This window comes from Streptomyces sp. NPDC019937, assembly GCF_040631655.1.
In the GTDB taxonomy this organism is placed as follows: Bacteria; Actinomycetota; Actinomycetes; order Streptomycetales; family Streptomycetaceae; genus Streptomyces.
Map to the genome: position 1 here is coordinate 1 of NZ_JBEYAL010000021.1, position 55,551 is coordinate 55,551.

Sequence of the window (55,551 nt, forward strand, 5' to 3'; positions counted from 1 at the left end):
GAGAGCGCGGCGGCGCTGCGTGCGACGAGCGCGGGGCCGCGAGGTGCCGCCCGCCGCGGCAGCGGCTGATGTCACAGCGGCGTCGGGAGCCCGGCCTGATCCACACGACACCCCCTAACCCGCCTCGTGGCGCCGCACCACGCGCCGCCACACCCCCGGCGCCACGCTGACGGCCACCGTCAGGGCCACGGCCGCCACCACCCCCTCCCACGGCTCGCGGAACAGCGAGCCGCCGAGCAGGCCGATCAGCTGGTACGTCCCGGCCCAGGCCAGCGCCGCCGGGGCCGCGCCGCGGGCGAACCTCCGCAGCGGCCAGCGGGCCAGCAGGCAGGCCAGCATCACCGGGATCCGGCCCGCCGGGACCAGCCGGGACAGCACCAGCACCGCCACCCCGTGCTCGCTCAGCTTCGTCTGCGCCTGGTCCAGCCGCTCCGGCGCCGCGTGGTCGTGGATGCGCTCCAGCCACCGCGAACCGTTCTTCGAGCGCACCCCGCGCCGCCCCAGCCAGTACAGCGCGAGGTCCCCCAGGAGCGCGGCCAGCGCGGCGACGCAGAAGGAGAACAGCAGCGAGAACGGCGAGGACTGGTGGATCGCCACCACGGCCGCCGAGCTGACCACCGCCCCGGTCGGCACCACCGGCACCAGCGACCCCAGCACCACCAGCAGGAACAGCGACGGATAGCCCACCGCCTGCTGGGTGGACTCGGCCGGCAGGCGCGCCAGTTCACCTATCACCTGGCAGGCTCCAGCCGCACACACTCGCCGTGTCCCAGCCGGTGCACCGAGGCGTCGGGGGCCAGCCGCCCCGCGTGGCGGACGAAGTCGTCCCCCGGGGCGTGGAATTCGTGCGGCCGCACCGCGTCCATGCCGATCGGCCAGTACGTCCCGTAGTGCACCGGCACCGCGCTGCGCGCCCCGAGAAGGGCCAGCGCCTGGGCCGCGCGGCCCGCGTCGAGGTGGCCGTGGCCGAGGTACGGGCCCCAGCCGCCGACCGGCAGCAGCGCCACGTCGCACGGGCCGACCGCGTCGGCCATCGCGTCGAACAGCCCGGTGTCGCCCGCGAAGTACGTGGTGGCCTCACCGCGCAGCACGTATCCGAGGGCGGGCGACCGGTGCGGCCCGAACGGCAGGCGGCGGCCGTCGTGGGCGGCGGGCACGGCCCGGATCCGCAGGTCGCCGACCGTCACCTCGTCGCCCGGCCGCACCTCGGTGACCCGCAGACCGCCCGCCGCGGCCACCCGCCGCAGCCCCGGCACGGCCCGCCCGGCGCCGTACGGCACGACCAGCCGGGTGCCGGGCCACAGCTGGACCAGCGAACCCAGGTGCAGATGGTCGGCGTGCAGATGCGAGACGAGCGCGACGTCCGCCACCGCCGCGTCCGGCGTGGGCACGGGCCCGCGGCGGCGCCGCAGATGGGCCAGCCGCCGTACGAAGAGGGGGTCGGTCAGCACCGTCACGCCGGAATCCCGCACGGTCGCGGTGGCATGCCCCCACCAGGTGATCTCCACCGACACGCGGTGCCTCCCGTCGCGCACGAACCACACCGTCCGCACCGATCCTCTCACCCCGGCGCGGCGGGCCGGGGGCCCCGTATCCCGCCCTCATCCCAGGACCAGCACCAGCTCGCGGATCTCCCGCCCCCGCGCCACCGCGAACGCCCGCTCCTCCCGGGCCACGCGGAACCCGCACTTCTCCAGCACCCGCCGGGAACCGGCGTTGTCCGCGGCGATCCGGGCGTACAGCGGGCGCATCGGCACCTCCTCCAGGAACGCGGTCAGCGCGCTGGTGGCGATCCCCTTCCCCCAGTGCTCCCGCCCGATCCAGTAGCCGACGGACGGATCACCGTACTGCTCGAACCCCAGCACGTTCCCGGCCACCCGCCCCTCGTACAGCACCGTCCGCTTGACGACGGTGTCGTCGCCGAGGATCCGGTCCCAGCGTTCGTCGAAGGCCTTCCGGTCGTCCGGGTCCTCGGCGGTGAAGGCCGCCATCCGGTTGGCCTCCTCGTCCCGGTGGTAGTCGAAGAAGACCGTGAGGTCGTCCCGGTCCACCGCACGCAGTCGCACCCTGGGTCCGTTCATGTCCTCAAGTCTGCCCCGGGAAATCGCTCGCGCGGGTCGTCACCGTCAAAAGGCCGCTCCGGTCTTTACTTATGACTCATGTCGAGCAACGAGCCGAGCAGGAAACCACGGTCGGACGCGTGGAAAACGGCGCTGACCACGCTGCAGACGGCAAAGCCGCCGTTCGTCCCGGAGGGCGTCGACGTGATGACCGTCCTCGTCGAATTCCCCCCGGGTGATCCGGGCACCCCGCCGCACCGGCATTCCGGTCCCGCGTTCGGATACATGCTCGAAGGGGAAATGCTCTTCGAGCTGGAAGGCGAGCCGGAGCGGGTGATCAGGGCGGGGGAGACGTTCTGGGAGCCGGGTGGCGACGTCATCCATTACCAGGACGGGAACAACCGTACGGATTCCTGGAGCCGTTTCCTCGTGACGATGATGTGCGCTCCGGGCCGGCCCATGCTCACCTTGGTGGACGACGAGGAACTGGCCCAGCGCGCGGACCGGCGCGCTCCGCGGAAGCGAGGATGATCATGAAGATCGCGGTTGTCGGCGGTACCGGCCTGATCGGATCGAAGGTCGTGCGGAAACTGAGCGCGGCGGGCCACGAGGCCGTACCGTGCTCACCCTCCACCGGGGTCGACATCGTCACGGGAAAGGGGCTGGAGGAGGCGGTGGCCGGTGCCGACGTCGTCGTCAACCTGACGAATTCCCCGACCTTCGACGACGCGTCCGCGGCGTTCTTCCGGACCTCGATGGACAATCTTCTGGCCGCCGCCCGGAAGGGCGGTGTGCGGCACGTCGTCATTCTGTCGATCGTCGGCGCGGAACTGGTGCCGGAACTCGACTACTACCGGGCCAAGGTGCTCCAGGAGGACATCCTCAAGGCCGGGCCGATTCCGTATTCGATCGTCCGCGCCACCCAGTTCATGGAGTTCATGGACGCGGTCCTGACCTGGACGACCGACGGCGACATCGTCCGACTTCCCGCCACGCCGATCCAGCCGATCGCCGCGCAGGACGTGGCCGACGCCGTCGCCGAAACCGCCGTGGGCACCCCGCTGAACGGCACCCGCGACATCGGCGGACCCGATGTCTTCACCCTTGACGAACTCGGCCGGGTCACCCTGCGCGCGCGTTCCGACGGCCGCGAGGTCGTCGTGGACGACACCGCCGGGATGTTCGCCGCCGTGCGCGGCGATGTCCTCACCACCAAGGGCGACGCCCGCCTCGCCCCCACGCATTACACTGACTGGCTGTCCTGAGCAGGCCGTGGGAGGGGAAGCAGAGCGCTGCCACGGCACCGCCGTCGCATGCCGCGGCACGGCCCGAACCCTCCGCGTCGACGGCCGGAAGCTCTCCCACCGCTCTGACGGCTGTGCAGAAGGCGCAGGAGGAGGCAGGCCGGGAGCGGGTCGCGGCGGCTCCCAGCGGCGTTCCGGTCACACCGGGGGACGGCAAGGGGTCGCCGTCCGCGTCACCGGCCCGCAAGGATTCGATGCGACGGTTCGCACGAAGAGCGAAGGGGTCGGCCTGTATCCGGGGACTTCGTGGCCCACCGAACTCACCGCCCGGGATCCCGGGAGCCCGGTACCGGAGAACCCCCGGGTGGCCATCGTCAAAAGCACGAAGTCGCATCCGTTTGGCTGAGCCGGGTCAGGAGGTCAGGTCGCACCGGCCGTTGAGGAGCGACCGGCCCAGACACGTGGCCGTGTGAATCACGGAGTTGCGGTGGCGTCGGCTGGTGATCAGACCGGCTTCGCGGAGGACGGCGGCCTGGTGGCTGGCCGTCTGTAGGGGGGTGCGGATGCGCTGGGCGAGTTGGGTGGTCGTGCAGGTGCTCACGGCCACGGCCTCCAGCACGCGGGCGCGGGTCGTGCCCAGCAGGGCGGAGAGGGCCTGTTGCGACGTGGAATGGGCGGGCGCCAGCCAGTTGAGGTCACGTTCGACGGGATAGATCAGCACCGGAGGCAACCCCGTGTCGAGCAGGGTGGTGGGGGCGCCCCAGCAGAAGAACGACGGCTGGAGGACCAGGCCACGTCCGTTCAGATGGATATCGTGATCGGCGGGAAAGGCCAGTTCCAGTACCGGATAGCTCCAGGAGGCCGAGGGATGCAGCGTGGCGAGCACGCCTTCCCACCCGCGTTCGGGACCGCGTCTGCCACGAGTGCCACGGCCTCGGGCGTCCCCTCCGCGAGCCTGCGCGTCCATCGCGGGAAGGGGCGCCCGGGGTGCCGCCGGGCAAGCTCCGCCAGATCGTTGCGTAAGCGCGTGCGCGGAGTGCGCCGCAGGGCATCCGCGCCGGCGGACAAGGAGGAACCGGTGCCCGCGGGGGTCAGGAAGTCGACGGCATAACCTCTCAGCGGCGCCAGCGCGGAGAGCACCCGGGCTTCCGGCCCCGTACGCCGGACGACGTCACGCTTCCACGGCCCGAAGGTCACGGCCCCTTCCTTGCGCCGCAGCCGATACGAACTCAGCAGGACTTCCCACAGTGGATCAGCTCCCGGCGCCAGGGTGATCCGTGCCAGATCGTCGCTGGTGAAATGAATCCTGAGCATGCCCCCTGCCTTTCCGGCGTGGGGTCGGGCGGCGCCCTCGATGCGCTGACCTCCCTCTTCCCACGTCCGTGGGAAGACGTTGCCGCTGTCACGGCCGCTCGGACAGTCTTGTTTCGGCCCTTATAGGAGTGCCCGTTCGAAACGCGAAGAACGGGCCGGGATCGTCACCGACAGGAGAAATCGCATGTTCGCTCGATCCATGGCCGTGCTCGCCGCCGCGGCGGGGCTCGCCACCGCGGCGGTCGTGGCCGCGCCCGCCGCTCAGGCCGCGCCGTCCGGTTGTAGCTCCGGCGCGCTGTGTGCCTACTTGTCCGAGAACTACACCGGCGGCACGCCGCAGCGCGTCTGGGAGGACAACGACGACCTCACCCCATATGTCTACTTCTACTACATTCAGGGAGGTTCGCTGTACAACAACGGCTCACAGTGCAATGTGAAGGTCTACACCGGCACGTACCACGGCGGCTCCGGCTACTGGCTCAACCGCGGCACGGGGTGGAAGGCCATCGGCTCCAACCTGCCGCACGTCGCGTCCAACTACTGGTGCTGACGGACGAAGACTTCGCCATGAGGAACCGGATCAACGCCGCCTGCGCGACGCTGCTCCTCGGGATCCTGGGTGCCGCCGGATGCGCCAACTCCGGCGGCACCCCCTCCGAGCCTGTGCTCCCGCGCCCCTTCGGCGGCGTTCTCGCCTACGGGCAGCACGAGCGACAAGCCCTGCACACCGCGAACGAGCGCCTCATCGCCGACTGCATGCGCAGGCGTGGCCACGTCTACGAACCGGAGGGCCTCGCGACCGGCCGCCCCGACCCCGAGGACGGCAATCCGTACTGGCTCCTCACCACCGAGCAGGCCCGCCAGGACGGTTACGGCATCACCAGTGCGCGGCTGAACACGCGGATGCCCCGTGACCCCAACAAGGCCCGCTCCGGTGAACGTGAGTGGCGCGAGGCCCTGCTCGGAACGACGGCGCACCGGGTCCATGTCCGACTGCCGGGGAAGCAGGAGTTCTTCTACAACGCCGACGCGTGTCTCACCAAGGCCCGCGACACGTTGTACGGAGCCGACTACGAGCGCCTGTACAACACCTACCAGGTGCTGGCCATGCAGGTCGTGTCCGCCGTACACAAGGATTCCCGGTATCTGAAGGCCCAGCGCCGATGGAGCGGCTGCATGCGCGACGCGGGCGTCCGGGCCGGCACGCTCGACGACCCGCGGAGCTCCGTGGATCGACGGCTCCGTCGCGCCGCGGCGGACCGGGGTGGCCTCCGCGCCGTCGCCCGCCACGAGCTGAAGCTCTCCCGGCAGGACGCGAGTTGCCAGCGGAAGACTGGTCTCGCGCGGACGGTCACCGAGGCGCAGAAGCGCGCGGAGAAAGCGGTGGCGGGCGACCGGCGGCCCGCCCTCGTACGGCTGCGCACGCTACGGGACGCTGCCGTACGACGCGCCACCGGCACCTAACAGGGCCGGTTCTCCCCGGCGGTCACGAACGCGTCGATGGTGGCGAGCACGGTGTCCGGTGCCTCCTGCCAGGGGAGGTGGCCCGCGCCGGGGATCACCTCGAAGCGGGCGTCCGGGATGGCGGCGGCGTACACGCGGCCGAAGTCGGGGGTGACCACGGCGTCGTGCTCGCCCCATACCGCCAGGGTGGGCACCGTGACGCGGGCGAGACGGTGCAGCAGCTTCGGGTCGGCCAGGTCCGGGCGGGTGTAGGCCAGCATGGTGCGGATGGCTTCCGGGGACGGGCCGGGGACGCCGGGCGCCGGGGTCGGCATCCGCACCGCGTGCCCGGGGACCTCCGGTCCGATGGCCCCCGCCAGCACCAGCTGCCCGATGCGGCGGCGGCCGCGGTCGCGTACGGCCATCTCGGCGGCGAGCCAGCCGCCGAAGGAGCTGCCGAGGACCAGGACGTCGTGCAGCCGGAGGTCGTCCAGCAGGTCCAGGTAGGTCTCCACGAGGCCGTCGACTCCGGTGAACCAGTCGGGTCGAGGGGCGTCGTTCCAGCCCGGGTGGGTGGGGGTCAGCACCCGGTGGTCGGGGGTGAAGTGGTCCGCGATCGCGGTCATGCTCGCCGGGCCGGCGCCGCCGTGCAGCAGCAGGACGGGTCGTCCCTCGCCCACGTCCGTCAGGGTCAGCGGAAGGCCGGGGTAGGGCTGGAGCGGCGGAGGGGTGGTGGGGTGGGTGGTCATCGGGTGTCGTCTCCTGAGTTTGACGTGTGTGAGGCGAAGAGGTCCCGCGCGATGCGCAGGCCGTCGGGGCTGAGGAAGCCAATGAGGTTGGCGGCCGAGAGGGCGGCCGCGGTCTCGGCGCGCGGGAAGAGGGCCGTTTCGTAACGGGTCAGCGCCGCCTCCAGGTCGTCGTGCGCGGCGATGGCCCCGGCGAGTTCGGCCCCGTCGAGCATGGCGAGGTTGGCGCCCGCGCCCGCGAAGGGGGACATCAGATGCGCGGCGTCGCCCAGGAGGGTGACGCCGGGCACCCGGTCCCAGCGGTGTCCGACGGGCAGGGCGTGGACCGGCCGCAGGACGAGGGGGTCGTCGGTGTCGGTGATCAGCGCGCGCAGCGCGTCGTCCCAGTCGGGGAAGAGGTCCAGGAGGCGCTTGGTGACGGCCTCGGGGGCGGCGCCCTCCGCATCGGCCCACCCCTCGGGGACCTTGACGGCGCCGTAGACGCGGATGCGCCCGCCGCCGTTGCGCTGCGCGACCACCGCCCGCTCGTCGCCGAGGGCGAACATCGAGCCGTGGCCGACGAGTTCGGCGAGGGCGCGGTGCCGGGTGTCGACGTCCTCCAGCCGGCCGTCCGACATGGTCACGCCGGAGTAGACCGGCACGGCGTCGGACAGCAGCGGCCGGACCCGCGACCAGGCCCCGTCGGCGCCGACCACGAGATCCGCTTCCACGGTCCCGCCGTCGGACAGGGTGAGCGTGGGGCGGCCCGCCGGAGGGGCGGCGACGGCACGTACCGCGCGCCCCCAGCGCACCGTCCCCCTGGGCAGGGAGTCCAGCAGCAGCCCCCGCAGCGCGCTGCGGTCGATCTCGGGGCGGTCGCCGCCGCCCTCCGGAGCGGGCGAGTGGAGCACGGTCGAGGCGTCCTTGCCGAGCAGGCGCAGCTCACCGCCCTCCGGGCGGCTCAGCTCCCGGAACTCCTCGAGCAGCCCGGCGGCGCTCAGCGCCCGCTGTCCGGACTCCTCGTCCAGGTCCAGCGTGCCGCCCTGGTCGCGGGCGGTCGGTGACGCGTCCCGTTCGTAGACGGTCGAGGCGATGCCGTGGGTGCGCAGGACGCGGGCCAGCGTCAGCCCGCCCAGTCCTGCTCCGACGATCGCGATGGTGGGTGCCGTGGACATACGTCGCCTCCTCTGCGAAGCGGTGGATTCCCGTCGTGCCGGACGCGAGGAGAGTAGCGGGACGAACATGTTCGTGGCAAACGCGTTCGTCACGAACGCGTTCACCGACGGATAGCATGGGCCCATGAAAGGGAACTCCGCCGCGCGCCCGAGCCGCCGCGAACGTCCGGCGAAACCGGCCCTGACCCGGGAGGGGATCGTCGCCACCGCGGTCGACCTCATGCGGGCCGAGGGGCTGGAGCGCGTCACCATGCGCCGGCTGGCGCGGGAGCTGGACACCGGGCCGGCCTCGCTCTACGTGTACGTCCGCAACACCGCCGAACTCCACGCGGCGGTCCTCGACGAACTGCTCGCCGGGGTCGACCTGAGCCCGGCCACGGCCGAGGGCGACTGGCGCGAGCGGCTGGTGCGGCTTCTCATGTCGTACACGGAGCTGCTGTTCGAGCACCCGGGCCTCGCCCGCTCCGCGGTGGCCGCCCGCCCCTTCGGCAAGCACTTCCTGAACCTCACCGAGGCGGTGCTGAGCCTGCTGCACGAGGGCGGGGTCGCGCCCGACCGGGCCGCGTGGCTGCTCGACGCACTGCTCCAGTACGGCACCGCGACCGCCGCCGAGCACGCCTGGCGGGGCGCGGACGAGGACAGCCAGAACGAGGAGGACTGGGAGGCGATGGCCGCCGGGGTGATGGGCGCCTCCGAGCGGACCCATCCGCGCATCGCCGCGCTCGGTGCCCTGCTGCTCTCCGGCTCCCCTCAGGAGCGGCTGGTCTGGGGCTTCCACGTGCTGATCAACGGCGCGGCGCACACCCCCGTACCGGACGTCCCGAGGCCGCTGTAGGAGCTGGGAGCGGCTCATGCCGGCCGCCGGGCCCGGCGGCCGGCATGAGGGCCGGCGTGGTGGCGTGCGGCGCTACTTCGTCCAGTAGCGCACGTTGCGGAAGCGGGCCTCGGCCTTGCCCGAGCCGTGGTGATAGACGCCGTTCTTGAAGTAGCGCGTCGCCTCGCCGCGGTCGTCGGCGGTCAGCACCAGCTTGTTGTCGGCGTAGACCTGGATGGTTCCGGCGCTCGCGTCGTGGGCGACCTTCAGGTTCCACCAGGTGTTGTAGATCCCGGTCTTGATGACCTCGTTCGTGTAGCGCTTGAGCGTGCCGCCGTTCGCGCTGGACGCCCGGAACATGATGTCGGTGGCCGGGGTCCCGGAGGGGCGCTTGGTGCGCAGGATCTGCATGATGTCCGCGCCGTTGGTGCCGGACGGCACGTACACGTCGGCGTCCCACATGTGCTTGCCCGAGGTGTAGTCGATCTTCCAGCGCATCTCGGTGCGCGGATTGGTCGAACTGCCCTCCTCGAACGGCTTGTCGGTGGAGTTCACCCACATGGTGTGGGTCTTGGTGCCCGAGTCGTAGCTGTACCGCTCGCCGAGATCCAGGTCGTACGGCTTCTGCATGCTGTACGAGAACGACTTCTGCGTCCAGCCGTCCGTCGGGTCGGCCGCCGTCGCGCCCCGCGCGCTCGTCGTCCCCGCCAGCGCGGCCACGAGTGCGCCGACGGCGACGCCGGCCCTGACCCGCATGCGTAACGCGGGCATACGCCCACCTCCAGTCCAGTGGTTCCCTCTCGGTTACGGATCATGGTCCGGACCAAAGGTCAACGTAGGGCAGCGGCGGTGACGTGTCCATATCAATGAACGGAATTCTTCGTCTTCACGGATTCCGTTCAAGTACGTGACCCGATCAGCTGCTCACACCAGATGGTCTTGCCCGTGTGGGTGTGCCGGGTGCCCCAGCGCTGGGTGAGCTGGGCGACCAGCAGCAGACCGCGGCCGCCCTCGTCCGACAGACGGGCCCGGCGCAAATGGGGCGAGGTGGAGCTGGCGTCGGACACCTCGCAGATCAGCGTCCGGTCGTGGATCAGCCGCAGCTGGATGGGGCCCTCCGCGTGCCGGATGGCGTTGGTGACCAGCTCACTCACCACCAGCTCGGTGATGTACGACGCGTCCGCGAGCCCCCAGGCGTCGAGACGGCGCGACGCCCACGCACGGGCGGTCGCCACCGTGACCGGATCGGCCGCCAGATCCCGTACGGCGTACCGGTCCGTGCCCAGGGCCTGGGTACGGGCCATGAGCAGCGCGGCGTCGTCGGCGGGGTGATCCGGGAGCAGATCGCCGATGACACGGTCGCACAGCGCGTCGAGGGAGGGCGCGCGCTCGGTGAGCGCCTGGCACAGCGCGTCCAGCGCGCCGTCCAGTTCGCGCTCCCGCTCGCGGAGTCCGAGCAGCCCGTCGGTGTAGAGCGCGAGCAGACTGCCCGGCGGCAGCTCCACCTCCGCCACCTCGAACGGCAGACCGCCCAGGCCCAGCGGGGGACCGGCGGGCACATCGAGCAGCCGCGCCTCGCCCTCCGGGGTGACCACGGCGGGCGGCGGATGCCCGGCCCGGGCCAGCGAGCACATCCGGGACACCGGATCGTAGACCGCGTACGTGCAGGTGGCGCCGAGGATGGCGGGATCACCGGGGGCGCCGGGCCCGCCGGGGGCGTCGGCGCCCTCCGCCTCGGCGGCGAGCCGGATCACCACATCGTCCAGATGCGTCAGCAGCTCGTCCGGCGGCAGATCGACGTCCGCCAGGGTGCGGACCGCCGTGCGCAGCCTGCCCATGGTGGCCGCCGCGCCGATGCCATGGCCGACGACATCCCCGACGACCAGGGCGACCCGCGCCCCGGACAGCGGAATCACATCGAACCAGTCGCCCGCCAGTCCCGACCGGCCTCCCGCGGGCAGATAACGGGACGCGGTCTCGACCGCCGCCTGTACCGGGGTCCCCCGCGGCAGCAGGCTCTGCTGGAGGCTGAGCGCGGCGGTGCGCTCGCGCGCGAAGCGGCGCGCGTTGTCCAGACAGATGGCGGCCCGCGCCACCAGCTCCTCGGCCAGCAGCTGGTCGTCCTCCGTGAACGGCTCCTTGGTCCGCCGGTAGAACATGGTGATGCCCAGGGTCATCCCGCGCGCCCGGATCGGCACCCCCATGATCGACTGGAATCCGAACTCCCGGAACTTCTCCGCCCGGGCCGGATCCCGCGCCAGCCAGTCCCGCATGTCCCCGTCCGTGACCCGGTGCCGGGCCGACCGGCCCGTCGCCATGCAGCGCACGGCGGGCGTGTACGGCGGGTAGAAGTCCACCTCGCCCGGCTGCCGCACCGCCTCGGGCGCACCCTGGATGATCGACTGGTTCGCCGCCCGGCGCAGCGCCACCACCCCGGTGAACGGGCCCGGCTCATCGCCCCTGAGCAGCGTCTCCAGCAGATCGACGGTGACCCAGTCCGCGAGCCGTGGCACCGCGGTGTCGGCCAGTTCCCGCGCGGTGCGCATCACGTCCAGCGTGCTGCCGATCCGGGTGCTCGCCTCGTTCAGCAGCGTCAGCCGCTCCCGTGACCGGATCTGCTGGGTGGCGTCGGCGACCGTCGTACAGAGCCCGAGCGTCTGACCGTCCGCGCCCCGCAGCGCGGAGGCCGTGGCCAGGAGGACGCGGTCCTGGTCCGGATCCGCGGGCAGCCGACCCCGCATCTCCCCGCTGAACGCGGTCTCGCCCGTCTCCAGCACCCGCCGCAGCCGCTGCTCCCACGGCTCCGCGTCCGGCCCCGACAGCACGTCCGGCAGCCGCAGCCCCTTGCGGTCGGCCTCGGAGATCCCGGTCAGCCGCGTCATGGCGGTGTTCTGCCGGATGCACCTGAGGTCGGTGTCGTACATGGTCACGGCCACCGGGGAGCGCGAGAACAGCCAGTCCACGACCGCCCGCTCCACCTCCTGCCGCAGCGGCCGCGGCCGTTGCCCGGCGGCGTCCTCGACCGGCGCCACCAGCACCCACTGGCCCCGCGTATCCCGGTCCATCAGCCGGTGCCCCGTCCCGCGCACCCGCAGCACCCGCCCATCGGCACACCGCGCCGAAACCCACCCCAGCCAGTGGTCCCGCTCCGGCGGACCGTCCCAGAACGGCACCCCGCCCTCGGGCACCAGCAACTCCCCGGCCCACCGCCCCACGGCATCCCCGGCGGCATGCCCCAGCACCCGCTCGGCACCGCGGTTCCAGCCCGTGACGATGCCGGACTCATCGACGGTGATCACGGCGGTCCGCGGGGCCTCGGCGTTCATGCGCCCATCTCCTCCCTACCGAGCATGCACCTCCCGCCAGGGGCCTTCAAACGAGCGCGGGGCCTTGTTCGTCACGCTGCTGAAGCATGGGTTGACACACGGTGGTTTGACCGCTTGATGGGAGGATGGTGTCATGGGGTCATGCTGTACCGGGTGCCTGAGCTGGACGACGCCGATGTGCGCGTTCTCGATGAGATCGACGCGATGCGGGGGCGTCTGCGGTTGCACCTTCGGGCGCCCAGGCGCTGGGAGGGCCAGCTCCGCCGCAATCTGACCGCGCGGGCGATCGCCGGGTCGAACACCATCGAGGGGTACGCCGCGAGCGTCGCCGATGTCGAGGACATCATTCTCGGTGAGGCCCCGATCGAGGCCAGCGGGGCGGTGGCCACGGAGATCGACGGCTACCGGCAGGCCATGACCTACATCCAGCGGCTGGCCGACGCCGGCCCCGACTTCACCTACGGCAAGGGAGGCCGGGCACACGCTCCGCTTCCGGGGCCGTGTACGCGGCGATGGTGGGATCCTCGGGCGAGGTGACGTACATGGGGCCGGAGCGCCACCATCCGGGCCGCTTGGGCAGGTGATGCCCCTGCATCATGAAGTGCAGGCTGTTGAGCAGCCTTCTACGTGCACACTACCGGGCCACGCCCCAAGCTCGTCGTCTCCGGCGGAGGGCACCGCCACGACCCCGGACGGCTCATTTCGACGGCGCCTGCTGGACAGGGGTTGGGAGCCAATCCCCACGGGTGACGGCGCCGCCCGGCGAGTAGATGCGCAGAGCCAGGTAGAAGTCGCCGTCCGGACAGGGGAGCCAGTTGGGCGCCTTCGGATCGTTCCGGGCAATCACGATCCGGACCGCCCCGGCGGGCTCGGCGGATTCCAGGTTGGCGCTGCCGATGCAGTAGCGGCCGAGTGGATTGTCGAAGACACGTCCCGTCTCGACGTGGTAGAGGGTGACGCTCCAGAACGCGTCGTTCGGCGGCGGAACGTCGAAGGTCAGGGCGTAGTCGCCATGAGATCCCGCCAACTGGCTTCCCTCCGCGTCGACATGAGTGTTGAACGACGTGTTCTCCTCGACGACGTTGGCACCGAGTCCAACGTGGTTCATGACTGCGCGCGCGAGGAAGTTGTGCCCGTGTGCCCCCTTGCCCGAAACGCGTGTCCAGCCGGTACCCGTGTCCGCCCCCAACTGGCGTCGAGCCGATCCCACCATGTCCATCGCCGCCTCGAAGCCGGCCGCCATTGCGTCAGCGGTCGTCGGATCGAGGGCGGTCGGCTCCCAGGGTTCCTGCCCCAGCAGACCGAGTGCGCGGAACTGGTGAACGTGGGCGCGCTCCTCGCTGGGGTACATGTTCAGTCGTATCGCCGCGTCAAGGGCGCGGAAGTACGCCCGCCAGTCCTCTTCGACCGACAGCCGATCGACGAGCGGCCCACGCGGGACGTGGACCTGTGAGGTCGGCCTGATGGTGACGGCATTCTGCAACTGGTGCACTGCCGCGACATCGCCGCCGACCACCTGGATCCGCATCAGCAGCCACACGACGGTGGTCGGGACGCGCACGACCGTCACCCCTTCAGGTACTGGCCCGGCCCACTGCGCCGGGACCAGCCAGTAGCGAGCGGCAGCCGAGCCGAAGGTGCGGTTACTGATGTTGATGGCGTTGCTGTAGGCGTCGACCAGTTGCACAGTGAAGTAGCGGTCACCGAAGTCCGGCGTCTGGACCTCTACGGCTTGCCCGCGTAGGTACAGCCATGCCGTGGAGTAGAGGGTGTCCACGTTCGGAGCACGAAACGCGGTGAAATCGGGCCCGGCCAGGGTTCGCTCATGCCGGAACGTCGCCATGCCGGGAGTCGCGCCCGGGGCCAAGGCCTCCGCGCACATCAGTGCGTACTGCAGCGCCGACGGCAACCCGTACACCACCGCCTGGAGGGTCAGACTCTCCGTCCAGCGCCGTCGCCAAGCGGCCTGCGCCGGCACAATGTCCGGCTGTTCGGCCCTGCCGAGCTGCTCCAGGCCAGACGTGTCGTAACCGCGCCAATCCATGGCCACCTTCTCGATCACATCGATTCCAGCCCCTCGGCCGAGGCGCCGACCATGAGGACCCCGTTGGCCACGGAGCCACTGCTACCCTAGTTGTACTGAATTAAGTTCAACAAGGGGGCCGGATGGAGCACACACCCGAGGCGACCCTTGAAGCCGCCAGCCGAGACGTCCAGGTATGGTCTTATCCGTTGATCTTCGCTCAGCGGGTACGCCTCAACTTCGTCCAACCTCTCGATCCGTTCGGGCCTCGCCAGGCGACCTCTGCCGGCGCGCCCGTCAACACCTTCGGCCACCAGCGGCGGCTCTCCGATCCGACACTGACCGTCGGCGTCGCCCCCAACGTCGACACGCTGTACTCAGTCGCCTGGCTGGACGTCCGGCACAACGAGTTCGAACTGCGTCTGCCTGATTTCGGCGACCGGTACGCCAGCTTCCAGGTGGCCCTTCCGGATACCACCTCACCGATCGTGATCAGTCGAGGTACGCCGGGCGAACCCTTGCCCACCGTCAAGATCGGCAAGGGAATGGCGCGCCTGGAGGCGGATGGCGGGGAAGTCCGGCTGCGCACTAACTGGCGGTACGTCATGATCGTCGGACGCATCCTGGTGGACGGGGCCAACAAGCTCGATTTGGCCGCCGCCCACCAGCTCCAGGACGCGCTCACGCTCAGGAGCACACCGTACGGGGTGCCCCCCGAACCAGCGGCCCGCGACGTGGAACTCGCAGGCACGACCCGGCAGGCGGAGATCGAGGACCCCGCGACCTTCGCCCTGGCGCTTGCCCAGGTGCTCGACGACGCCGACCCGGACGCCATCACCGACGAGCTATGCCGTGACATCAACCGATCACGGATACAGGGCATCGCCGGGCTATCCACCGCGTCCACGAGTGCGATCGCCGACGGCCTGGCACAGGGATGCGACGACATCGAACGACACGTACGCTCGTTCGGCCGCTCCGCGAACGGCTGGGCGATCAACGACGTCGGAACAGACTTCGGAGACAATCGTCTCCTGCGGGCTGCGGTCGCCCATTCCCAGATCTTCATCAACCCGGTGAGCGAGGCCCTGTATCCCGTCTGCGAGGTGGATGCCGCCGGCAAGCCGCTCGATGGCGAGGGCTGTGCTTACGAGATCACCTTCGCCGCCGGATCGCTCCCGCCGGTCCAGGCCTTCTGGTCACTCACCATGTACCACGCCAAGGGCCTACTGGTCGACAATGAGATCAATAGGTACGCCATCGGAGACCGCACGCCGGGGCTTCGGTTCGGCGACGATGGCTCCTTGGTCATCCGCCTCCAGCATTCCCGTCCACCGGACGACGCCAACTGGCTGCCTGCGCCGAGCGGCCCATTCCGCCTCATGCTCCGCCTGTACCGGCCGACGACCACAGCCTGGGACCCACCCGCGGTGGTTCGCGTTGACGCAGCCTCACGGTGAGCGTTCCTATTTCATGGCAATGGTGACATTGTCGACCTGGGTTCGGGTTTCCCTGCCGCAGGTCTGGTAGCCGAGATCCCGCCACGTGCTCATCGAGCGCGTATGTCGATGTTGCACCCGCTGCGGAGGATGCCTTTCTCCCGACCCTCGCGAAGACGGCACTACCGGACCTCCGGCACGTCACCGGTCGACAACGAGCCGTCCTCGGCGACTCCGGTCAGCGGTGCAGCGCCCTCCCGTGGGTATCCGGCGAACAGCGGAGGGTCGCGCTCCTGGGTCCGGGGAGCAACGCGGCCAACTGCCGCGCGGAACCTTCCAGCTTATTGAACTGAGGTAGGTTCGAGTCTAGTGTTACGGCGCAACATCACGGCCACGGGACGGCCGTCCACATCGAAGCGCGAAGGAGCGCCGATGTCGCAAGCACTGCCCGATCGAGACCGAGTAGCTCGCAGAGCGAGCCTGGCCGCCGCCGTCGGTACAGCTATCGAGTACTACGACTACGCGAGCTACGGCTACCTGGCAGTCGTGCTGGCTCCCCTGTTCTTCCCTGACCAGAATGGCTTCCTCGGGTTGCTCAGCACCCTCGGCGTGGTCGCGAGCGGATCCTTCGCCCGACCACTCGGCGGACTGTTCTTCGGTCGTCTGGGCGACCGCCATGGTCGCAAGACGGTCCTCACGGCGACAGTCACGCTGATGGGTGTGGCTACTGTCCTCACGGGGCTGTTGCCCACCTATGCGGCGATCGGTGTCGCCGCACCGGTTCTGCTGACAATCCTGCGGATCATCCAGGGCTTTTCCGCTGGTGGCGAGGTCGGCGGAGCAGCATCGCTGTCCACCGAGTCAGCCCCCGCCCGGCGGCGTGGCCTGTTCGGCTCGGCAACTTCGATCGGGATCTCCCTCGGCCTCGCCGGAGCAGCCGCCACGGTCGGGGCACTCAGCGCCGTGATACCCGCCGAGCAGATGAGCAACTGGGGCTGGCGGGTCCCCTTCCTCATCGCCGCACCGCTGCTGGTGGCTGCGGTGCTGTACCGAATGCGGGTGGAGGACTCTCCGCTGTTCGTGCAGATGGTAAAGGAGGCGGCTCCCCCCAAGGCACCACTGGTCGAGATCCTGCGGGCTCACAGGGCCGGTGTCCTCCGGGTCGCCGGGATCGCCTATTCGACAATGACCACCGGCGGGATCGCGTCGGTCTATCTCGTCGTCCATCTCTCGGCGGTGCTGCGGTATCCGATGGCCGGCGCCCTGTGGCTTGTCGTACTGATCGTGCTGATGCCGCTGGCACTCATCCCGTGGGCAGGCTCCCTGAGCGATCGTTTCGGACGGCGACGCGTCCTTGCGGCAGGCCTCATGGGATTCGTCGTCCTCGCCGTCCCCTGTTTCTGGGTCATGCAGCAAGGTTCGCTCCCACTGGCCATCGTCGCCGCGTTGATCCTGAACCTTCCCTTCAGCGTCCAGCAGGGCGTGGTCTATACGCTGTACTCGGAACAGTTCCCCACGCGGGTGCGCTACACCGGCGTCTCGCTCGGCTTCAACATCGGTGGTGTCATCGGCACCGGACTCGTTTCGCTGGTGGCGACGTCGCTGGTCGCCCTCACCGGTGCCACCATTGCCCCGGCGTTCTACATCATCTTCGCCGCGGTCGTCGGGCTGATCATCATTGGGACCATGAGGGAGACCTCGCACGACCACATGGAGACCGCGCCACGAGCGAAAGCAGACAGCCCGCCCACTCCGACGGCAGAGGCCGAAGCGTGAGCTTGCTGGCTAACGCCCGATTACCGAGACCGGGACGCGTCCCAAACTTGTCGTTTCGGCCGACGGTCGCGGAGTGGCCAGCCATTTGGATCCTGCCTGTTGGCCGACCTCGCTGACGCCACGGGCCTGACCGGCGTCTTCGCCAACGCGCTGCGCCGGTTGCGGTCGCGCGGCACCGGCCACGATCCCGGCCGGGTGGCGATCGACCTGGCGGTGATGCTGGCGGACGGCGGCGAGGCGATCGCCGACCTGACCCTCCTGCGCGACCAGCGCGAGGTATACGGTCCAGTCGCCTCCACCCCCACCGCCTGGCGTGTCCTGGCCGCATTCTCGGCGCGGAGTAGCACCCGGCGGCCGGCGTGGGCGGCTCAGGTGGCGGCCCGTCGGTCGCGCTTGGCGTTCCGGCGCAGGTGGTCGACGAGGGACGCCGCGCTGAGGCACATGCCCACCGCGGCCACCACCGTCAGCCACACCGCTCCATGGCTGTGCAGGTTGTCCACGAGACACATGCCGAAGAACGCGGTGCCGGCTGCGGATCGCACGTCGTCGCGCCGCCACCAGTGCTGCCGGGGCGTTTCCGCTCTGGCGAGCCGGCGGGCGTAGGCCGCCACGGGGCCGAATTCGTCCTCGGGCTCGCACCCGGTTTCCGCGAGGTGGCGGCTCGCCTCCCGGGTGAGTTCGGCCGCGCGGGCCCGGGGGAGTGCGTGGCGTCCTTCCAGGAGTTGCGGCAGCTTGCGCAGCCACGCTTCGGACGGCAGCCGGTCAGGGGCGGGGGCGGTCGGCGGGCGGGAGAACAGCACCCACGCGGGGAGCAGAATGCCCAGCGCGCAGAGGGCGGGGGCCGGTACGTGTGCGATCACGGTGTCGGGCGCCTCGAGGAACGTGACCGCGGCGAGGACGACGGCCGTGATGGTGGCCAGCCCGCAAACGATCGCGCGGGTGCGGGACCCGGCGTGCAGGGCGAACCGCGCGCCGTACAGGGCGGCCACGGCGGCGGCGATGGCGACGCAGCCGACGAGGGCGGCGGTGGTGAGATCGACCATGAGGCCGCTCGTCACCAGCTCGTACGCCCCCGCCAGAAAGGTCATCAGGCCCAACTGCGCGGTCACGACGAAGGCGTACTCGGTAGCCGTCCACGCGTCGGGGTCGATTCCGGCCCGTACGTCGGCGGGCAACCGCTCAGCCGCCACCGACTCGGCGAAGTCGTCCGGCAGGCCGAATGCCTCCTCAGGGCTTTCGCCGCTCTCCGCGCAGTGCGCGGCCACTTCCGCCAGCACGCTGTCGCTCACCTCCTCTCCCACGGACCGCTCGGCAAGGGCGAGCCGGGTTCGTAACTCCCACATGTCCGCGGTTTCGCTCATCACAACTCCTGCTCGGTCTGCTTCATCAGCCGGTCCATCGCGGCGGAGAACTCCTGCCAGCGCGCGATCTCGTCACGCAGCGCGCCGCGTCCCGCGTCGGTGAGCCGGTAGACCTTGCGCCCCGGCCCGCCCTCGCCCGGCTCCCAGCGCGACGCGACCAGGCCGTCGGTCTCCATGCGGCCGAGTACGGGGTACAGCGCTCCGCCGCGCACCGTGCCCAGGCCGTGCTCCGCGAGCCGTTGCACCAGGGCGTATCCGTGCCGGTCGGCCTCGGCCAGCACGGCGGCCACGCTCAACTGCAAGGTTCCGCGCAGCCATCCGGCCGAGGGGTCCGTCGGTGCCATCTGCCCTCCCGGCGGATTACTCGCGATCCACGACTAGTTCGTTTTCAGAGTAGCCGAAGATGCCCATGGCCGCGCCGGGCTCCCTCTGAGGTCACCGGGTGTTCAGTGGTGTTCCAGCCGGTGAGGATCCGCTTCCAGCGCCGCGCGGTCCCAGTGGGCCAGTTCGGCCGTCGCCGCGTACGTGGTGTGCAGGAATTCGCTCAGGGCCCGGTCCGGATCGGGGGCGGTGGCGACGGCCTCGTAGGGGAGCACGAATTCGCCGGATTCCCGCTGGTAGGACGCGGCGGCAGGGCGGATCGGCTGGTCGGCGAGGCCGGCCGGCTCGGGGTAGGCGTAGGCGTAGAACGCGCCCTCCTCGCCGCCGCCGGGCCAGAAGCCGCAGCTGGACAGCTCGACGGAGTAGGCCTCCTCGGTCACCCAGTCCGGCAGGTTGGGCAGGCCGTCGGGCGGGTGCGGGGGCGCGGGGCGGCCGGAGAAGCGGGTGGTGGCCAGGTCCATGGAGCCCCAGAAGAAGTGCACCGGGCTGGCTTTGCCGACGAACTCGGACCGGAATTCCTCGAAGGCCCGGTCCGCGCGGGTGAGCTGGCCCCAGAAGAGGCGCGCGGCGTGCGGGTCGTACGTCGCGTGGCGGTGGTCCTCCGCGAAGGGGATCGCCGGGTCCACCTCGTTCGGGCGGGGATGGATGCGGGTCCGGATGCCCAGGTCTCCCAGGGCGTCCATGACCTCGGCGTAGAACTGGGACACCGGTTTGGACTCCAGCGCCAGCTCGCGGTGGCTTCCGTTGCTGACCCGCACGCGCAGGCGGTGATCGATGAAGTCGAATTCGATGTCGAATGCACCGGTCCGGTACGGGATCGCGGACGTGCTCAGCCCTCGCGGGGTGACGTACAGCGTGACATGCCACCAGTGGTTGGCCGGCGGGGCGTGGGCCAGCCGGATCTTGCCGACGATCTGGGTCCACATGTGCAGCGTGTCCCGGGCCTCCGCCCAGTCCGCCACGCGGAGCCGTGGCCAGGCGCCGGCCCATGGTGTCCTCTGCTCGGCCATCTCGCCTCCCGCGTGTCGGCGACTCCCAGCCGGGGCCGTCGAGTACCCGTGTCCCGGCGAGTGAAAAAACTTCCCGGATTCCGGGGGGTGTGGCGCGGTGGTGGCGGCGTGATCAAAGCTGGGTGCCGTGGACGGAATCACGGTCGGTACGGTTCTCGCCCTGGTCGGCGTTCTGCTGGGGACGACGGGGACCCTCATAGGGCAGCAGTTGGCGAACCGCGTCGAGGTGCAGCGCGACCAGCGGCAGCGCGCTGACGCGGCGCGGGCGGAGCGCAAGGAGGCCATATCGGGGTATCTGAAGGCGGTGCAACGGGTCGAGCTGATCCTGGACCGCCGAAAGCTCGGCATGCCGACCCTCGACGATCCCGAGGACGAGAAGCTGCACGACTTATGGCTGGCGAAGAAGGCGGTCGAGCTGGTGTGTTCCGCGCGGGCCGCCCAGGCCGCGCACGACTACACCACCGTGCTGCACGCGCTGATGCGCAGCGAGCAGGGGCGGTCGCCGGTCAAGCGGGAGCGCCGTGAGGCGTTCATGGAGGCGGCCCGCGAGGAGTTGGAGAGCGGTCGCGCGCGCATCAGGAGGTGAGACGTTCCCGCGGACCTCCGAGGATCTCTAATGATCTCCCTGATCCTCGGCGTGGACAATGCGATCCGAGGTGGCCGACTTCCCCCCACCCGGCCGCCAAGGAGGATGCATGACGTCCGCCCAGCCCGCCGCCGAGCCCCTGCCCTATCCGTTCGCGGCTGAGAAGCTGAACCTGGCCCCGCTGTACGAACGCTTGCGCCGCGAGGAGCCGTTGGCCCGGGTCCAGCTTCCGTACGGCGAACCGGCGTGGCTGGCCACCCGCTACGAGGACGCCCGGCTCGTCCTCGGCGACCCGCGCTTCAGCCGGGCGGCGGCCGTCGGGCGCGACGCGCCGCGCGTACGGCCGTACGCTCCCGGCCCCGGCACGATCAGTACGTTCGACCCGCCGGAGCACAGCCGGTTGTGCCGCCTGGTGACCAAGGCGTTCACCGTGCGCCAGATCGACCGCATGCGGTCACGCGCCCAGCAGATCGCCGACGAACTGGTCGACGTGATACGGGCCGACGGCGCCCCCGCCGACCTCGTCGAGGACTTCGCCCTGCCCCTGCCGATCACGGTCATCTGCGAGCTGCTGGGCGTGCCGTTCGAGGACCGGGGCGACTTCCGGCTGTGGTCCGAGGCGTTCCTCTCCACGACGAAGTACACGCTGGAGGAGATCAAGGGCTACCGGGCCCTGCTCCGGGACTACATGGCCGGTCTCGTCGAACAGCGTCGCACCGCGCCGCAGGACGATCTGCTCAGCTCCCTCGTCGCGGCGCGCGACAACGACGACCGGCTGTCCGAGGACGAACTGCTCTCGCTGGCGGAGTCGATCCTCATCGCCGGCCACGAGACCACCGCCACGCAGATCGCGAACTTCCTCTACGTCCTGCTCACCCAGCCCGAACACCTCGCCGCCCTGCGCGCGGACCTCGACCAGGTGCCGCAGGCGGTCGAGGAACTGCTGCGCTTCACCCCGCTCGGCTCCGGCAGCCTCCAGCCCCGGTACGCGGTCGAGGACGTCGAGGTGGGCGGGGTGACCGTACGGGCCGGCGAGCCGGTGGTCGTCGCCATCAACTCGGCCAACCGCGACGAGAGCGTCTACACCGGCTCCGACCAGCTCGATCTGAGCCGCCGCGAGGCGACTCACATCGGCTTCGGCCACGGCCCGCACCACTGCCTGGGCGCTCCGCTGGCCCGGATGGAGCTGCGGATCGCCCTGCGGACACTGCTGGAACGGCTGCCGGGGTTGCGGTTCGCCGACGCCGAGCGGGACGTGGAGTGGAAGGTGGGCGTGTCCACGCGCGGCGTGCGGAGGCTGCCGGTCACCTGGGACGCGTGAGGGTCTGAGCGTCAGTCCTTGAGGGCCCGCGCCACGCGGTCGAGGTCTTCGAGGAGCCCCGCGAGACGCTCCGCGGGGACGGCCCGGACCATGCGGGCCTCGATCGCGTAGACGGAAGCCTGCGCGGCGTGCAGCCGCCGCCACCCTGCCTCGGTGAGCGTGACGGGGCGGGCGCGGCCGTGGCCGACGGTGTCGGGGCGGGCGAGCAGCCCGTCCTCCTGCAGCCCGCGCAGGACGACGTTCATCGACTGGCGGGTGACGAACGTGGCGCGGGCCAGCTCCGCGTTGGACATGCCGGGCCGGGCCGCCAGGACCTCCAGGCAGGCGTACTGCGGCACCGTCAGGCCGTGCTCGCGCAGCGCCTGGTCCATGGCGCCGCGCAGCGCGGCGTGCGCGCGTTTCAGCCGGTAGCCCACGTGATCAAGTACGTCCTTTGCCGGGTGCGGCGGCTCCGCCTGCGAACTCTCCTTCATGTCAATACTTTGACACACGTGTGGGCCACGTCTAGCGTTGGCGCATGTCAAAGTCCTGACATTGATTCGAGGAGACGCCCATGTCCATCAGCATCGACGGCCCCGACTTCGTGGCCCTGCAGGTCCGTGACGTGAAGGCGGCGGCCGAGTTCTGCGAGACCCACCTCGGCCTGCGCCGCACCCCCGCTTCGCCGCCGGGCGCGGTCGTCTTCGACACCAAGCCCTGTCCGATGGCCGTGCGCGAGCCGCTGCCGGGCACCGACCTGGACTCCGGCCGCCCGGGGCTGGGGGTCGCCCTGTGGTTCTCCACCCCCGACGCCCAGGCGCTGCGCGACAAGCTCGTCGCGGACGGCGTCACGGTCCTGACGCCGCTCGCCGACAGCCCGTTCGGCCCGTTCTTCTCCTTCGTCGGCCCCGAGGGCTACGTCCTGACCGCCCACGGAGCCTGACCCGTGACCACCGCCTCCTTCACCCCCCGGGGTCCGTTCTCGCTGGCCTCGTCCATCCGGTTCCTGGAGGGCTTCACCCCCGCCTCCTACGACCACGCGGCGGATGGCCTGCTGCGCCTGGCCTTCCCCGCCGACGACCACGACGGCGTCATCGGCTGCGCCCTGCGCCAGGAGGAGGCGGTCGGTGAACACGGGCTCGTGACGGCCGAGTTCACGGTCCACGCCGACAGCGCGGCTGGGGAGGCCGCCCGGAACCAGATCGCCCGGATCCTCTCCCTGGACATCGACGGCACCGGATTCCCCGCCGTCGGTGAGAGGGACCCCGTGGTGGCGAGCCTGCAGGCCGAGTTCCCGGGGCTGCGGCCCGTCTGCTTCCACTCCCCGTACGAGGCCGCCGCCTGGGCCGTCATCGGTCACCGCATCCGCAAGACCCAGGCAGCGGCCATCAAGGCCCGCCTCGCCCGCGACCACGGCCGGCCCGTCGACGTCGCGGGACAGCGGCTCCACGCGTTTCCGACCCCGGCGGTGCTGCGGGGCCTGGCCCGTATCCCGGGCCTGACCGACGTCAAGATCGAACGCCTGCATGCCATCGCCGAAGCCGCCTTGGACGGGGACTTGGACGCCTCGGCGCTGCGGGCGCGGGACGCCGACCAGGCCCTCAAAGACCTTCAGTCTCTGTCTGGGATCGGCCCGTTCTCAGCCGAACTCATCCTGATCCGTGGCGCGGGGCACCCCGACATCTTCCCCACCGCCGAGCCCCGGGTGCACCGTGCGGTGGCCACGGAGTACGGCTTGGGCGAGGCCCCGGGCCTCTCCCGGCTCGCCGGGATCGCGGACGCGTGGCGCCCCTACCGCAGCTGGGTCGCCCTTCTGCTGCGCGCCCGCATGGCGGCTACCGGGGGTGGGTGACGGTCGTCAGGAAGGCCGACCAGGCGTCGGCGGGTATGTGGAGGTTCGGGCCGTCGGGGATCTTGGAGTCCCGGACGTGGATGGTGGCGGGGGTGTGTGCCACCTCGACGCATTCGCCACCGCCGGAGTCGCTGTAGCTGCTCTTGAACCACACGAGTCTGCTCATAGCTCACCCATCAACTGCTCGATGAAGCGTACGGATTCGTTTGGCCCGAGAGCCTGGGACCTGATCATGGCATAGCGGCACGCCAGTTCGTTTACCTTCTCGGGCTTGGAGACCAGGATGCTCTCGCCGTGGCTCTCCATGTAAACCAAGGTGGTGTGGTCGGGAGTCTCAAGGACCGTAAACGCGCCTCGAAGGCCCGCGTGTTCCGCATGGCTTGTCGGCATGACCTGGATGGTCACGTTCGGACGGGCTGCGCACTCGATGAGGTGCTGGAGTTGGGCGCGCATGACCTCCGTGCCGCCGATCTCTCGCCGCAGTGCCGATTCCTCGATCACGGTATGGAACAGCGCCATCGGCTTGCGATCGAACAACGCCTTGCGGTCCATGCGAGCCTCGACCAGCTGATCCAGCTCCTCGGCCTCGAACGGCGGGTAGTTGCTCCGGAGTAGGGCGTCGGCGTACTCCTTCGTCTGCAAACGACCGTCGATCACCTGCGTGCAGTACGACGACACGCTGAGAGCTTCCTGCTCCAGCTGTACGAATCCCTGGAAGAACTCCGGATAGCGCTCAAGCCGCAGAAGCCCGATGGCGGCCCTCAGCAACCCTCCCGCGTCCAGTGCCTTCTCGGCCGCTTCGATGAACTCGTCCGTCGGCGGCTTCGCACACGTCTCCACGGCGCTCACGGCGGAGCCGGTGTAACCCATCCGCTCGCCGAGCTCGCCCTGCGTCAGTCCCGCCTGTTGGCGCAGCAGCTTCAGCACGGCGGCGAAGTACTGCACGGTCGACGACGCCGCGTCTCTCTTCTTCGGGTTGGCCACCTCTGCCGCCCTTTCAACGCCTCTCAACGTCACTCAACGGGTGTTCGACTGGACTCGACGCGTGGCCGCGTTGAGTCGTTTCCCCTGGTCAACGTAGCCATTGACACCCACAGTTGAGAAATGAACGCAGAAAGTCACGGCGTCGTCCCCATTCATGGCTGGATGAAGAGGTTCACGCCCGTACCCCCGTCGGTCCATCGCACCCGCCATGCAGTCGAGGCTGCTCTCTGCAGGTGGGGCGTGGCCCCGGGGCCGTCTCAGGCCGTACTGCTCGTCCTCTCGGAGCTGGCGACGAACGCGGTACGGCATGGCCGCGTACCCGGGAGGTACTACGAGGTGCGTATCGCATACGACGCAGAGAAGTTGGTCGGCGTCGAGGTGTCCGACCCCGGCGACGGCCTGCCGGTGATCGGTGACGCGGCGCCGGACGCCGAGCGCGGGCGCGGGCTCGCGATCGTGGAGGCGTTCGCCGAGGCGTGGGGCGTACGGGAGCGCGTCGTTGGAAAGACCGTCTGGGCGCGCGTCCGTCTCTAGGTCGGTGCGGCCGTGTCCGCCCCACATTCTCCGACGCCAACGGCGACTGGCAGACCCCGGACTCCTTCTACACGGCGGTGGTTGTGGCGGTCCTGGCGGCGGGTGCGAGCCACGTGGTGAAGCGGTTCCGGGAGGTGCGGGGCGGGGCAACGGCCGACACCACACGGTGAGCACCGCCCGCCACTCCGGGGACGGCCAGGCCGCGTCGATCAGGCCGAGCGTTCCAGGGCCGCACGCCATACCGGGCTGTCGACGTAGTGGTTGTCGAAGCGCTCGGCGGACTCGGCGATCTCCTTCGGGTCCGCCTCGCCGCGCATCACCCGGCCGAGCAGGCGCAGATAGTCGAACCTGCCCATGCCGGGGGTGAAGACGAACAGCACGTCCGCCTCGGCGTCCGGCGCCGCGGCGAAGGCGTGCGGGGTGTGGGGAGGCACCGCCAGGAAGTCGCCCTCGCTCAGGACGGTGACCTCCTCGCCGATCAGCACCTGGAGCGCCCCGCTGACCACGAAGAACAGCTCGGTCGCCCTGGTGTGGAAGTGGGCGGGTGCCCCCACGGCCCCCTGGGCGAAGGTGGATCGGTAGCTCGTGAAGCCGCCGCCCGCGCCATCCGTTTCGCCCAGCAGGGTCATCACACTGCTGGGGTCGGCGCACGTCTCGGCGTCCGCGTGGCGGGTCAGCGTCGCTGGGGTTCTCTTCGTCATGATGAGGACTCTATGGACGTGGGGTGACCTCTTGCCCGGGGCAATTGGCTACCGAAATCGTGGGTCAATCGTCCGTTGATCAGCCATGCGCCCGTTATCCGTGGCTCGTGCCGGTCTCCAGCGGTGATTCCTATGCTGCTGCCCGGAACTCCGGCCTGAACGAAGCAAACGAAGGAGCGGCGTGCTGATGGTGGAATCCCGCCCCGCGCGGCGGGCGTTGGGGCGAGCCATGGCGGCGGACTGGGCGCCCACCTTCGACGCCGTGGACCGGGCCGCGTTCCTGCCCGACCTCATGTGGCCGTTCGACACCCGCACCCACACGGCCACCGCCGTCCGCCGGGCCGAGGACCCCGACGCCTGGTATGCCGCCGCCGACCGCGACGCCCCGATCGTCACGCAGTGGGACGACGGGGCGCACACCGGCACCGAACCCGGACGGGTATCCACGAGCAGTTCCTCCATGCCGTCCGTCGTCTACGCGTTGCTCCAGGACCTCGCCGTGGACGACGGCATGACGGTGCTGGACATCGGCACCGGCACGGGTGAGACGGCCGCGGCCCTGGCGCACCGCTGCGGCAGGGGCTGTGGCAGGGGCAACGGCGGCGGGGTCGCCACCGTCGAGGTGGATCCCGCCGTATCGCGGCAGGCGGGCGCGCGGCTCCGCGCCGCCGGGTGGGATGCGACCGTCGTCGTGGGGGACGGGGCCCAGGGGTACGCGAACCAGGCACCGTACGACCGCGTCCTGGCCACCGTCGGGGTCCGGGAAATCCCCGGGGCGTGGCTCGAGCAGACCCGCCCGGGCGGGCTCATCGTCGCGCCCTGGGGCACGCACTTCACCCACGCCGACGCCGTCGCCCGGCTCACGGTGCGCCAGGGGACGGCGTCCGGCCGCTTCACCCGGCCCGTGGAGTTCATGAAGGCGCGCGCCCAGCGGCTGACGCTCCCCGACCACGGCGCGTACGCACCGACCGATGGCGCCGACGCCTCCACCACCGACGTGACCGAGGCGGAGTTCGTCACCGGGCAGTACAGCGCCCTCCCCTTCGTGCTGGGTCTTCGCGTACCCCGGTGCGTCCAGGTCGTGGCGGGCAAGGAGGACGGGGCGCGGCCGGTGTGGTTCTACGGGCTGGGCGACCGCTCCTGGGCGTGCGTGGTGTTCCGCGACGGCGCGGACGGGGCGCGCGTCTGGCAGGCGGGGGAGCGCCGGCTGTGGGACGAGGTGGAGGGCGCGTATCGGTGGTGGACGGGGCAGGGCGCGCCGGGCCACGGTCGGTTCGGGCTCACCGTGACGCCCGAGGGGCATCGGGTGTGGCTGGATGATCCGGCGGCCATCGTGTCGTGAGCGGCGCAAGCGAGGCCGGCGCACCGAGACGGGAGACGTGTCAGCGGGAGGTCCGGGCAGGCAGCAACTGCACGCAGTCCCGGCGCAGTGGAGTCAGCATCGCTTCGGCGAGGTCTTCGAGCTGCTCGGCCTGCTGGGGATCCAGGTGCCCGAAGACGTGCCGGCGCACTTCCTCGGCGTACCCCGGCTCGGTGCGGCTCACCACCTGCGCGCCCGTCTCGGTCAGTCGTGCCAGCGTCCGGCGGGCGTCATCAGGGTCGCTGCTGCGGGTGATCCACTGTTGCTTCTCCAGCCTGGCCACGATGCGCGACAGGTGTGAGGGGGTGACGCTGGCCGTGGCGGCCAGTCGGCTCATATGGACCTCGCGGTCCTCACTCACCGACAGCCAGCGCAGGACTTGGTACTCCGCGTGGCTGATCCCGGCTGCGCGTTCAAGGTAGGCGTCCAGCTCGGCTGGTAGCCACATCATCACCCCGACCAGCAGGGACCAGGTGCGGTCCTGCTGGGGCGAGAGGTGCTGAGGGTCTGCCATGGCGTCATCCTACCGTTGCTTGCCGCGGAAATCATCTATACGGACGGTTACTTGCCACGGAAATTATTTAGACCTACCGTTACTTTCCGCGGCAAGAAATGCCGCGCCCATCGAGTCCGGGAGACCTCCATGCAGGCTGCGCGCTATCACCGTTACGGCGACCCCGACGTCTTGGTCGTCGAGGACGCCCCCGAACCCCACGCCGGGGCGGACTCGGTACGCGTCAAGGTCCGGGCCACGAGCGTGAACCCCATCGACTTCCTGCTGCGCGCCGGCCACCTGCAGGACGTCCTCGCCCTCGAGTTGCCCGCGGTGCCCGGTCGTGACGCGGTCGGAGTCGTGGACGAAGTGGGGCCGGGTGTCGAGGGCACGCGTGTGGGCGACCTCGTCTTCGGCCTGGGCGGAGTCAGCGACACCACCGCGCAGTTCGCAGTGCTGAGCGCGTGGAGTGCCGTCCCCTCCAACTGGTCGACCGAGCAGGCCGCCGCGGCCGGACTCGCCTCGGTCACCGCGGCGGGCGTCATCACCGCCCTCGGTGACCTCGACGGGCGGACCCTGCTGATCGAGGGAGCCTCCGGCGCGGTGGGCAGCGCCGTCGCCGCCTTCGCCCTGGCCGCAGGGGCGACGGTGATCGGCACCGCCCGTCAGGCCAACCACGCCCACCTCGCAGACCTGGGGGTCCGGGCGACCACGTACGGCCCAGGGCTGGGCGAACGGGTCGCGGCTCTGGCTCCGGCCGGCGTCGACGCGGCCGTTCACGCCGCGCCGTCAGCCTCGCTGCCGGATCTCCTGGACCTCGTCGGCAACCCCAGCCGCGTCGTCACGGTCATCGACACCGAGGGCGCGGCACGGCTGGGACTGCGCAAGATCGATGCCCGCAACGACTCCACCCTCCTGCGGCAGGCCGCCGACCTCGGCCGCCGGGGGCTGTACACCCCCCGCGTCGAGCACGTTCTGCCGCTGGCCTCCATCGCCGAGGCCCACACGCTCGCCCAGAGCGGCAGCGGCAAGGTCGTCATCACCCTGTCCTGAGCGCTGCGACGAACCGGCCCCGCAATGTCGTGCACACCAACGGCTCAGGTCGTCCACCCCTGCTGAAGGAACACCGATGATCATCATCGCCGGCCGAGTCCACGTCGACCCACGTGACGTCACGGAATTCATCGCCGACGCCAAAGCCACCTACCCGATCGCCGCGGCGAACCCCGGCAACGTCCTGCTGAGCTTCTGCATCGACGACCTCGACGCCGGAACCGTCACGGTCCTGGAGCAGTGGACGTCGCAGGAGGCGCTGGCCACGCACCTGAGCACTCCGCAGGTCCAGCAGATCTTCGCCAAGTGGGCTCCGCGTATGCGCAACGAGGTACGGAAGTTCGATGCCTCCAACGAGCGCGATCCCCGCGCCTGACGCCACGGCGATCCCGGCGCAGCGCAAGGCCCGCCGCGAGCTCAGTGGCCGGAGGGCGGCTCGAAGCAGCCGGTCTCCATGTAGGGCCCGTTCGTACTGACCTGGTAGTTGGTCTTCTGCACGAACGCCGTGACGCATGCGTCACGGCGGACGCGCAGGCCGACCCGGGCGCCCTCGGGCGTGATGTAGTGGTCGGTCTCGAAGCGCGGTTCCATCCCCTGCACGGTGAGCGTCCCGCCGAGCAGCTCTCCCTTCGGCCCGGTCCGCTCCTCCTCGTAGCCGAGCCTGAGCATCGCCGTGCGCACGCTCTTGGGGTCCCACTTCTTCTGTCCCCACAGCCGTTTCAGTACGGGCTCGATGCGGGCGGCTTCCTTCCGCGCGTCCTTGGCGCTCGCGGGGGACATCTCGCCGGGGAGGCGGTACGCGTTGTTCTCGCGGTAGTGCGGGGCGCCGTCGTGGGATCCGGGTTCCACGTAGGGGGAAGCGGCGGGGGAGCCGGGGCTGGAACTCGGGGGAGCGCTGGGGGCGTCGGCCGTCGTGGCGCGCTGCTCGCCGCAGGCGGTCAGGGAGAGGGCGGCGCCCAGGAGGAGAGCGGTCGCGGCGACGCGTCTGCGCCGCCCCGTTAATGAGGTCTGCATGCGCGTGACTCTACGGCGCGGTAGCCGAACTGGAGCGCCGTGCGGAGGGAACCGCGGCCGGGAGCGCTGTCCCAGGCCGTGCCCGCGGGGCGGGCGCGTGGAGCCGCTTCGGTGACCGCGATCGCCAGTTGCTTCTGGACCGCTTCGGGCAGCCTGCCTCCCTCGATCGTGCCGACCAGGTCGCGGGCCAAGCGGTGCACCTTGGTGTTGGTGTTCTGGGAGGTCTTGACCAGCGCCTTCCAGGCCGCTTCGGCGCTCAGGCCGAACGAGACCATCAGCATGCCGCGGGCCAGGTCGATCGTCGGCCGGGTCCGCATGGCGTGGCGCAGTTGCCGCACTTCGGTGCGTAAATCCTGCCTTGTCTCCTCTCGTGGGTTCGCGTCGTGGCGCGCGGTGGGCGCCGTGCCCCCGTCGTCCGGGCCCGGGGGAACGAACAGATCCCAGGTGCCGGTCACGTCCAGCAGCCGCTCGACGGCCGGGCTGCTGCCCCGGACGACGACGGTCTTGCCCTGGCCGAGGGCCCGTAGGCGCAGGTTGAGCAGGATGTTGAGGCCGGAGCAGTCGCAGAAGGTCAGCGCGGTCAGGTCCAGATCGACGCCGCTTGCCGACCGGCGCAGCGCTTCGTGCAGGTCGCCCCGGAGCAGCTGCCCGCTGAGGTCGAGTTCCCCCCGCAGGCTCACGCGCATCCGGTCGCCGTCCGGCGCGATGTCGGCTGCCGCCGGGCAGGGCGTGGGCGCCACCGGCTCGCCGTCGCCCTCCGCGTGCCCGACGCCCTTCTCGACGACGGGCTGTGCCGGTTCCGGCATGGCGGTGCCCTCCCCTTGTCTGATCACCGACCTCGGCTCTCAGACTCACCTACCGGCCCCACACACGTCAACCGATACATGAAATGAGTTACGTGTTTTTGGCTGCGTGCATGGTCGGTCGCTAGAGTTGGGCCATGGACGAAGTGCCCGAGCCGCACACCGGATGGACGTTTCTGACCAACCATGCCCGGGTGCTGGCAGCTATCGCGGACAATCACAATGCCCGCATCCGTGATATCGCGGTGCACTGCCGACTCACCGAACGCGCCGTTCAGAAGATCATTGCTGACCTGGAGCGGGACGGTTACCTCTCCCACACCCGGGAGGGACGCACCAACACGTACCAGCTCGACCCGGGCAAGGTGCTGCGCCACCCGGCCGAAGCCGGACTGACGGTGGCGTCGCTGCTCTCCTGGCTCGTCCAGGACGAGGCCGAACGCACGACGCTCCCCGACGGCCACGCCCGGTCCCACACCTCCGCCTGACCGAGGCGGGGTTCGGCCGCGGCCCGTCACCATGTCGTAAGCGGAACGGTTCGCTCCCCGTAACCTCTTGCCCGCCGGGACGCACCCACGCTGTGTAACGCTGGGACTCGGCCCGCGCGCCCAGCGCGGGCCGGAATCCGAAGTGAGGCCAACGGCGTGCAGAAGCCCCGATGGAAGACCGTGGGGGGAGCCCTGCTCCGGGTGGCGGCCGTGTGGGCGGTGTCGACGCTCACCATGCTGGCGCTCGCGGGCGTCCTGCCCGATTTCCGCTTGCAGGCCGCGGACGGCGACAGCGCGACGAGGGTCGCGGTCACCGCCGCCAGCGGCGCGGGCGCCTTCGGCGTGCTGAGCGCGCTGGTGTGGCCACTGCTGGTGCGGGCGTTGCTGCTGATGCCCGCGTTGGTGCTGGGGCTGTTGGTGTTCGTGCTGAACGGCTCGCTGCTGCTCCTCGCGATCGGCCTGATCCCGGACGGGCGGGGCACGGTGGAGCCGGAGACGGCGGTCGTGGTGGCGGCGGTGATGTCGGCCGCGTCCTCGGCGACCAGCACGTTCCTGACCGTACGGGACGACGGCGCGTACCGGCACAGGCTGGCGCGGCTCGCGGACCGCAGACAGCGGCGCAGCGGGGAGGACGGGGGCCGGGCGCGGCCGCCGGGGACGGTGTTCCTCCAGCTGGACGGGGTGGGGCATGCCGTGCTGCGGGACGCGCTGCGGCTCCGGGACAACCGGCCGCCCGTGATGGAGACCGTGTCGACGTGGGTGGGTGGCACCCACACCGTCACGCCGTGGCGCACCGACTGGTCCAGCCAGACCGGCGCCAGCCAGCTGGGCATCCTGCACGGTTCGAACGAGGACGTGCCCGCCTTCCGCTGGTACGAGAAGAAGAGCGGCGAGGTGATGGTGAGCAACCGGCCGTCGAGCGCGGCCGTGTTGCAGCGCCGGGCCGCCGCCCGCGCCGGGCACGAGGGGCTGCTGACGGTGGACGGGGCGAGCCGGGGCAACCTGTTCACCGGGGGCGCCGACGAACTGGCGCTGGTGCTGTCGGTCGCGGCGCGGCGCAGCAAGCGCAACCGCTCCCGCAGCGGCTACTTCACGTACTTCTCCGACCCGGCCAACGCCACTCGGACCGCGGCCTCGTTCGTGGCCGAGGTGTGCCGGGAGATCTGCCAGTCCACCCGCGCCAAGCTGCGCCGGGAGACGCCCCGGGTGGGGCGCGGCGGGCTCTACCCCCTCATCCGGGCGTTCGCCACGGTCGTGGAGCGGGACGTGGTGGTGGCGGCGGTCATCGGGGACATCCTGTCGGGCCGTACCGCGATCTACGCCGACCTGGTGGCGTACGACGAGGTGGCGCACCACTCCGGGCCGCGCAGCCGCGATGCCCAGCAGGTGCTGGCCCGCTTGGACCGGTCGATCGCGCTGATCGCCAAGGTCGCGGAGCGGGCGCCGCGCGAGTACCGCATCGTGCTGCTGTCCGACCACGGCCAGAGCCCGGGGCCGACGTTCGCGGGGGCGTACGGGCTGACGCTGAAGGACCTGGTGCGCGCCGGGTGCGGGCTGCCGGTGCCGAAGGCGGCCGGGCGTACGGCGAGCGGGGCGGAGGCGCGCGTGGCGGCGCGGGCGGCTCTGCACCGGCCCGAGAAGGACGAACCGGAGGGAGAGGAGGGGGAGTCCCGGCCGGTGGTGCTGGCCTCCGGGAACCTGGGGCTGATCTCGTTCCCGGACGTCCCCGGCCGGATGAGCCGCGAGGCCATCGACCGGCGCCACCCCGCCCTGCTGCGCACCCTCGCCAACCACGCCGGGATCGGCTTCCTGCTCGTGCGCTCCGAAACGGAGGGCGCGGTGGTGCTGGGCGCCGACGGTGCCGAGCATCACCTCGACACCGGCCGGGTGATTAAGGAGAGCCCGCTCGCGGTCTTCGGGCCGGGTGCCGCCGACGCCGTACGGCGGACCGCGCACTTCCGGAACACCCCCGACATCATGGTCAACTCGGCCTACGACGCGGCGACCGGCGAGGTGTACGCGTTCGAGGAGCAGATCGGCTCGCACGGCGGCCTCGGCGGCGAGCAGGGCCATCCCTTTCTGCTGTGGCCGGTCCAGCTCTCCGCGCCCGTCGCGGCGGGGGAGGAGCTGGTGGGAGCGGAGCGGGTGCACACGGTGCTGCGGCGCTGGCTGCGGGAGGCGGACGGACCGCAGGTCCCCAAGGAGCAGGCACCGCAGGCGCGGGTCCGGGCGGAGGAGGCGCCTGAAGTGCGGGTTCCGGGGGACGTCTTGTCTGACGGGTCGCAGGGACTCGCGCAGGAATCCCGGGTTCCGGGCCCCGTCGCCGTACCTTTTCCGGTCCCCCGCCCTGTTCTGCCGGACAAAGCCCGGTGATTTGGTGCACCGTACATCGTCCATGACGATATTCACATGCTCGACCAGCACCACACGCGCCGCTTCGGCCTGCCCACGGCGACCACGCTCGTCATGGGGAACATCATCGGTGGCGGCATCTTCCTGCTCCCCGCCTCCGTCGCCCCGTACGGCACGCTCAGCCTGCTGGCCTTCGTCGTCCTGACGGTCGGCGCCATCGCGCTCGCGCTCGTCTTCGGGCGGCTCGCGCGGCGCGACCCGAGTACGGGCGGGCCGTACGTCCACGCCCGCGCCGCCTTCGGCGACTTCGCGGGCTTCCTGTCGGCATGGTCGTACTGGACGATGACCTGGGTCAGCAACGCGGCGCTCGCGGTGGCGGCGGTCGGCTATGTGCATGTGCTGGCCCCCGGGCACGAGTCCAAGGGCATGGACCTGGCCATCGCGCTGCTCGCGCTGTGGCTGCCCGCGCTGGCGAACCTCGCCGGGACGCGCTGGGTCGGTGCCGTCCAGTTCGTCTCGACCGTGCTGAAGTTCGTGCCCCTGCTCTTCGTGGCGGTCGTCGGGCTCTTCTACTTCGACCCGCACAACATCGGCCCCTTCAACGCGAGCGGCGGCAGCGCGCTCGGCGGCATGTCGGCGGCGGCCGCGATCCTGCTCTACAGCTACCTCGGCGTGGAGTCGGCGTCGATGAGCGCGGGCGAGATGGAGAACCCGGAGCGGAACGTGGGGCGCGCGAGCGTGCTCGGCACGGTCGGCGCGGCCGTGGTCTATCTGCTCGGCACGGTGTCGGTGTTCGGCACCGTCGCCCACAAGGACCTGGTGAACTCCACCGCGCCCTTCTCCGACGCGGTCGACGCGATGTTCGGCGGTACGTGGGGCGGCACGCTGATCGCGCTGGCCGCCGTGGTGTCCATCGTCGGCGCGCTCAACGGCTGGATCCTGATGAGCGCCCAGGCGCCGTACGCGGCCGCGCGGGACGGGCTCTTCCCGGCCGTGTTCACGGTCAAGCGGCGCGGGGTGCCGACGGTCGGGGTGTTCGTCGGGGTGATCCTGGCGTCGGTCCTCACCGTGGTCAACTACACCTCGGGGTCGAACGGGGTCTTCGCGACCCTCGTGCTGATCACCACCTTCTCTGCGACGGTCCCGTATCTGCTGGCGGCCGGGGCGCAGCTGTACTTCCTGCTGGCGGGGCGCCGCGAGAAGGTGCGGACCGGGCGCTTCGTCTGGGACCTGGTGCTGGCGCTGGCGGGCTTCGGCTTCTCCTTCTGGCTGGTCTCGGGGGCCGGGTACGCGGCGGTGTACCAGGGGGTGCTGTTCCTGTTCGCCGGAGTGCTGGTGTACGTGGTGATCGCGGCCCGCCGCCAGAGCCAGGGGGCGGGCCGCGCGGTGGCCGAGGACGGCACGGCGGCGGAGGCGGGTACTCAGTAAACGGCGCATGCGAATATCTTTTCGTAATCGCCACATGCTGTTTCTTGCCCTCTCACTATTCCGCCGGGATATGCGACGACGGTCGGTTCCTTATGCGACGAATGAGGGAGAGGGGGCGGATGTTCTGCTCTTTTCTCCGCCTTTCCTCTTTTCTTGAGCGGCGCAATTGAGCGAAAATCTCTCCTCATGAGTGCCGAGTTGACCTCCGGTTGCCCCTTCCGCCTCGACCCCACCGCCCGCGACATCCACGCCGAGGCGGACCGGTTGCGGGACCGGGGCCCGGCCACCCCGGTGGAGCTGCCCGGCGGGGTGGTGGCCTGGGCGGTGACCGACCCGGCTCTGGTCAAGCGGCTCCTCACGGACAGCCGGATCTCCAAGGACGCCCACCGGCACTGGTCCGACGCCTACATCGACGAGCGCATTCCGCCCAAGTGGCCGCTGCGCCTGTGGGTGGACGTCCGTAACGCGCTGACCGCGTACGGCCCGGAACACGTCCGGCTCCGCCGGCTGATCGGCACCGCGTTCACACCCGGCCGGGTCCGGGCGCTCGCCCCGAGGATCGAGGAGATCACCCGGTCCCTGCTCGACGGGCTGGACGCCACCGAGGACGCCGCCCCCGGCGGGGTGGTGGACCTGCGGTCACGCTTCGCCTGGATGCTGCCGCTGATGGTCGTCAACACCCTCCTCGGCGTCCCCGACGAGCTGCACAACGCCTTTCGCGCCGGGGTCGCCGGGATCTTCGCGACCGGCCAGTCGGAGGCGGAGGCGGAGGCCAACACCCGTGAGCTGTACCGGCTGTTGACGGGGCTGCTGGCCACCAAGCGGCAGGCTCCCGGCGACGATGTGACCAGCGTGCTCATCGGCGCGCACGACGACGAGACCGACTCCCGGCTCAGCGAGCAGGAGCTGCTGGACAGCGTGCTGCTGCTGATCGGCGCGGGACACGAGACCACGGTCAACCTGCTCGACCACGCCATCGTCAACCTCCTCACCCACCCCGGCCAGCTCGCCCTGCTGCGCTCCGGGAAGGCGTCGTGGGACGACGTGGTGGAGGAGACCCTGCGCCACCAGGCGCCGATCGCCGCCATCGTCATGCGGTTCCCGATCGAGGACGTCCACGACGCGGCGACCGGGCTGACCTTCCGCCAGGGCGACCCCATCGTCATCAACTACGCCGCCGTCGGACGCGATCCGGGGACCCACGGCGCGGGCGGCGGAGACTTCGACCTCACCCGGGCGACCCGTCGCGAGCACCTGTCGTTCGGCTACGGCCCGCACTTCTGCCTGGGCGCGGAGCTGGCCCGGCTGGAGGGGCGCATCGGGCTGAGCGCCCTCTTCGCGCGCTTTCCCGGCCTGGCTCTCGCGGTGCCCCCCACCGAGCTCCGCCCATTGGAGTCCTTCATCTCCAATGGACACCGGCACCTGCCCGTCCTGCTGCGGGGCTAGATCCTCTCCGGGACCGTCCACCTCGCATACCTCGCATAGGGCGAGTTGACCATAAAACGGTCCGTCACGTTTTGGTTGCGTACGCCACGTGGCGACTGCTACGGTCGCTTCGTTCTGGAACTGATGTTAACTCGCAGTGTGAATGCTGCGGTTCGCCAAACATCCTGGTAAGACCAGGACGAGCCTTATTGACATCTGCCGTGATGAACTCCCGATGAACCGGTCGACGTGTGGGCGTCGGCGCGCCGGGTAGGAGCAGAGGGCTCGCGTTCCATGAGACGGACGGGGTAAGCGGAAGTCCACGGGGGTGGCCTTGAGCTGGTCATTACTTCACCTTCGCTTCGATGCGGCTGGGCCTGTCGGTCAGCGCCCAGCCCTCCATGGGCAGTACGCCTCCTGATGTCTTTCGTCCATCGCTGTCTTCCATGAAGCACCGGATTGTCACAGGGGGATAGGCACATGAATGGTCAGCTGCTGGCTGACACTGCCGAAATCATGACGCACCGGTCCACCGAAATGGTGTCCCTGAGCGACTTAACGCACTTTGATTCGCCCCGGCTCTCGGGCGCGGACAGCGAACATGTGCGCCTCCTCGCCGAGTCGGACACCGAACTGCCGCCCATTCTGGTCAATCGCAGGACCATGCACGTCATCGACGGGATGCATCGGGTACGGGCCGCGGATCTGCGCGGCCAGGCCAAAATCGAGGCGATCTTCTGCGAATGTGACGACGAAGAAGCGTTTGTCCTCGCGGTCAAGGCAAACGTCTCGCACGGACTTCCCCTGCCACGTGCCGACAGGAATGCCGCTGCCAAACGTATCATCAACTCCCACCCGGAATGGTCCGATCGGGCCATTGCCTCGGTCACCGGGCTCTCCCACAAGACGGTCGGGGCGATCCGCCGCCGTGCGAGTGGGGAAATTCCCCAGTCGAGCACCCGGCTCGGGCGCGACGGCCGGGAGCGCCCGGTCGACGCCGCCGAAGGCCGTATCCAGGCCGGCCGGATACTCGCCGAGCGCCCCGGCGTCTCGCTGCGCGAGGTCGCCCGGGAGGCCGGGGTCTGCGCCGCCACCGTGCGGGACGTCCGCGACCGGCTGCGGCGCGGTGAGGCCCCCGTGGGGCCCGTACGCCGCGAGCCCGAGGCGGCGGCCGCCACCGCGACCCCGCTGCGCCCCAACGCGGTGGCCCGGATCGACGGCTCCGACCGCGCGGCCGACCGCGCCCCCGACCTCCCCGCACTGATCCACAATCTGCGCAAGGACCCGTCGCTGCGGCTCTCCGAGTCCGGCCGCACGTTGCTGCGCCTGCTGGACGCCTGCACGGTGGGCCCGCAAGAGTGGACCCGGATCAGCGACAACGTGCCGCCGCACCGCGTGGAGCTGATCGCCACGGCCGCACGGGAATGCAGCCGGGCGTGGCAGGACTTCGCGACGGATCTGGAGCAGCGCTCCAGTCGGCAGGCATCCGGCTGAGGGTCTCCGGCCCGTCTTCTTCTCCTTCGTCGGCCCACCCCATCGGGTCGATGCCCATCGCATCGTGAGTCAGCTTCTCGGCGCCTAGGGAAGGCAGGCATGACGATCCATCACCCCAGGGGCTTCCCCGACACGGATGCCCGGGATCTCCTCCGCTCACTGGTGGCGTCCGATCCGCCCCCGTTCGCCCTGCTGCGCAGAGCGGGCGCGGGCGGGCACGAGGTGGAGGTGCTGACCGGGACGGTGGCCGAGGTGGGGACGCTCGCCGAACTGCCGTCGCCCGGCCCCGGGGACGGGGACACCGGCCCCGGGGGAGGCGGACCGGCCGAGGTGCTGGCGGTCATTCCCTTCCGTCAGGTCACCGAGCGCGGCTACGCGTGCAACGACGACGGCGAACCGATCCTGGCGCTCGCCACCCGGCGCCGCGCCGCGCTCCCCGTCAAGGAGGCGCTGGATCTGCTGCCCGACGCCGAAGTCGACCTGCGCGACAGCGGGTTCGACATCGGGGACGAGGACTACGAGAAGGTCGTGGAGAAGATCCTCGACCAGGAGATCCGGGCCGGTGAGGGCTCCAACTTCGTCATCAGGCGCTCCTTCCGGGCCACCCTGTCCGACTACCGGCCCGAGGTCGCCATGACCGTCTTCCGGCGGCTGCTGACCATGGAGTCCGGCGCCTACTGGACCTTCGTGGTGCACACCGGCGACCGCACCTTCGTCGGCGCCTCCCCGGAGCTGCACGTCCAGGTCGACGGGGGCACCGCGCGGATGAACCCGATCAGCGGCACCTACCGCTATCCGCCCTCCGGCGCGGATCTGGACGGGGTGCTGGCGTTCCTGGGCGACCAGAAGGAGACCGACGAACTCTTCATGGTCGTGGACGAAGAGCTGAAGATGCTCGCCCGGGTCTGCGACCGCGGCGCCCGGGCCCGCGGCCCCTATCTGCGCGAGATGGCCAAGCTCGCGCACACCGAATACCTGCTGGAGGGCGCCACGTCGCGGGACGTGCGCGAGGTGCTGCGCGAGACGATGTTCGCGCCGACCATCACCGGCAGCCCGCTGGAGAACGCCTGCCGGGTGATCGCCCGGCACGAGGAGAGCGGCCGCGGCTACTACGGCGGCGCCCTGGCCCTCCTCGGCCGGGACCCCACCGGCCGGGCCACCCTGGACTCGGCGATCCTGATCCGCACCGCCGACATCAGCCGCGCGGGCGCCCTGCGCATCGACGTCGGCGCCACCCTGGTCCGGGACTCCCGTCCCGCCGCCGAGGTCGCCGAGACCTGGGCCAAGGTGGACGCGCTGCTGGCCGCCACCGGACTGGAGCGGCGGGCGGGGACCACCGCGCCGGTCCGGCCCGCGGGCGGCGGCGCGCCACTCGCCCGCGACCCCGAGGTGATCAGCGCGCTGGAGCGGCGCAACGCCGGGCTGTCGGCCTTCTGGCTGGGCAAGGAGGACGCCGTGGACGCCGCGCCCGCGCGGACCGCCGGGCCGGAGGCCGGACGGGTGCTCATCGTGGACGCCGAGGACATGTTCACCGGCATGCTCGGCCACCAGACCCGCTCGCTGGGCCTGGACGCCACCATCCGCCCCTGGGACGCGGTCCGCCCCGGCGACATCGACGGCTACGACTGCGTCGTGCTCGGCCCCGGCCCCGGTGACCCCCGGGCCACCACCGACCCCAAGGTGCGCGGCATCGCCGGCCTGATCGGCCGGCTCTTCGCCCAAGGTGTCCCGTTCGTCGGCGAATGCCTCAGCCACCAGGTGCTGTGCGCGCTGCTGGGGCTCGAACTCTTCGCCCGGGAGCGGCCCAACCAGGGCACCCAGCGCCGCATCGACTTCTTCGGACGCTCCGAGGCGGTCGGCTTCTACAACTCCTACGCCGCTCGCCACCCCGCCGGCCGGCTCGACTCCCCCCTCGCGCGCGGCACCGTCGAGCTGTGCCGCGACCCGGCCACCGGCGAGGTGCACGCGGTGCGCGGCGAGCGCTTCGCCGCCACCCAGTTCCACCTGGAGTCGGTGCTCACCGAACACGGCACCGACCTCCTCGCCGACCTGCTCGGCTGGGCGCTGCGGCGACGGCCCGCCGAGCTGATCGAATGCGACGCCGAGCGGTGATCGGCGACGGCACCCGGGCCGCGCCCGGACCCACCGGGCCCGAGGGGACGGTGGCCGCCCAGCAGCCGGAGTGGCGGACCCACCCCGACTACGCGGCGAGCCGGGCCGCGCTGGCCGCCGCGCCCGCGCTGGTGACCGCCGCCGAGCTGACCCGGCTGCGCCGGGCGCTGGCGGTGGTGGCCGGTGGCGGCGCGCGGATGGTGCAGCTCGGCGACTGCGCGGAGAGCTTCGAGGAGACCGGCGCCGATCACGTCCGGGCCAAGACGGCCGTCCTGCACGCCCTCGCCGACGAACTCGCGGACGGCGGACCGGTGTTACGGGTCGGCCGGATCGGCGGCCAGTTCGCCAAGCCGCGCAGCCGGCCCTTCGAGGACGTCGACGGGGTGCCGCTGCCCGCCTTCCGGGGCCACATGGTCAACGGCGAGGCCCCGTCCGCCGCGGCGCGGGCCCACGACCCGCGGCGGATGGTGCGGGCGTACGAGGCGAGCGCCGAGGTGTTACGGGTCCTCGCCCGCGAGCGGGACCGCCGGCGGCACCCCGGCGACGCGTGGTGCGACGGGCCCTGGGCCAGCCACGACGCGCTGGTCATCGACTACGAGGCCCCGCTGGTCCGCGCCGACGCCGGGCAGCGGATCCTCGGCTCCACCCATCTGCCCTGGCTCGGCGACCGCACCAGGGCGCCCGGCTCGGCCCATGTGCGGCTGCTGTCCCAGGTGGCCAACCCGGTCGCGCTCAAGCTCGGCCCCACCGCCGACCCCGCCGAACTGGTCGAGGTGTGCGCCCTGCTGGACCCCGACCGGGCGCCCGGCAGACTCACCCTGATCGCGCGCATGGGCGCGGAGCGGGTCACCGACCTGCTGCCGCCCCTGGTGGCCGCCGTACGGGCCGGGGGCCACCGGGCGGTCTGGCTGTCCGACCCGATGCACGGCAACACCGTCCGGGCGGGCGGGCGCAAGACCCGCCATCTGAGCGCCGTCGTGGACGAGGCGATCCGCTGCAGACGGGTCCTGGAACGGGCGGGGGAGCACCCCGGCGGACTCCATCTCGAAGTCGCCGCGTCGGATGTCACCGAATGCCTCGGCGGAAAGGTCGACGGCGTCGAGCGGCTTGGCGAGCGCTATACGACGCTGTGCGATCCTCGGCTGAATCCCGACCAGGCCGCCGAATTGATGCGCACCTGGATTCGCGCATAGGAATCCGTAGACTCGGAAATACCCTCAGGAGGTGAGGATTTGACCGAGCACAAGGAAACCGCCGGCATCGCCTGCCGGGTCGCACTGGTCACCGGTGCGGCCGGCGGAATCGGAACCGCCATCGCGCGGGCGCTCGCGGGCCGGGGAACCCTGGTGGCCGCCGTGGACAAGGACGCCGACGGGCTGACCGATCTGGTGGAGAAGATGGCGGCGGACGGACTGACCGCCGTCGCCTTTCCCGCCGATGTCACCGACAGCGAGCGCATCAATGAGATCGTCGACCGGATCGAAACCGAACTCGGCGCCGTGGACCTTTTGGTGAACGCGGCCGGAGTGATGCGGGCCGGGTCCGCCCTGGAAATGTCGGACATCGATTGGCGGGCCATCTTCTCGATCAATCTGGACGGCGTCTTCCACTGTTCCCGGGCCGTCGCCTCGCGCATGAAGGAACGCGGCGAGGGCGCCATCGTGACCGTCGCCTCCAACGCGGGCCGGATACCCCGGGTGCATATGGCGGCGTACGGCGCCTCGAAGGCCGCCGCGTCCCTCTACACCAAATCCCTCGGACTGGAACTGGCGGAATACGGAATCCGCTGCAATGTGGTGTCACCCGGTTCGACCGACACCGACATGCTGCGTTCGCTGTGGTCCACCGATGCCGACCGGCAGACCACCCTCGACGGTTCGACGGCCACGTACAAGACCGGAATCCCGTTGCGCCGGATCGCCGAACCCGGAGACATCGCGGAGGCCGTGCTCTTCCTCGCCTCCGACCGGGCCCGGCACATCACCATGCAGGACCTGTGCGTCGACGGCGGCGCCATTCTGGGGGTGTGAGGCATGGGAATCCCCGCCATCGCGCCCTATCCGATGCCGACCGCGGCCGATCTGCCGAAGAACCAGGTCGACTGGCGGCCCGACCCCGAGCGCGCCGTCCTGTTCCTCCACGACATGCAGCGGTACTTCCTGGCGCCCTACGACCCGGAAAGCGCCCTGTACGGCGAACTGCTGGCCAACACCCGCGCCCTGCGCGCCCGGGCCGCCGCGCTCGGCATGCCGGTGGTGTACTCGGCCCAGCCCGGCGGCATGGACCGCGGCGAGCGCGGTCTGCTGCACGACTTCTGGGGGCCCGGGATGTCCGCGCACGAGCGGGACACCGGAATCGTCGAACCGCTGCGCCCGGCCGACGGGGACACCGTTCTGACGAAATGGCGTTACAGCGCTTTCGTCCGCTCCGATCTCCGTGATCTGATGCAGAAGTCCGGCCGCGACCAACTGATCGTGTGCGGGGTTTACGCCCACGTCGGCTGTCTGATGACCGCGGTCGACGCCTTCAGCTCCGATATCCAGCCGTTCCTGGTCGCGGACGCCCTCGCCGATTTCACCGCCGACCACCACCGGTCCGCGCTGGACTATGCCGCGCGATGCTGCGCGGCGATCCACACCACCGAGCAGATGCTGGATTTCCTGGCCGCCCGATAGAGGGGTGCTGACCCATGAGTTCCACGGAAACGTTTCGCGTGGCCGCCACCACCGACATCCGTGCCGATCCCGCCACCGTCTTCGCCTATGTCAGCGACCTCACCCGGGGCGGTGAGTGGAGCCCCGAATGCCTGGGCGGTGAGTGGACCGAAGGAGAACCGGGGGCGGTCGGTTCGGTGTTCACCGCGCGCAATCACCGCGAGCCGGATGTGGTGGCCTGGGCGCCGGTCGTGCGCGGGGACTGGACCACGCAATGCGAGGTCGTGGAATCCACCGCGCCCCGCGCGTTCAGCTGGGCCATGCGCACCAAGGACGGCCGCGCCCAGGAGAGCGTATGGTCGTTCACGGTCGAGCCGACGGCGGGCGGCAGCACGCTGACCCACGCCTTCTGGATGGGCGAACTGACCGAAGGCATGCGGGGAATTCTCCACGGCATGAACGACGCCGAGGTGAAGAAGTTCCTCGACGACTGGTCGGACAAGATCGTCGGCGATATGCGGACATCGCTCGCCCGTATCAAAGCCGCACTCGAAACCGCCTCCTGACGGCGAGGGGTGACGCCCACCGTGATTCTGCAACGCATCGGGAACAGAGGTCTGTTCCTGGGCTCCTTCTTCGACGGTGCCGCCAAGAAGAGCCCGTACCAGAAAATCACCCTCGACCACGAACTCGACATCGCGCCGGAGCTGGGCACCGACCTCACCGTCTACGCCTGCGCGAATCTCGTCGCCGAAATGGCGTCCGCGCTGCGTGATCTGCGGGTGCGTCCGGGAGACAAGGTCGCCGTCTACAAGGAGGACGGCTTCGACATCTTCCTGCTCACCTGCGCGGTCGCCCGCGTCGGCGCGGTGCCCGTCGCCCTCTCGCCCAGCCTCGGCGGCGAGGTCGTCGCGGAGCTGCTGAGCCGCTGCGACTGGCCGCATCTGATCACCGACGAGAAGAAGCTCCTCGGCGAGCTGCCGCCGGAGGTGACCGAGGCGTGCGAGCGGGTCCTCCTGGTGGCCGGCGAGGCCGAGGGCACCACCCCGCTGCGGCGGGACCCCGAGGCGCGTCCACGCCCGTTCACCCGCACCAGGACCACGCGCCCGGCGCTGCTGACCCACACCTCCGGTACGACCGACATCCCGAAGCTCGTCGTGCACACCGCCCGGTCGCTGCGCGCCCGCTACCGCCCGCAGGCACTGGGCGCCCGGCTGCTGATACGCGGCCGCGAAACCCTCGCCGTCCGGGTGTCGTTCGTCCACTCGCGCCTGGTGACCGCGCTCGCCATCGCGCTCAAGCGCGGCTTCCCGATCGTCATCACCAAGGACGCCACGCCCGAGCGGATCGCCGACATCTTCGCCGAGACCAAGCCCGGTGTGCTGGAGGCCCACCCCAACACGTTCGTGGAGTGGGAGCCGCTGGCGCACGACCCGCGCGGTCCGCTGTCCAACGTGGTCGCCCTGAGCAGCACGTTCGACGCGATCCACCCGCGCACCGTGCGGAAGATCCTGGGCGCGTCCCGGCGCCGGCGCCCGTTCCACCTCCAGCTGTACGGCCAGAGCGAGGTCGGGCCCACCGTCGGGCGGGCCACCTCCCGGCGGCGCGCGACGTCCGCCGACGGGCGCTGCGTCGGCTTCCCGTTCCCCGGGATGACGGCAGTCCGGGTGGTCGACCGCGACGGCCGCACCCCAGGGCCCGGCACCCCCGGCTTCATCGAGGTCCGCTCCGACGGCCGGGCGCTCACCTACTTCGGCGAGGACGCCCGCTTCCAGCGGCAGCTGGACGACGGCTGGTGGCGGATGGGCGACGTCGGCTACCGCACCCGCTGGGGCTGTCTGCACGTCTCCGACCGCGAGGTCGACGTCATCCCCGGCTTCGGCAGCGCGCTGGAGGCCGAGGACCTGCTGATGTCGCGGCTCGACAGCCTCCTGGAGGTCGTGGTCGTCCCCGGGGACGAGGGCAAGCCGACCCCGGTCGTGGTGACCCGGGACGGCGGTCCGCTGGACCTCGTCCAGTGGCGGAAGGCCGCCGCCCAACTGGCCCCGATGCGCCCGCCGGTGCGGCTGAGTCTGGACGAACTGCCGCGCACCGCCACCGCCAAGGTGCGGCGGCTGGAGCTGGCGCGGCTGCTGCGGGACCGGACCACCGAGCCCGGGCCGGACGCCCGGCCGACCGACGAGCAGGGGGAAGGCCACCATGGCGCAGCGTAGAACGCCCGATCACGAGCGCGTGTTCGGCTGGCTGGACGACCCGTCGGACGAGCGCGGGATGCGGTTCCGGCTGGACGACGGCTCCTGGCAGCGGCTCACCTACCGGGAGCTGGCGCGGCGGACCCTGGGCGCGGGCGCCGCGCTCGCGGACGCGGGTGTGCGGCCCGGCGACGTGGTGCCGCTGGTGCTGCCGGGCGGGGAGGACTTCGTCACGCAGTTCTTCGGGCTGCTCGCCATCGGCGCCACCCCGTCCGTGCTGCCCCTGCCGCTGGCCCTGCGCGGGGGCGAGGGCTACCAGAACCAGCTGAAGGCCATCACCGCCCGCATCCACCCGCGCCACGCCATCGCCGACCCGCGCTACCACGACGTGGTGGCGGAGAACGTGGCCCGGCTCGGCGGCGCCACCGAGGTGCTGGCGCCGCGTCACGCCGACCGCCCGGAGGAGCCGCCGCGCGCCTGGGGCGAGCTGGCGGTGCTCCAGTTCACCTCGGGCTCCCGCGGCTCACCGCGCGGGCTGCGCATCTCGATGGCCAACCTGGCCACCAACCTGCGCATGATCCAGGGCTGGATGAACCCGGTGGGCTACGGCGCGGTCACCTGGCTGCCGCTCTACCACGACATGGGGCTGGTCGGCGGGCTGCTGGGCGCGCTGACCCTCCAGGTGGAGCACGCGCTGATGCGGCCCGAACAGTTCATCCGGGACACCCGCGGCTGGATCGCCGAATACGGCCGCACCCCGTACTCCAACATGTGCATGCCCAACTTCGGCTTCGAGCGGGTGCTCTCGGCGGTCCGCCCCGACGACCTCGAGGGGCTGGACTTCTCCCCGCTGACCGCCGTGGTCAGCGGCGCGGAGCGGATCGACCCCGCGGTGCTGGCCCGCTTCGCCGCGCTCCTCGGCCCCCACGGCTTCGACGTACGGGCGCTGATGCCCGCGTACGGGCTGGCCGAGGGCACCCTCGCGGTCACCGGGGTGAGCAAGCACCACGCCGCCCGGATGGTGCGGGCCGGCGGCCTGGAGCGGCGGCTGGGGGAGAAGCTGGACGTGAGCGAGGTCGTCGAGCTGACCACCGTGCCCGTCGACGAGCCCTGGACGTGGCAGGTCTCCTGCGGTCCGCCGCTGGAGACCGCGCGCGTGGAGATCCTGGACGAGGACGGCGCCCCGCAGCCCGAAGGGGTGCTCGGCGAGATCTACGTCGAGGGTCCCTCGGTCGCCGACGGCTACGCCGACCCGCGCCCCGAGGACCTGGCCAAGCTGCACGACGGCAAGCTCTACACCGGCGACGCCGGATTCCTGCTGGACGGCGAGCTGTATGTGATCGGCCGGCTCGGCGACAGCGTGAAGATCAACGGCCAGAACGTCTTCGTCGAGGACATCGAACTCGAACTCGTCGCCTCCGGGGCCATCTCCCGGCGGTACGCGACCGTCGTCGCCGGGATCACCGGGGGCGAACCGACGGTGCTGGTGGTCACCGAACGCCCGCTGGGCGACCGGCTGGACGACGCGCTGTCCGTCATCTCGTCGTTCACCGGCGACACGGCCCGCGCCGAGGTGCGGTACGTCAAGCGCGGCACCATCCCCCTGACCTCCAGCCGCAAGCCCCGCCGCCGCTCGCTGTGGCTGTCCTACGTGGCGGGTGAACTGAAGGAGCGTAACGACTCGTGAGTGTTGTGGCCGCAACCGTGGAGCAGACCGCACCGGCCGGTCAGACCTCCCGCCTCTTCACGGCCGGGCCGTTCGGCGAGCGGGTGGAGGACACCCGTGAGCGCGTCGCGGAGCTGCTGCGGCGGGCCTTCGAACCGGTCGCCGAACAGGCCGAGGCCGAGGGGCTGTTCCCGCGCGACGCGCTGGCCGGACTCGGCCGCGCCGGACTGTTCGAGGAGCGCTGGCGCGACGCGTCCGCCGCGGACCCGTACGGCGACCCCGGACTCGGGGTGATCATCGCCGAGGAGAGCGGCCGGCTCGGCCGGGCGAGCCTGTCGGTCGGGCTCAGCCTGCACTGCGAGACGGTCCTGTCCGTCCTCACCCGCTTCGGGGATTCACCCCTGCTGGCCGCGTACCGGGCCGGGGCGCTGGAAGGGCGGCTGGTGGGCTGTCTCGGCGCCTCCGAACCGACCGGCGGCTCCGACCTCAACGGGGTGCGCACGGTCGCCCGCAAGACGCCCGGCGGCTGGCGGGTCACGGGCGAGAAGAAGTATCTGTCGCTCGGCCTGGTCTGCGACTTCGCCCTGCTGCTGTGCCGGCTGGACGAGGGCTCGGGGCCGGTCGACGGCAGGCTCGGGCTGCTCGCCGTACCGCGCGCCGGACTCAGCCCCCGCAAACGGCTCGACAAGGCGGGCACCTCCGCGCTCGACACCACCTGGATGGTCATCGACGCCGAGGTGCCCGACGAGGCCCTGGTCGGGCGGCGCGGCGGCGGACTCCTCGGCGCCACCTGGGGGCTGAACCACGAACGGCTCTCCATCGCCGCCCAGGCCGTCGGCGGCGCGGCCCGCGCCATCGGGCTGGCCACCGCGCACCTCCAGCGCCGCAAGCAGTTCGGCAAACCGCTGATCGAACAGCAGGCGCTGCGGCTGCGGCTGGCCGAGCTGTCGTCCCGGCTGATCGGCCTGCGCTACGCCGTCTACACCGCCGCCCAGGGCGTACCCGTGCCCGGCGGGTGCGGCACCCGCGAGATCGCGGCGCTCAAGACCACGGCGGCGCGGTTCGTCGAAGAGGTGATGAGCGAGTGCATGCACCTGTTCGGCGGCCCCGGCTATCTGGAGGACGAGACGCCGCTCGCCCGCATGTGGCGCGACTCCCGGCTGGCCCGGCTCGGCGGCGGCACCGACGAGATGATGTGGGAGCTGGTCGCCGGGGGACTGGTGCCCGACATCGCCGCCTACGACGAGGATGTCGATCTCGGATGAAGCTGCTGCTGACCGGAATCACCGGACAACTCGGCACCGCGGTCGCCGAGATCGCCCCGAGCCGCGGGGTCGGGATCGTGCCGCTGGTGCGCCGCGCCCGCCCCGGCCAGGTCCCCTTCGAGCGGCTGTTCCCCTCCCTCGCCACGGCACGGGTCGGCGGCGATGTGCGCGAACCGCTGTGGGGGCTGTCGGAGGCGGAGCTGGACGAGCTTGCCGAGGACGTGGACGCCGTCGCCAACCTCGCCGGGGACACCAACTGGGCAGGCAGCGGCCGCGATCTGTACGCCGTCAACGTGCTGGGCGCCCGCAACGGCTACGACGTCGCCCGCGAGCTGCAGCGCCGCTCCGGCCGCCGCGTCGTCTACGGCTACGCGTCCTCGATCTTCGTCGCGGGCGGCACCCTCGGCCGGATCGCCGAGACCCCGCTCGCCCCCGACCGCCACCGCACCGCGTACGAGCACAGCAAATGGCTGGCCGAACAGGAGCTGACGCGGCGGCACGGCCCCGGCGAGCCCGACGTCCTCATCAGCCGCGTCGCCGCCCTGCTCGGCGACTCGCGGACCGGCGCCACCCGCAAGCGCAACTCGCTGTACCTGCTGGCCGAGCGGTGGGACGAGCTGCCCGGCCGGATCCTGCCCGCCATGCGCGGCGCCCGGGTCGACGTCCTGCCGCGCGACCTGGCGGCGGGCACCCTGCTGGACGCGCTGGCCGGGCTGCACCGCTCCGGGCCGCGCCCCGAGCCCGTCGTCACCCATCTGTCCGCCGGGGAGCGGGCCCCGTCGATCCGCGGCCTGCTGGAGGTGGCGCGCGGCCTCGCGCCGCTGCGCTTCGGCACGTGGCTGCGGCTGGTCCCGGCCTCCGCCGAACAGGTGCTGTGGCTGTCCGCCAACGCCGAACGCTTCCTGCCGCTGTCCCCGGCATGGCGCAACAGCGTCATCGGCCTGCGCTACATCGGGCTCGACCGGGTGATGGAACGCGGCAGGCTGGCCGGTCTGGTGGACGGGCCGCTGCCCGAACCCTCCACCGAACTGCTCGCCCGGCTGCTGTTCGACCTCCCGGCGCCGAAGCGCCCCCTGGCCCCCGCCGACAGCGGATTGTCGAGGTTCCTGGCATGAACGATCCCGGCATGAACGTGCTGATCCTCGGTGGCTCCGGATTCCTGGGCACGGCCGTGGCGCAGGCATGCGAACGCGACGGCGCCACCGTCCGGGTCCTCTCCCGCGGTGGCCGCACCGCCGTCGGCGAGGGCGTCCGCGGCGATGTGCGGATGCCGCGCCTCGGCCTGTCCGCCGCCGACCTGGCCCGGGTCCGGGAGGAGACCACCCATGTGGTGCTCTGCTTCGGCTCGGTGTCCTGGACCTCGGGCCCGGGCGAGGTGCTGGAGACGCACAGCTCCGGGATGCGCTCGGCGCTGGCCTTCCTGCGCGAACTGCCCGGGCTGAAGCAGGCCGTGCACATCTCCTCGCTGCTGGCGCTCGGCCGCGCCAAGGGCCGGATCACCAACCGCGAGCTGTACACCGGCCAGCGCTTCCGCAACTGGTACGAGTACGGCAAGTACTGCGCGGAGCGGCTGGTCCGGGACACCGCCCCCGAACTCCCCGTCGGCGTCGTCCGCTTCGGCCCGGTGCTCGGCCCCGACCCGCGCGGCGGACGGCCCGACACCCGGCAAGGGCTGCCGATGGTCTTCCCGCATCTGCTGGCCGGATATCCGGTGCACCTGGCCCGGCGCGGGGAGTTCCCCTGCTGGATCACCGACGCCACCTCCGCCGCGCAGATCGTGCTGAAGGCGCTCACCCAGCCCATCGGCCGGTCCACCTGGACCTGGTTCGACCCCGCGACGCCCACCCTCGGCGAGGTCTTCACCGAGGTGTGCCGCCCCTGGGGCGTGGTGCCGAAGATCGTCGAGGCCGGGCCGCTCGGCCGGCTCACCCGCCTGATCGGCGAACGGGTCGGCACGCCACGGGAGCTGACCGAGTACACCGAGCCCTGGTTCGACCTGGACGTCGACGTCCTCAAGGAGATCCCCGAGCCCTGGCCCGTCCCCGACCCCGACTACCTCGGGGCCACCGGTGAGGCGCTGCGCGGCGGTACGGAGAGGAGGGCCCTCGTATGACCGAGCAGGTCACGGAAGAGTCCACCGAGCGACCCGCGTCCGTGGACACCGACCCGCATCCCTACTTCCGCGTCTACTCGGCGGGCAACTTCGGCGAAGTGGCCCCGCAGCGGCTCTCGCCCATGTCCTGGTCGCTGGTGGGCGACCCGATGGAGCGCGGCACCCGCGCCCTGGCCCGGCGGCTGTGGGGCCGCCCGGCCTGGGCCGAGGGCGGGCACTATGTCTTCGTCGGCTACTTCGGCTGCCGCCCGTACCACAACCTGGCCGCCTACTGTCATCTGTCCGCCTCCATCCCGGGACTTCAGCCGAGCGACGTCACCGACGCCTACTTCGAGGGCATCGACTCCCCGGAGGAGCTGACCGCGCTGCGCTCCGGCCGGGTCCGCCAGGTCGCGGGCAGCGCCAAGCTGCTGGGCGAGCTGCGCGACACCGGGCCGCGGCTGCGCGCGCTGGAGGAGCGGGTCGCCGAGCTGGAGTGGGGGCTGCGCGCCGCGACCACCACGGACAGCCCCATCGCGCTGGCCGGGGTGGAGCGCGACGCGCTGCCCGTCCTCGAGGAGGCGTGGGCGGTGCACATCCTGACCACCTCCGGGCTGGTGCCGGTCCGCGCGCTCCAGCGGCGCGTCTACGGCAAGCTGCTGCGGCACGGCAAGGAGATCGCGCACTGGCTCACCCGCCCGCGCGAACTGGTCTGGGACCGGCTGCACACCGCGGCCTCCACCCTGGACCCGTTCGGCCCCGGTGACTTCCTGGCCTCCTCCTTCTACGAGGTCGCCGACGGGCAGGCCCCCTGGCAGGACTACGCGGTGCGGCACAAGCAGGTGGCGGGCGGCAGCGGCGAGGCGTCCGTGGCGCCGATCGACCCGGCCGAGGCGCTGGCCGGGATGGTCTCGCCCTGGCGCAGCCGCACCGTACGGTCGCTGGCGGTCGCGGTCGGCGAGATGATGGCCGGACGCGAGCACTCCAAGTCCCTGGCGATGCGCACCCTGCACGTCTACCGACGGCTGCTGCCCGCGCTGGCGGGGCACCTGGGCGGCGACGCCGGTCTGTGGCCGTATCTGACGATCCGGGAGTTCACCGAGCTGGCCACCCGGCCGGGGCTGATCGAGCGGGCCCGGCCGCGGATCGAGGCCTGCCGGGCCGCGCTCGCCACCCCGATGCCCGAACACCTCGACCTCACCGGCGACGACGGCGTGATCCGGCCCTGGCTGAGCCAGACGCCCCAGGGACTGCGCGGGGTGGCGCCCGGCATCGGCACCGGCACCGTGATGACCCCCGAGGGCGATCTGCCCGACGAACCCGTCATCATCGTCTGCTCGTCCGCCGACGCGGACATCGCCCCGCTGCTGCCCTTCGCCGAGGGCGTGCTGAGCGAGCGCGGCAGCGATCTGTCGCACATCGCGATCCTCTCCCGCGAGTACGGGATTCCGTGCGTCGTGGGCTATCCCGGCGCGGCCTCGCTGCCTGCGGGCACGGCCGTCTCCATCAACGGCAGTACCGGAGAGGTGAACCTCCTTGACCATTCCTGACTCCGCGCAGACCGCCCGGACATCCGTCAATTCCGAGACCCTGACCGCTTTGGAAGAGGTCTACGCCCAGGTCAAGCGGGTCCAGCGGGATCTGCGGCCGACCGACCGCATCATCCAGGACCTGGAGATCGACTCGCTGGCCACCCTGGAGATCCTGCTGGCCCTGGAGGAACGCTTCGGCGTGGCGCTGGTCGACAACCCCAAGGCAGCCACCATCACGACGGTCGGGGACCTCGTCGGACTCCTCGACGAACTGCGCGCCGACGCCACCACGACATGACGACGGGAGAGACCGTGCTTCCCGACACCGCCGCCTTCGACGTCCTGCACACCCTGGTCATCAAGGGCATGGCGACCGCCGACCCCCTGGTGGCGGGCGCCGGGCACGACCGCGGGCGCGTCCTCGCCGAACTGGAGAAACTGCGGGCCGACGGGCTCGCCACCCACATGGAGCGGCGCGGACTGTGGCGCATCACGGCCGAGGGCCGCGAGCGGCACGCCGCGCTGATCGCCGACGACCTGGCGGGCGACGCCCGGGACCGGCTACGACCGGGATACGAGCGCTTCCTGCCGGTGAACGACCGGTTCAAGGAGCTGTGCACCCGCTGGCAGCTCCGCGACGGCGCCACCAACGACCACACCGACGCGGCGTACGACCAGGCGCGGGTGGCCGAACTCGGCGCCGTGCACGACGAGGTCGTGGAGGTGATCGGCGGGCTCGCCGCCGTACGCCCCCGCTTCGGGGCCTACGCCGATGGGCTCACCCGCGCGCTGACCCGGCTGCGCGACGGCGACCACAAGGCGTTCACCGGCGTCATGTGCGACTCGTACCACGACGTCTGGATGGAGCTGCACCGCGATCTGCTGCTCTCGCTGGGGATCGAGCGGGAGGCCGAGGAACGGGCGGGGACGGCCCGGTGAGCGGCGCGGACACCCGGGCGAGCGGCGCGGACACCGTGCTGCGGCTGACCGGCGAACTCGGCGACGGCGACCGGAGCGCGGTCGGCGGCAAGGCCGTGGGGCTCGCCGCGCTGCTGCGCGCCGGGGTGACCGTTCCCGACACCTGGGTGGTGCCGGTCGGCGCCGAGCCCGCCGCCGACGGCCTCGCCCGGCTCGCGGCGGCCGCCCCGCGCTGGGCGGTGCGCAGCTCGGCCACGGTCGAGGACGGGGCGGCGCTCAGCTACGCGGGCATGTTCCGCAGCGAACTCGACGTCCCCGCAGGCAAGTTGGCCGCCGCCATCGCCGCCGTACGGGACTCCGCGCGCAGCGGCCGGGTCGCCGCGTACCGGGAGCGCACCGCCTCCGGCCCGCTGCCGGAGGTCGGGATGGCGGTGCTGCTGCAGCCGTTCCGTACCCCGGTGCGCAGCGGGCTGTGGCTGGGCCGGGGCCCCGGCCGGGGGCGGTTGGAGTGGGTGCACGGCAGCGGCGACGCCCTGGTCTCCGGAGCCGTCACCCCCGCCTGGGAGGAGTGGACGCCCGAGGGGCCCGCCGGGGGATCGGAGCCGGAGCCGCTGACCGACGGCGGCCGACCGGTCGGCGCGGCGTGCGTCGCCGTGCAGGACGCCCTCGGCATGCCCGCCGACCTGGAGTTCGCCCTGCTCGAAGACGGCCTGGTGTGGCTTCAGTTCCGGCCGATGACCACGGCGCTGGGGGAGTCGCCGGGGCCCGCCGCCGGGAGGGACGAGAAGGTCGTCCACGGCATCGCGGCATCCGCCGGGGCGGCCACCGCCCCGGCGCTGCGGCTGCGGGACATCGACGACCCCCGCTGGGAGCCGGGCGCGGTGCTGCTCGCCGAGCGGACCGACCCGGACTGGGTCCCGCTGATGGCGGAGGCCGCCGCCCTGGTCACCGCCGAGGGCGGCATGCTGTGCCACGCCGCCATCGTGGCCCGCGAACTCGGGGTGCCCTGTGTCACCGGGGTCGGCGCGGTGGCGCTGGAGCGGCTGTCCGCGGGCGGCCCGGTGGCGGTCGACGGCTCGGCGGGGACGGTGGCGATCCTGTGACCCCCGTACGCGAGGAGCTGGCCGATCTCGCCGAGGAGCAGCGGGAGTTCGGCGAGCTGGTGCGGTCCCTCGACGCCACCGACCTCGGCCGTGACTCGGCGGCGGACGGCTGGACCGTGGCCGACCAGGTGTCCCATCTGGCCGACACCGAGGAGGTCGCCCGCGACACCCTGGCGGGCGGCCCGCGCGCGTTCGCCGCCGCCGTCCCCGCGTATCCGACCGCCGAGGACTTCACCGCCGCCGGATGCCGCCGGGGCGACGGGCTGTCGCCGGAGGATCTCGCCGCCTGGTGGGACCGCGCCGGTACGGCGACCCGCCGGCTGCTGGCGGAACGCGCCCCCGGCGACCGCGTGGCCTGGGGCTTCGGCATGAGCACCGAGGTGTTCGCCACCGCCCGGCTCATGGAGCACTGGGCGCACGGCCTGGACATCCGCGACGCGCTGGGACTTGCCGTGCCCGAGACGCCCCGGCTGCGCCACGTCGCCGCCCTCGGCCACGCCACCCTGCGCTACGCCCTGGCCCGCGCCCGGGTGCGCCCGCCCGCCGGCCGCACCCTGCGGCTGGAGCTGACGGCGGGCGACGGCACCGGCTACGCGTACGGGCCCGAGGACGCGACCGATGTGCTGCGCGGCCCGCTGCTGGCCTGGTGCCGGACCGCGACCCGGCGCACCCGGGGCGCCCCGGCGGGGCGGCTGACGGCCGACGGGGACCTCGCCGAACTCGCGCTGCTGCACGCGCGGGCCTATCTGTGAGAACGAGTCAGGAGGGTAGTGTGACCTGATGGTCAAGGTGGAGAAAGAACAGTCAATCGCCTGTACACCGGAAGCCTTCCTCGACTTCGTGATGGACATCGAACGCTACGTCGAAGTCGATGACAAGGTCGGACCGATCTCCTGGGTGCGCAGGAACGGAAACCTCACCGAGTTCAAATTCCAGCCCAAGCTGCCCGGACTTCCCCTTCCGGAGCCGAAGGCCGTGGCCCAGATGCGGCTCACCCCGGGCTCGTGCATCGACATCCGGCTGGCGCCCCTGCCGCTGAACAAGTTCAATCACCGGATGGCCGAGTTCAGCGCCCGGTTCTCCTGTGTGCCGGTGGACGGCGGCATCCGGGCCACCCGCATGATCTCTTTTCAGTTCAACCCGGTCACCCGCTGGATGCTCGATCCGGTCCTGCGGCGCACTCTCCCCGGGTCGGTCGAGCGGGAACTGCGGCTGAGCAAGCAGATTCTGGAAAGGGCCGCGAGCGGCTAGCCTTTCGGTCCACGTACGACAGGGGGAAACCCATGGCGATATCGGCGGACGACGACACTCCGGCCCCGGCCGGGGAACAGCACGCGCATGTCATCGTGATCGGCGCGGGTTTATCGGGAATCGCCGCCGCGGTCAAACTGCGACGCGGCGGCATCACCGACTTCCTGGTCCTGGAGAAGGCCGACCGGGTCGGCGGGACGTGGCGGGAGAACACGTATCCGGGATGCGCCGTCGACATCCCCTCGCCGATCTATTCCTTCTCCTTCCACCCCAACCCGGGCTGGAGCAGGAATTTCGTCGGCCAGCCCGAGCTGCTGTCCTACATCGAGGACACGGTGGAGGCATTCCGCCTCGCCCCGGCGCTGCGCTTCGGCACCGAACTGCTGGAGGCCGCCTGGTCCGGGGACCGCCGCCGCTGGATCCTCGACACCAGCCAGGGGCGCTTCACCGCCCAGCACGTCATCTTCGCCTCCGGTCTGCTCCACGAGCCGACCACACCCTCCCTGCCCGGCCTGGACGGATTCCCCGGCGAAACCTTCCACTCGGCCCGCTGGAACCACGACGTGGACCTCACCGGCAAGCGGGTCGCCGTCATCGGCACCGGCTGCTCGGGCATCCAGATCGTGCCGGAGATCCAGCCGCGGGTGCGGCAGCTGTACGTCTTCCAGCGCACCGCCGCCTGGGTGATGCCCCGGCTCGACTTCCGCGTCCCGGGGCCCGTGCGGTGGCTCTTCCGGCACGTGCCCGTCACCCAGCGGCTGTTCCGCGGCGTCTGCGACGGCTTCCTGAAGACGCTCGCCCTCGTCAT

The 55,551-nt window shown here is 71.4% G+C and carries 57 protein-coding genes and 1 pseudogene (1 of these 58 only partly in view); 39 read left to right on the forward strand and 19 right to left on the reverse strand.

The genetic code is table 11. The features are described from left to right. Positions 1 to 114 precede the first annotated feature (114 nt). From ABZ562_RS21480 to ABZ562_RS21490, 3 genes are all read right to left on the reverse strand, one after another. Positions 115 to 735, reverse strand: coding sequence for a VTT domain-containing protein (locus tag ABZ562_RS21480; protein ID WP_361481923.1), 621 nt, complete (start codon positions 733 to 735; stop codon positions 115 to 117). Then, complete coding sequence (locus ABZ562_RS21485) at positions 732 to 1,514, reverse strand: MBL fold metallo-hydrolase (protein ID WP_361482361.1); 783 nt, start codon at positions 1,512 to 1,514, stop codon at positions 732 to 734. The genes ABZ562_RS21480 and ABZ562_RS21485 overlap by 4 nt, the downstream gene beginning before the upstream one ends. A gap of 87 nt (positions 1,515 to 1,601) precedes the next feature. After that, a complete protein-coding gene (locus ABZ562_RS21490) occupies positions 1,602 to 2,081 on the reverse strand; it encodes a GNAT family N-acetyltransferase (RefSeq protein WP_361481926.1) in 480 nt (159 codons plus the stop codon). Positions 2,082 to 2,159: 78 nt separating this feature from the next. Between ABZ562_RS21490 and ABZ562_RS21495 the strand changes: the two genes are divergently transcribed. Further along, positions 2,160 to 2,591 carry a cupin domain-containing protein gene (locus ABZ562_RS21495; RefSeq protein ID WP_361481929.1) on the forward strand — a complete coding sequence of 144 codons (432 nt, stop codon included), beginning with the start codon at positions 2,160 to 2,162 and terminating at the stop codon, positions 2,589 to 2,591. Positions 2,592 to 2,593: 2 nt separating this feature from the next. Further along, the gene (locus ABZ562_RS21500; RefSeq protein ID WP_361481932.1) at positions 2,594 to 3,325 is read left to right on the forward strand and encodes an NAD(P)H-binding protein; all 732 of its coding nucleotides are present in this window, start codon (positions 2,594 to 2,596) and stop codon (positions 3,323 to 3,325) included. Positions 3,326 to 3,716: 391 nt separating this feature from the next. On the opposite strand, the gene ABZ562_RS21505 is transcribed toward ABZ562_RS21500, so the two are convergent. Continuing rightward, positions 3,717 to 4,190 (reverse strand): winged helix-turn-helix domain-containing protein, encoded by a 474-nt coding sequence (locus tag ABZ562_RS21505; protein ID WP_361481935.1) that lies wholly within the window; start codon positions 4,188 to 4,190, stop codon positions 3,717 to 3,719. Between the two features lie 612 nt (positions 4,191 to 4,802). Here ABZ562_RS21505 and ABZ562_RS21510 point away from each other — a divergent pair. Continuing rightward, positions 4,803 to 5,168, forward strand: coding sequence for a peptidase inhibitor family I36 protein (locus ABZ562_RS21510; RefSeq protein WP_361481938.1), 366 nt, complete (start codon positions 4,803 to 4,805; stop codon positions 5,166 to 5,168). Beyond that, entirely contained in the window at positions 5,162 to 6,082 is a 921-nt protein-coding gene (locus tag ABZ562_RS21515) for a hypothetical protein (protein WP_361481941.1), read from the forward strand. Before ABZ562_RS21510 ends, ABZ562_RS21515 begins: the two co-directional genes overlap by 7 nt. Here the strand turns inward: ABZ562_RS21515 and ABZ562_RS21520 are convergent. After that, entirely contained in the window at positions 6,079 to 6,810 is a 732-nt protein-coding gene (locus ABZ562_RS21520) for an alpha/beta fold hydrolase (RefSeq protein ID WP_361481944.1), read from the reverse strand. The genes ABZ562_RS21515 and ABZ562_RS21520 overlap by 4 nt on opposite strands. After that, on the reverse strand, positions 6,807 to 7,961 hold the full coding sequence (locus ABZ562_RS21525) for an NAD(P)/FAD-dependent oxidoreductase (protein WP_361481946.1): 1,155 nt from the start codon (positions 7,959 to 7,961) through the stop codon (positions 6,807 to 6,809). Before ABZ562_RS21525 ends, ABZ562_RS21520 begins: the two co-directional genes overlap by 4 nt. Positions 7,962 to 8,085: 124 nt before the next feature. Here ABZ562_RS21525 and ABZ562_RS21530 point away from each other — a divergent pair, with 124 nt between their 5' ends. Beyond that, positions 8,086 to 8,796 (forward strand): TetR/AcrR family transcriptional regulator, encoded by a 711-nt coding sequence (locus tag ABZ562_RS21530; RefSeq protein WP_361481949.1) that lies wholly within the window; start codon positions 8,086 to 8,088, stop codon positions 8,794 to 8,796. A 72-nt stretch (positions 8,797 to 8,868) separates the two neighbouring features. On the opposite strand, the gene ABZ562_RS21535 is transcribed toward ABZ562_RS21530, so the two are convergent. Continuing rightward, positions 8,869 to 9,546: a polysaccharide lyase family 7 protein gene (locus ABZ562_RS21535; protein WP_361481952.1), complete on the reverse strand. Its 678-nt coding sequence runs from the start codon at positions 9,544 to 9,546 to the stop codon at positions 8,869 to 8,871. 128 nt (positions 9,547 to 9,674) lie between these two features. Further along, complete coding sequence (locus ABZ562_RS21540) at positions 9,675 to 12,101, reverse strand: SpoIIE family protein phosphatase (RefSeq protein WP_361481954.1); 2,427 nt, start codon at positions 12,099 to 12,101, stop codon at positions 9,675 to 9,677. Positions 12,102 to 12,254: 153 nt separating this feature from the next. Here ABZ562_RS21540 and ABZ562_RS21545 point away from each other — a divergent pair, with 153 nt between their 5' ends. Further along, positions 12,255 to 12,638, forward strand: coding sequence for a hypothetical protein (locus ABZ562_RS21545; RefSeq protein ID WP_361481957.1), 384 nt, complete (start codon positions 12,255 to 12,257; stop codon positions 12,636 to 12,638). Positions 12,639 to 12,798: 160 nt separating this feature from the next. On the opposite strand, the gene ABZ562_RS21550 is transcribed toward ABZ562_RS21545, so the two are convergent. Beyond that, on the reverse strand, positions 12,799 to 14,163 hold the full coding sequence (locus tag ABZ562_RS21550; protein ID WP_361481960.1) for a DUF1254 domain-containing protein: 1,365 nt from the start codon (positions 14,161 to 14,163) through the stop codon (positions 12,799 to 12,801). Between the two features lie 104 nt (positions 14,164 to 14,267). Here ABZ562_RS21550 and ABZ562_RS21555 point away from each other — a divergent pair, with 104 nt between their 5' ends. The 3 genes and pseudogenes from ABZ562_RS21555 to ABZ562_RS21565 all read left to right on the forward strand — a co-directional run. Then, a complete protein-coding gene (locus ABZ562_RS21555) occupies positions 14,268 to 15,584 on the forward strand; it encodes a DUF1214 domain-containing protein (RefSeq protein ID WP_361481963.1) in 1,317 nt (438 codons plus the stop codon). 411 nt (positions 15,585 to 15,995) lie between these two features. Next, a complete protein-coding gene (locus ABZ562_RS21560) occupies positions 15,996 to 17,339 on the forward strand; it encodes an MFS transporter (protein WP_361481966.1) in 1,344 nt (447 codons plus the stop codon). A 19-nt stretch (positions 17,340 to 17,358) separates the two neighbouring features. Further along, positions 17,359 to 17,702 (forward strand): annotated as a pseudogene (locus ABZ562_RS21565) (transposase); the annotation flags it as partial. 5 nt (positions 17,703 to 17,707) lie between these two features. Here ABZ562_RS21565 and ABZ562_RS21570 read toward each other — a convergent pair. From ABZ562_RS21570 to ABZ562_RS21580, 3 genes are all read right to left on the reverse strand, one after another. After that, positions 17,708 to 18,700 carry a hypothetical protein gene (locus ABZ562_RS21570; protein WP_361481969.1) on the reverse strand — a complete coding sequence of 331 codons (993 nt, stop codon included), beginning with the start codon at positions 18,698 to 18,700 and terminating at the stop codon, positions 17,708 to 17,710. Continuing rightward, positions 18,700 to 19,044, reverse strand: a complete 345-nt coding sequence (locus tag ABZ562_RS21575) for a helix-turn-helix transcriptional regulator (RefSeq protein ID WP_361481972.1) — start codon at positions 19,042 to 19,044, stop codon at positions 18,700 to 18,702. Before ABZ562_RS21575 ends, ABZ562_RS21570 begins: the two co-directional genes overlap by 1 nt. Positions 19,045 to 19,146: 102 nt before the next feature. Continuing rightward, the gene (locus ABZ562_RS21580) at positions 19,147 to 20,091 is read right to left on the reverse strand and encodes a DUF5996 family protein (protein ID WP_361481975.1); all 945 of its coding nucleotides are present in this window, start codon (positions 20,089 to 20,091) and stop codon (positions 19,147 to 19,149) included. A 127-nt stretch (positions 20,092 to 20,218) separates the two neighbouring features. On the opposite strand from ABZ562_RS21580, the gene ABZ562_RS21585 reads away from it, so the two are divergent. Then, positions 20,219 to 20,677: a hypothetical protein gene (locus tag ABZ562_RS21585; RefSeq protein WP_361481978.1), complete on the forward strand. Its 459-nt coding sequence runs from the start codon at positions 20,219 to 20,221 to the stop codon at positions 20,675 to 20,677. Positions 20,678 to 20,786: 109 nt separating this feature from the next. After that, on the forward strand, positions 20,787 to 21,998 hold the full coding sequence (locus ABZ562_RS21590; RefSeq protein WP_361481981.1) for a cytochrome P450: 1,212 nt from the start codon (positions 20,787 to 20,789) through the stop codon (positions 21,996 to 21,998). Positions 21,999 to 22,009: 11 nt separating this feature from the next. Here ABZ562_RS21590 and ABZ562_RS21595 read toward each other — a convergent pair whose 3' ends face one another. Beyond that, on the reverse strand, positions 22,010 to 22,471 hold the full coding sequence (locus ABZ562_RS21595; protein WP_361481984.1) for a MarR family transcriptional regulator: 462 nt from the start codon (positions 22,469 to 22,471) through the stop codon (positions 22,010 to 22,012). 80 nt (positions 22,472 to 22,551) lie between these two features. On the opposite strand from ABZ562_RS21595, the gene ABZ562_RS21600 reads away from it, so the two are divergent. Together ABZ562_RS21600 and ABZ562_RS21605 are read left to right on the forward strand one after the other, a co-directional pair. Further along, positions 22,552 to 22,920 (forward strand): VOC family protein, encoded by a 369-nt coding sequence (locus tag ABZ562_RS21600; protein ID WP_361481987.1) that lies wholly within the window; start codon positions 22,552 to 22,554, stop codon positions 22,918 to 22,920. Positions 22,921 to 22,923: 3 nt separating this feature from the next. Beyond that, complete coding sequence (locus ABZ562_RS21605) at positions 22,924 to 23,829, forward strand: DNA-3-methyladenine glycosylase 2 family protein (protein WP_361481990.1); 906 nt, start codon at positions 22,924 to 22,926, stop codon at positions 23,827 to 23,829. Here the strand turns inward: ABZ562_RS21605 and ABZ562_RS21610 are convergent. Together ABZ562_RS21610 and ABZ562_RS21615 are read right to left on the reverse strand one after the other, a co-directional pair. Further along, positions 23,813 to 23,995: a DUF397 domain-containing protein gene (locus ABZ562_RS21610; RefSeq protein ID WP_361481993.1), complete on the reverse strand. Its 183-nt coding sequence runs from the start codon at positions 23,993 to 23,995 to the stop codon at positions 23,813 to 23,815. The two genes, ABZ562_RS21605 and ABZ562_RS21610, sit on opposite strands and share 17 nt — an antisense overlap. Further along, entirely contained in the window at positions 23,992 to 24,813 is an 822-nt protein-coding gene (locus ABZ562_RS21615; RefSeq protein WP_361481996.1) for a helix-turn-helix transcriptional regulator, read from the reverse strand. The genes ABZ562_RS21610 and ABZ562_RS21615 overlap by 4 nt, the downstream gene beginning before the upstream one ends. Positions 24,814 to 24,975: 162 nt before the next feature. On the opposite strand from ABZ562_RS21615, the gene ABZ562_RS21620 reads away from it, so the two are divergent. Next, positions 24,976 to 25,347, forward strand: a complete 372-nt coding sequence (locus ABZ562_RS21620) for an ATP-binding protein (protein ID WP_361482364.1) — start codon at positions 24,976 to 24,978, stop codon at positions 25,345 to 25,347. Positions 25,348 to 25,556: 209 nt separating this feature from the next. Here the strand turns inward: ABZ562_RS21620 and ABZ562_RS21625 are convergent, their stop codons facing one another. After that, the gene (locus ABZ562_RS21625; protein WP_361481999.1) at positions 25,557 to 26,048 is read right to left on the reverse strand and encodes a cupin domain-containing protein; all 492 of its coding nucleotides are present in this window, start codon (positions 26,046 to 26,048) and stop codon (positions 25,557 to 25,559) included. 187 nt (positions 26,049 to 26,235) lie between these two features. On the opposite strand from ABZ562_RS21625, the gene ABZ562_RS21630 reads away from it, so the two are divergent. Beyond that, on the forward strand, positions 26,236 to 27,390 hold the full coding sequence (locus tag ABZ562_RS21630) for a protein-L-isoaspartate(D-aspartate) O-methyltransferase (protein ID WP_361482002.1): 1,155 nt from the start codon (positions 26,236 to 26,238) through the stop codon (positions 27,388 to 27,390). A gap of 40 nt (positions 27,391 to 27,430) precedes the next feature. Here the strand turns inward: ABZ562_RS21630 and ABZ562_RS21635 are convergent, their stop codons facing one another. Next, positions 27,431 to 27,922, reverse strand: coding sequence for a MarR family winged helix-turn-helix transcriptional regulator (locus ABZ562_RS21635; RefSeq protein ID WP_361482005.1), 492 nt, complete (start codon positions 27,920 to 27,922; stop codon positions 27,431 to 27,433). Positions 27,923 to 28,051: 129 nt separating this feature from the next. Here ABZ562_RS21635 and ABZ562_RS21640 point away from each other — a divergent pair, with 129 nt between their 5' ends. After that, positions 28,052 to 28,954 carry an NADP-dependent oxidoreductase gene (locus tag ABZ562_RS21640; protein ID WP_361482008.1) on the forward strand — a complete coding sequence of 301 codons (903 nt, stop codon included), beginning with the start codon at positions 28,052 to 28,054 and terminating at the stop codon, positions 28,952 to 28,954. A 76-nt stretch (positions 28,955 to 29,030) separates the two neighbouring features. Then, entirely contained in the window at positions 29,031 to 29,330 is a 300-nt protein-coding gene (locus ABZ562_RS21645) for an antibiotic biosynthesis monooxygenase (protein ID WP_361482011.1), read from the forward strand. A 41-nt stretch (positions 29,331 to 29,371) separates the two neighbouring features. Here the strand turns inward: ABZ562_RS21645 and ABZ562_RS21650 are convergent, their stop codons facing one another. Continuing rightward, positions 29,372 to 29,968, reverse strand: a complete 597-nt coding sequence (locus ABZ562_RS21650; protein ID WP_361482014.1) for a hypothetical protein — start codon at positions 29,966 to 29,968, stop codon at positions 29,372 to 29,374. Beyond that, on the reverse strand, positions 29,953 to 30,774 hold the full coding sequence (locus ABZ562_RS21655; RefSeq protein ID WP_361482017.1) for an ANTAR domain-containing protein: 822 nt from the start codon (positions 30,772 to 30,774) through the stop codon (positions 29,953 to 29,955). The genes ABZ562_RS21650 and ABZ562_RS21655 overlap by 16 nt, the downstream gene beginning before the upstream one ends. 134 nt (positions 30,775 to 30,908) lie before the next feature. Between ABZ562_RS21655 and ABZ562_RS21660 the strand changes: the two genes are divergently transcribed. The 22 genes from ABZ562_RS21660 to ABZ562_RS21765 form a co-directional block, all read left to right on the forward strand. Further along, positions 30,909 to 31,259: a helix-turn-helix domain-containing protein gene (locus ABZ562_RS21660; protein WP_361482020.1), complete on the forward strand. Its 351-nt coding sequence runs from the start codon at positions 30,909 to 30,911 to the stop codon at positions 31,257 to 31,259. A 156-nt stretch (positions 31,260 to 31,415) separates the two neighbouring features. Further along, entirely contained in the window at positions 31,416 to 33,632 is a 2,217-nt protein-coding gene (locus ABZ562_RS21665) for a phage holin family protein (RefSeq protein ID WP_361482023.1), read from the forward strand. Between the two features lie 36 nt (positions 33,633 to 33,668). After that, positions 33,669 to 35,039: an amino acid permease gene (locus tag ABZ562_RS21670; RefSeq protein WP_361482026.1), complete on the forward strand. Its 1,371-nt coding sequence runs from the start codon at positions 33,669 to 33,671 to the stop codon at positions 35,037 to 35,039. A gap of 186 nt (positions 35,040 to 35,225) precedes the next feature. Beyond that, positions 35,226 to 36,485, forward strand: coding sequence for a cytochrome P450 (locus ABZ562_RS21675; protein ID WP_361482029.1), 1,260 nt, complete (start codon positions 35,226 to 35,228; stop codon positions 36,483 to 36,485). A 495-nt stretch (positions 36,486 to 36,980) separates the two neighbouring features. Further along, positions 36,981 to 37,958 (forward strand): ParB N-terminal domain-containing protein, encoded by a 978-nt coding sequence (locus ABZ562_RS21680; protein WP_361482031.1) that lies wholly within the window; start codon positions 36,981 to 36,983, stop codon positions 37,956 to 37,958. Between the two features lie 99 nt (positions 37,959 to 38,057). Then, positions 38,058 to 40,070: an anthranilate synthase family protein gene (locus ABZ562_RS21685; RefSeq protein WP_361482034.1), complete on the forward strand. Its 2,013-nt coding sequence runs from the start codon at positions 38,058 to 38,060 to the stop codon at positions 40,068 to 40,070. After that, positions 40,052 to 41,263 (forward strand): 3-deoxy-7-phosphoheptulonate synthase, encoded by a 1,212-nt coding sequence (locus ABZ562_RS21690; RefSeq protein WP_361482037.1) that lies wholly within the window; start codon positions 40,052 to 40,054, stop codon positions 41,261 to 41,263. Before ABZ562_RS21685 ends, ABZ562_RS21690 begins: the two co-directional genes overlap by 19 nt. A gap of 39 nt (positions 41,264 to 41,302) precedes the next feature. Then, positions 41,303 to 42,100 carry a 2,3-dihydro-2,3-dihydroxybenzoate dehydrogenase gene (locus tag ABZ562_RS21695; protein ID WP_361482040.1) on the forward strand — a complete coding sequence of 266 codons (798 nt, stop codon included), beginning with the start codon at positions 41,303 to 41,305 and terminating at the stop codon, positions 42,098 to 42,100. Between the two features lie 3 nt (positions 42,101 to 42,103). Continuing rightward, entirely contained in the window at positions 42,104 to 42,745 is a 642-nt protein-coding gene (locus tag ABZ562_RS21700; protein ID WP_361482043.1) for an isochorismatase family protein, read from the forward strand. A 14-nt stretch (positions 42,746 to 42,759) separates the two neighbouring features. Further along, entirely contained in the window at positions 42,760 to 43,290 is a 531-nt protein-coding gene (locus ABZ562_RS21705; RefSeq protein WP_361482046.1) for an SRPBCC family protein, read from the forward strand. Between the two features lie 21 nt (positions 43,291 to 43,311). Then, positions 43,312 to 44,937 (forward strand): class I adenylate-forming enzyme family protein, encoded by a 1,626-nt coding sequence (locus tag ABZ562_RS21710; RefSeq protein WP_361482049.1) that lies wholly within the window; start codon positions 43,312 to 43,314, stop codon positions 44,935 to 44,937. Further along, positions 44,924 to 46,603: an AMP-binding protein gene (locus tag ABZ562_RS21715; protein WP_361482052.1), complete on the forward strand. Its 1,680-nt coding sequence runs from the start codon at positions 44,924 to 44,926 to the stop codon at positions 46,601 to 46,603. The genes ABZ562_RS21710 and ABZ562_RS21715 overlap by 14 nt, the downstream gene beginning before the upstream one ends. Continuing rightward, on the forward strand, positions 46,600 to 47,847 hold the full coding sequence (locus tag ABZ562_RS21720) for an acyl-CoA dehydrogenase family protein (RefSeq protein ID WP_361482054.1): 1,248 nt from the start codon (positions 46,600 to 46,602) through the stop codon (positions 47,845 to 47,847). Before ABZ562_RS21715 ends, ABZ562_RS21720 begins: the two co-directional genes overlap by 4 nt. Next, entirely contained in the window at positions 47,844 to 48,962 is a 1,119-nt protein-coding gene (locus tag ABZ562_RS21725) for an SDR family oxidoreductase (protein ID WP_361482057.1), read from the forward strand. Before ABZ562_RS21720 ends, ABZ562_RS21725 begins: the two co-directional genes overlap by 4 nt. Continuing rightward, positions 48,959 to 49,960, forward strand: a complete 1,002-nt coding sequence (locus ABZ562_RS21730) for an SDR family oxidoreductase (protein WP_361482059.1) — start codon at positions 48,959 to 48,961, stop codon at positions 49,958 to 49,960. Before ABZ562_RS21725 ends, ABZ562_RS21730 begins: the two co-directional genes overlap by 4 nt. After that, positions 49,957 to 51,489: a PEP-utilizing enzyme gene (locus ABZ562_RS21735; protein ID WP_361482062.1), complete on the forward strand. Its 1,533-nt coding sequence runs from the start codon at positions 49,957 to 49,959 to the stop codon at positions 51,487 to 51,489. The genes ABZ562_RS21730 and ABZ562_RS21735 overlap by 4 nt, the downstream gene beginning before the upstream one ends. Then, complete coding sequence (locus ABZ562_RS21740) at positions 51,476 to 51,769, forward strand: acyl carrier protein (protein ID WP_361482065.1); 294 nt, start codon at positions 51,476 to 51,478, stop codon at positions 51,767 to 51,769. Before ABZ562_RS21735 ends, ABZ562_RS21740 begins: the two co-directional genes overlap by 14 nt. Then, positions 51,766 to 52,410: a transcriptional regulator gene (locus tag ABZ562_RS21745; protein ID WP_361482068.1), complete on the forward strand. Its 645-nt coding sequence runs from the start codon at positions 51,766 to 51,768 to the stop codon at positions 52,408 to 52,410. The genes ABZ562_RS21740 and ABZ562_RS21745 overlap by 4 nt, the downstream gene beginning before the upstream one ends. Further along, positions 52,407 to 53,492, forward strand: a complete 1,086-nt coding sequence (locus ABZ562_RS21750) for a PEP-utilizing enzyme (RefSeq protein ID WP_361482071.1) — start codon at positions 52,407 to 52,409, stop codon at positions 53,490 to 53,492. The genes ABZ562_RS21745 and ABZ562_RS21750 overlap by 4 nt, the downstream gene beginning before the upstream one ends. After that, complete coding sequence (locus ABZ562_RS21755; RefSeq protein WP_361482074.1) at positions 53,489 to 54,244, forward strand: maleylpyruvate isomerase family mycothiol-dependent enzyme; 756 nt, start codon at positions 53,489 to 53,491, stop codon at positions 54,242 to 54,244. Before ABZ562_RS21750 ends, ABZ562_RS21755 begins: the two co-directional genes overlap by 4 nt. Positions 54,245 to 54,272: 28 nt before the next feature. Further along, complete coding sequence (locus ABZ562_RS21760; RefSeq protein ID WP_361482077.1) at positions 54,273 to 54,743, forward strand: SRPBCC family protein; 471 nt, start codon at positions 54,273 to 54,275, stop codon at positions 54,741 to 54,743. Between the two features lie 32 nt (positions 54,744 to 54,775). After that, positions 54,776 to 55,551, forward strand: the 5' portion of a protein-coding gene (locus ABZ562_RS21765; protein WP_361482080.1) for an NAD(P)/FAD-dependent oxidoreductase. 727 nt of this gene lie beyond the right edge of the window; 776 of the gene's 1,503 nt are visible here — the first part of the coding sequence; it begins with the start codon at positions 54,776 to 54,778; its stop codon lies off the right edge, out of view.

Coding starts and splice junctions, on each gene's coding strand:
- ABZ562_RS21590 (WP_361481981.1), top strand. CDS start 20,787: ATGACGTCCGCCCAGCCCGCCGCCGAGCCCCTGCCCTATCCGTTCGCG.
- ABZ562_RS21520 (WP_361481944.1), bottom strand. CDS start 6,810: ATGACCACCCACCCCACCACCCCTCCGCCGCTCCAGCCCTACCCCGGC.
- ABZ562_RS21660 (WP_361482020.1), top strand. CDS start 30,909: ATGGACGAAGTGCCCGAGCCGCACACCGGATGGACGTTTCTGACCAAC.
- ABZ562_RS21715 (WP_361482052.1), top strand. CDS start 44,924: ATGGCGCAGCGTAGAACGCCCGATCACGAGCGCGTGTTCGGCTGGCTG.
- ABZ562_RS21600 (WP_361481987.1), top strand. CDS start 22,552: ATGTCCATCAGCATCGACGGCCCCGACTTCGTGGCCCTGCAGGTCCGT.
- ABZ562_RS21490 (WP_361481926.1), bottom strand. CDS start 2,081: ATGAACGGACCCAGGGTGCGACTGCGTGCGGTGGACCGGGACGACCTC.
- ABZ562_RS21610 (WP_361481993.1), bottom strand. CDS start 23,995: ATGAGCAGACTCGTGTGGTTCAAGAGCAGCTACAGCGACTCCGGCGGT.
- ABZ562_RS21580 (WP_361481975.1), bottom strand. CDS start 20,091: ATGGCCGAGCAGAGGACACCATGGGCCGGCGCCTGGCCACGGCTCCGC.
- ABZ562_RS21650 (WP_361482014.1), bottom strand. CDS start 29,968: ATGCAGACCTCATTAACGGGGCGGCGCAGACGCGTCGCCGCGACCGCT.
- ABZ562_RS21705 (WP_361482046.1), top strand. CDS start 42,760: ATGAGTTCCACGGAAACGTTTCGCGTGGCCGCCACCACCGACATCCGT.
- ABZ562_RS21690 (WP_361482037.1), top strand. CDS start 40,052: ATGCGACGCCGAGCGGTGATCGGCGACGGCACCCGGGCCGCGCCCGGA.
- ABZ562_RS21670 (WP_361482026.1), top strand. CDS start 33,669: ATGCTCGACCAGCACCACACGCGCCGCTTCGGCCTGCCCACGGCGACC.
- ABZ562_RS21685 (WP_361482034.1), top strand. CDS start 38,058: ATGACGATCCATCACCCCAGGGGCTTCCCCGACACGGATGCCCGGGAT.
- ABZ562_RS21625 (WP_361481999.1), bottom strand. CDS start 26,048: ATGACGAAGAGAACCCCAGCGACGCTGACCCGCCACGCGGACGCCGAG.
- ABZ562_RS21630 (WP_361482002.1), top strand. CDS start 26,236: ATGGTGGAATCCCGCCCCGCGCGGCGGGCGTTGGGGCGAGCCATGGCG.
- ABZ562_RS21620 (WP_361482364.1), top strand. CDS start 24,976: ATGAAGAGGTTCACGCCCGTACCCCCGTCGGTCCATCGCACCCGCCAT.
- ABZ562_RS21530 (WP_361481949.1), top strand. CDS start 8,086: ATGAAAGGGAACTCCGCCGCGCGCCCGAGCCGCCGCGAACGTCCGGCG.
- ABZ562_RS21675 (WP_361482029.1), top strand. CDS start 35,226: ATGAGTGCCGAGTTGACCTCCGGTTGCCCCTTCCGCCTCGACCCCACC.
- ABZ562_RS21525 (WP_361481946.1), bottom strand. CDS start 7,961: ATGTCCACGGCACCCACCATCGCGATCGTCGGAGCAGGACTGGGCGGG.
- ABZ562_RS21645 (WP_361482011.1), top strand. CDS start 29,031: ATGATCATCATCGCCGGCCGAGTCCACGTCGACCCACGTGACGTCACG.
- ABZ562_RS21555 (WP_361481963.1), top strand. CDS start 14,268: ATGGAGCACACACCCGAGGCGACCCTTGAAGCCGCCAGCCGAGACGTC.
- ABZ562_RS21640 (WP_361482008.1), top strand. CDS start 28,052: ATGCAGGCTGCGCGCTATCACCGTTACGGCGACCCCGACGTCTTGGTC.
- ABZ562_RS21595 (WP_361481984.1), bottom strand. CDS start 22,471: ATGAAGGAGAGTTCGCAGGCGGAGCCGCCGCACCCGGCAAAGGACGTA.
- ABZ562_RS21510 (WP_361481938.1), top strand. CDS start 4,803: ATGTTCGCTCGATCCATGGCCGTGCTCGCCGCCGCGGCGGGGCTCGCC.
- ABZ562_RS21560 (WP_361481966.1), top strand. CDS start 15,996: ATGTCGCAAGCACTGCCCGATCGAGACCGAGTAGCTCGCAGAGCGAGC.
- ABZ562_RS21575 (WP_361481972.1), bottom strand. CDS start 19,044: ATGGCACCGACGGACCCCTCGGCCGGATGGCTGCGCGGAACCTTGCAG.
- ABZ562_RS21760 (WP_361482077.1), top strand. CDS start 54,273: ATGGTCAAGGTGGAGAAAGAACAGTCAATCGCCTGTACACCGGAAGCC.
- ABZ562_RS21735 (WP_361482062.1), top strand. CDS start 49,957: ATGACCGAGCAGGTCACGGAAGAGTCCACCGAGCGACCCGCGTCCGTG.
- ABZ562_RS21730 (WP_361482059.1), top strand. CDS start 48,959: ATGAACGATCCCGGCATGAACGTGCTGATCCTCGGTGGCTCCGGATTC.
- ABZ562_RS21725 (WP_361482057.1), top strand. CDS start 47,844: ATGAAGCTGCTGCTGACCGGAATCACCGGACAACTCGGCACCGCGGTC.
- ABZ562_RS21655 (WP_361482017.1), bottom strand. CDS start 30,774: ATGCCGGAACCGGCACAGCCCGTCGTCGAGAAGGGCGTCGGGCACGCG.
- ABZ562_RS21500 (WP_361481932.1), top strand. CDS start 2,594: ATGAAGATCGCGGTTGTCGGCGGTACCGGCCTGATCGGATCGAAGGTC.
- ABZ562_RS21495 (WP_361481929.1), top strand. CDS start 2,160: ATGTCGAGCAACGAGCCGAGCAGGAAACCACGGTCGGACGCGTGGAAA.
- ABZ562_RS21700 (WP_361482043.1), top strand. CDS start 42,104: ATGGGAATCCCCGCCATCGCGCCCTATCCGATGCCGACCGCGGCCGAT.
- ABZ562_RS21680 (WP_361482031.1), top strand. CDS start 36,981: ATGACGCACCGGTCCACCGAAATGGTGTCCCTGAGCGACTTAACGCAC.
- ABZ562_RS21745 (WP_361482068.1), top strand. CDS start 51,766: ATGACGACGGGAGAGACCGTGCTTCCCGACACCGCCGCCTTCGACGTC.
- ABZ562_RS21570 (WP_361481969.1), bottom strand. CDS start 18,700: ATGAGCGAAACCGCGGACATGTGGGAGTTACGAACCCGGCTCGCCCTT.
- ABZ562_RS21540 (WP_361481954.1), bottom strand. CDS start 12,101: ATGAACGCCGAGGCCCCGCGGACCGCCGTGATCACCGTCGATGAGTCC.
- ABZ562_RS21535 (WP_361481952.1), bottom strand. CDS start 9,546: ATGCCCGCGTTACGCATGCGGGTCAGGGCCGGCGTCGCCGTCGGCGCA.
- ABZ562_RS21635 (WP_361482005.1), bottom strand. CDS start 27,922: ATGGCAGACCCTCAGCACCTCTCGCCCCAGCAGGACCGCACCTGGTCC.